This is a genomic window from Falsiroseomonas sp. (assembly GCF_041690465.1).
GTDB lineage: Bacteria > Pseudomonadota > Alphaproteobacteria > Acetobacterales > Acetobacteraceae > Falsiroseomonas.
On record NZ_JAWLHG010000013.1, the window covers coordinates 108821 to 152517 of the forward strand.

The window sequence follows — 43697 nt, forward strand, 5'->3', positions numbered from 1 at the left end:
GAGGGGTAGGGGGCATTGCCGTTGGCGGCCAGGCGCTCGATCAGCTGCGGGTTCTTCAGCCCCTCGTTGATCACCGCGTTCATGCGGTTGACGATCGGCTCCGGAATGCCCTTCGGGCCCATCACGGCGGAGAAGCTCGGCAGGTCGTAGTCGGGCACGCCCTGTTCCTGCACCGTCGGGAATTCCGGGGCGAGCGGCCAGCGTTCGGCGCTGGTGACCGCCAGCGCCCGCACCTGGCCGCCGCGGACGGCCGGGATCACGCCGGCGAAGCTGTCGAACACCACCTGGATGTTGCCGGCGATCAGGTCCGCCAGCGCCGGCGCCGCGCCGCGATAGGGCACATGGGTCAGTTCGGTGCCGGTGCGCTGCATGAACAGCACGCCGAGCATGTGGTTGGCGCCGCCAGCGCCCGCCGAGCCGTAGTTGAGCTTCCCCGGGTTCGCCTTGGCGTAGGCGATCAGCTCCTGGATATTGGTGATCGGCAACCGCGGGTTGACGCAGACCATGGCGGTGCCGGTGGCGAAGGTGGCGATGGCGGTGAAGTCGTCCACGCCTTCATAGCCCGGCGTCTTGAACAGCAGCGGTGCGCCGAGATGGCTGGAGGGGCTCGCCATCATGATGGTGTAGCCATCCGGCGCCGATTGCGCGACGTGGGCGGTGCCGATGGTCCCGCCCGCGCCGGCGCGGTTGTCCACCACGCAGGGCACGCCGAGCCCCTCGGACAGCACCAGCGCCTGCAGCCGCCCGGCGATGTCGCTCGCCCCGCCCGGCGGATAGGGGACGACCAGGCGAATTGGCCGGTTCGGCCAGCCTCCTGTCGCCTGGGCGCCCGTTCCTTGGGCGAGCGCTGGCGCGCAAAGCGGCGCTGCGGCCAGCGCGGGCAGCGCGGCGAGCAAAAGGCGGCGGCGAATCATGCGGGTTCTCCATGGTCCTGCCGTCCGGTCGCGAGCGGCAAGGTTGGGAAGCAAGAACGAGTCCGCGACGCGATGCAAGCGGATTGCCGGTCGTTTGCCCCCGCCCGCCCTTCGCGCGCAGACTGTCCCCCGGCGCAGCAGGGAGGGTGTCTGATGGAATACCGTAACCTCGGGCGGAGCGGGCTGAAGGTCTCGCCGCTCTGCCTCGGCACCATGATGTTCGGCGGCCCGACCGACGCGGCCGACTCCAGCCGCATCGCCAGCCACGCGAAGGACGCCGGCGTCAATTTCATCGATACCGCCGATGTCTACAACGACGGACGCTCGGAGGAGGTCACCGGCCGGATCGTGCGGGCCGCGCGCAGCTGGTGGGTGGTGGCGACCAAGCTGGCCAACCCGATGGGCCCCGGGCCGAACGACCGTGGCCTCTCCCGCCGGCGCTGCTTCGACGCGGTGGAGGCAAGCCTCGGCCGGCTCGGCATCGAGGCGATCGACATCCTCTACCTGCACAAGGAGGACCATGCGACGCCGCTGGCCGAGACGGTGCGCGCCGTGGCCGACCTGATCGGGCAGGGGAAGATCCTGCATTTCGGCCTCTCCAACTACCGCTCATGGCGGGTCGCGGAGATCTGCCGGCTCTGCGACGAGATGGGCGTGGACCGCCCGGTCGCGAGCCAGCCGCTCTACAACGCGCTGAACCGGCAGATCGAGGCCGAGCACCTGCCGGCCTGCGAGTTCTACGGCCTGGGCGTGGTGCCCTATTCGCCGCTGGCGCGCGGCGTGCTGACCGGCAAATACGCGAGCCAGGACACTCCGCCGCCCGAGACCCGCGCGGGCCGCGCCGACAAGCGCCTGATGGAGACGGAGTTCCGCCCCGACAGCCTGCGCATCGCGCAGATCCTGCGGGCGCATGCGGAACAGCGCGGGCTGACGGCGGGGCAGTTCGCGCTGGCCTGGGTGCTCAACAACCGCCTGGTCACCAGCCCGATCGCCGGGCCGCGCACCATGGAGCAATGGACCGAGTATCTCGGCGCGCTCGACTACCGCTTCACCGCGGAGGACGAGGCGTTGGTGGACGGGCTGGTCGCCGCCGGCCATCCCTCCACGCCCGGCTACAACGACCCGGCCTACCCGATCGAGGGGCGGCGTGCGCACACGGGCTGAGCGCCTGCGTGATGCTGCCGGTCGGGCAGGGCGACCTGCATCATATTGCAGGTTCTGGCGCCCACCGTGTTAGAGTGGGAAGATCGTTCAGAACCCGGCCGTCAGCGCGCCGGGAGCCGACAGGGATAGAGGGAGACGTTCGAATGCGCGATCGCGCCATGCCAGTGACCCGCCGTGGTCTTGCCGGCCTCGCCGCCGGCGCGGCACTTGCCGGGTCCGGGCTCGCCCGGCCTGCCCTCGCGCAGGGCGCGCCGCTGCGGGTCGGGCTGATGCTGCCCTTTTCCGGCACCTTCGCCGCACTCGGCGAGAACATCGCCGCGGCGGTGGAGCTCTACATCGCCGAGAAGGGCGGGCGGCTCGGCGGCCGGACGCCGCAGCTCATCCGCCTCGACGACGAGAGCAACCCGGCGAATGCGGTGCAGAACGTCAACCGCCTGCTCGGCCGCGACCGGGCGGAGGTGCTGATCGGCACGGTGCATTCCGGCGTGGTGATGGCGCTGGTGCAAGCCAGCCGCGAGCGCGGCGTGCCGCTGATCATCCCGAACGCCGGCAACGTCGCGGCGACGCGCGAGCTGTGCTCGCCGACCGTCTTCCGCAGTTCCTTCAGCAACTGGCAGCCGGCCTATGGCATGGGGCTCGCGCTCGGCAAGCAGGGCGTGAAGCGTGCCTGCTGGGTGACCTGGGACTATGCGGCGGGTGCTGAATCCGGCCAGGGCTTCGCCGATGGGCTGAAGGCCGGCGGCGGCGAGCTGGTGCGCGAGCTCAAGCTGCCCTTCCCGGAAACCAACTTCCAGCCGCTGCTGGCGCAGATCCCCGGCCTGAACGTGGACGCCGTGGGCAGCTTCTTCGCCGGCGGCGGCGCGGTGCAGTTCGTGCGCGAATACGCCGCGGCGGGGCTGAAGGACCGCATCCCGCTGACGGGCTCGGGCTTCCTGACCGAGGGCGTGCTCGGCCCGCAGGGTGCCGCGGCGGAGGGCATCCGCACCGCGCTGCATTACGGCGACGGCCTCGACAACGCGAAGAACACCGCCTTCCGCGCCGCCTTCAAGCAGAAGACCAACCGCGACGCGGATGTCTATGCGGTGCAGGGCTATGACGCGGCACAGATGCTGGCGGCGGGGCTGGAAGCCGCGCGCGGCGATCCGACGGCGGAGGAGGCCTTCGCCCGCGGCATCCGCACGGCGCGCATCGACAGCCCGCGCGGCACCTTCACCCTCTCGGCCAGCCACAACCCGGTGCAGAACATCTACCTGCGCGAGGCCCGCGGCGGCCAGAATCGCGTGATCGGCATTGCCGCCGAGGCGTTGGCCGATCCGGGCACCGGCTGCCGGATGAGCTAGTTCCCCAAGACGTCGCTGCGCGGCGTCTGGGAGCCTCGGAGTGGCGCCGGTCCTGGCCGGTCCGATTCCGCCTGCCGCGGCAAGGCCGCGGCAGGGCGCCGGGGACGGCAGCGATGATGGCGCGCGACACAGGATGAGCCCCGCTTGGATCTTTCCGGCCTCTTCGCGCAGGTCCTGAACGGCCTGCAATACGGGCTGCTGCTGTTCCTCATCAGCAGCGGGCTCACGCTCATCTTCGGCGTGATGGGCGTGATCAATCTCGCCCACGGTTCGATGTTCATGATCGGCGCCTATCTCGCCTTCGTCGTCGCCGGCTGGACCGGCTCTCTGTGGCTGGCGCTGCCGCTGGCGATCCTGGGCGGCATCGCCATGGGCGCGGCGCTGGAGGCCGGGCTGTTCCGTCGCTTCTACAAGCGCGAGCATCTCGACCAGGTGCTGCTGACCTTCGCGCTGATCCTGCTGTTCGAGGAAGCCCGCTCCGCCCTGCTCGGCAACGACTTCCACGCCGTGCCGGTGCCGGCGATCCTGGACTTCTCGGTGCCGGTGACGGCCGATTTCGCCTATTCCGCCTACCGGCTGGCGGTGCTGGTGGTGTGCCTGGTCGTCGCGGCCGTGATGTTCCTCGGGATCGAGCGCACGCAGCTTGGTGCGGCGGTGCGCGCGGCGGCGGAGAAGCCGGAGATGGTGGACCTGCTCGGCCTCGATGCGCGGCGCATCCATCTGGTGGTCTTCGCCATCGGCACCGCGCTGGCGATGCTGGCCGGCGCCCTGGCCGCGCCGTTGCACTCGGTCTATCCGAACATGGGCGACAGCTTCCTGATCATCTGCTTCGTCGTCGTAGTGGTGGGCGGCGTCGGCTCGATCGCCGGCGCCTTCTGGGCGGCGCTGCTGATCGGGCTGGTGGACACGCTGGGCAAGGCCTACCTGCCGGAAGTCGCGGGGCTCGCCGTCTATGTGCTGATGGCGGCGGTGCTGCTGTGGCGGCCCTCCGGCCTTTTCGCGCGGGGCGCGTGAGACGATGCGCATCGCGTCCCGCAGCGGGCACCTGCTGCTGATCCTGGCGGCGCTGGCCGTGGCCTCGATGCCGTGGTGGGCATCGGCCTACCACATGCAGCTCGGCTCGGTGGCGCTGGTCTCGGCGATGTTCGCGTTGAGCCTGCAATTGCTGATCGGCGGCGCCGGGCTGGTGAGCCTCGGCCATGCCGGCTTCTTCGGCGTCGGCGCCTATGCGGTCTATCTGCTTCCCTCGGGCCTTTCGATCCTGCTGACGCTGCCGGCGGCGGCGTTGCTGGCCGCGCTCGCGGCGCTGCCGATCGGCGCGCTGAGCCTGCGCACGCGCGGCTTCTTCTTCCTGATGGTCACGCTCGCCTTCGGGCAGATGCTGTTCTTCCTTTTCCACGACACGCCGCTCGGCGGCGGCAAGGACGGCGTCTTCATCACGCGCCCGGCCTTCGAGCTGTTCGGGATGGTGTTCGAGGTGCCGCGGCGCCAGCGCCCGCAAGTTCTCCTGTGGTTCAATCTGGGTCTGCTGGTCGCGATGTATGCGGCGCTCGTCGCGCTGATGCGCACCAGCTTCGGCCATGCGCTGCAGGGCATCCGCGCCAACGAGGAACGCATGCGCGCGCTGGGCTACGACACCACGCGCCTCAAGCTGGCGGCTTTCGTGCTGGCGGGCGGGCTGGCGGGCGTGGCGGGCCATATGTGGGCGATGATCGAGGCCTTCGTGAATCCGGAACTGCTGAGCTGGCATCGCTCGGCGGAGGCGCTGCTGATGGTGCTGCTGGGCGGCATCGGCACGCTGCACGGTCCGCTCATCGGCGCCGCCGCCTATGTTGGCATCGGGGAGGTCGCGACGCTGCTGACCGAACGCCAGCGGCTGGTGGAGGGGCTGGTCTTCCTGCTGGTGGTGCTGCTGCTGCCGAAGGGCCTGGCGGGGCTCGGGCTGCGCCGGCCGGCGGCGCCGAAGCGCGCGGAGGTGCCGGCGGAATGAGCGGCGCCGCACTGCGATGCGAGGGGCTGACACGCCATTTCGGCGGGCTGACCGCCGTGGGCGACGTGCATCTCTCGTTGGGTGTGGGCGAGTTGCACGCGGTGATCGGGCCGAACGGCGCGGGAAAGTCCACGCTGGTGAACCTGCTCTCCGGCACGCTGCGGCCGAGCGCCGGGCGCGTGATGCTGGAGGGCGCGGATGTCACCGGCTGGCCCGCCTGGCGGCTGGCGCAGGCCGGCATCGGCCGCAGCTTCCAGCGCACCAACGTGCTGCGCGACATGAGCGTGTTCGAGAATGTCCGCCTCGCCGCCCAGGCGCGCGACTTCGGCATGGCGCGCTGGCTGCGCGCAGCGCAGCGCGAGCCGGCGCCGATCGCGGCCGCGCATGTCGCCTTGTCCCGCGTCGGCCTGCGCGCCGAGGGCATCGCCGGCACGCTCAGCCATGGCGAGCTACGGTTGCTGGAGATCGCCATGGCGCTCGCCACCCGGCCGCGCGTGCTGCTGCTGGACGAGCCGCTGGCCGGCATGGGGCCGGAGGAAGGCGAGCACGTCGCGGCGTTGCTGAAGGAATTGTCGCGGGATCACGCGGTGCTGCTGATCGAGCACGACATGGATTTCGTCTTCGCCGTGGCCGATACGTTGACCGTGATGGTGGATGGTCGCGTGCTGGAGCAGGGCACGCCCGCGCAGATCCGCGCCTCGGCCGCGGTGCGCGAGGCCTATCTGGGGCACGACGTATGAGCCTGGCCGATCCGGACCTCCGGGCCTCGCCCTCCGGTCATCGGGCGGGAGCGGCCCCGATCCTCGAAGCGCGCGGGCTGCAGGCCGGCTATGGCGAGGGCCTGGTGCTGCGCGGCATCGACCTCGCCGTGCGGCCCGGCGAGGCGATCGGGCTGATGGGCCGCAACGGCATGGGCAAGACCACGCTCATCCGCACGCTGCTCGGCCAGCTCGCCGCACGCGCGGGCCAGGTGCTGGTGGACGGCCAGGACGTCACCCGCAGCCCCACCTTCCGCCGCGCGCAACGCGGCATCGCGGTGGTGCCGGAGGGCCGCGGCGTGTTCGGCTCGCTCACCGTGATCGAGAACCTGAAGCTTGCCGCGCGCCCGGCCGCGGATGGCACGACGCCCTGGCCGCTCGATCGCGTGCTGGCGATCTTCCCCCGCCTCGCGCAGCGCGCCGGCAATCGCGGCGACCAGCTCTCGGGCGGCGAGCAGCAGATGCTGGCGATCGGCCGCGCGCTGATGACCAGCCCGCGCCTCATCATCCTCGACGAGGCGACCGAAGGGCTGGCGCCGCTGGTGCGCGACGAGATCTGGCGCACCATCCGCACCGTGCGCGAGGCCGGGCTGGCCTGCATCGTGGTGGACAAGACCGTCGGCGCGGTACTCTCGGTCGTGGACCGCGCGGAGATCCTGGTGAAGGGCAGCCTGGTGTGGAGCGGCAAGCCGGAGGCGCTGCGCGCCGATCCGGAATTGATGCATCGCCATCTGGGAGTGTGACGCGATGAGCCTCGACGCCTTCGGACAGCGCGTGCGCGAGATCACCGGCGCCATCGCCGGCATGAAGGTCGAGCCGCAACTCGCGGCGACACTGGAAGAGAAATTCCCGTCCGGCAGCGAGACCTTCGAGGCGCTGAAGGCACTCTGCCGGCAGGGCATCGCGGAAGGCTGGCTCTGCCAGCGCGAGGCCGGCGGCATCCGCTTCGGCCGCCCGGTGAAGCCAGGGCCGGAGACCGCGGGCTTCAGCGTGGACGTGGTGCTGATGGACAGCCTTGCCGGCCCGCACCACAGCCACCCGAACGGCGAGATCGACATGATCATGCCGGAGACGCCGGGCGCCGCCTTCGATGGCAAGGGCGAGGGCTGGCTGGTCTATGGCCCCGGGACCGCGCATCACCCGACGGTGAGCGGCGGGCGCGCCATCGTGCTGTATCTCCTGCCGCAGGGCGCGATCCAGTTCACGCGGAGCTGAGCATGGCCAACGCCGTCACCTGGTTCCTCGACCGCCACATCGCCGAAGGCCGCGGCGCCGCCCCCGCCTTTGCCGATCCGCATCGCGACCTGAGCTACGCGCAGCTGGCCGAGGCCAGCGCGCGCATGGCCGGTGGGCTCGGCGCCGCCGGCATCGGGCGGGAGCGGCGGCTGGCGATGCTGATGCTCGACACGGTGGATTTCCCCGCGGTGTTCTGGGGCGCGATCCGCGCCGGCATCATCCCGGTGCCGATCAACACGCTGCTGCCTGCCGAGCAGGTCGCCTACATCCTGGAGGACAGCCGCGCCGAGGCGATGGTGATCTCGGCGCCGCTCTTTCCGGCGCTGCGCCATGTCATCGCGCGGCTGCCGATGCTCAGGCTGGTGCTGGTGGCGGGCGTGGACGGCCAGCCGCTCGGCGAGCTGCCTGATGGCGGACGCGATCTGCCTGCCTTCCTTGCTGCCGCAGTGCCGATGCGGGGCGCGGTCCCGGCCAGCGACGACGAGGTGGCGTTCTGGCTCTACTCCTCCGGCTCCACCGGCGCGCCCAAGGGCGTGAAGCATGTGCATGCCAGCCTGCGCGCCACGGCGGAGACCTATGCCGACCAGGTGCTCGGCATCGCGCGCGACGATGTGTGCTATTCCGCGGCGAAGCTGTTCTTCGCCTATGGGCTCGGCAATGCGATGACCTTCCCGATGCATGTCGGCGCCGCCGCCGCCCTGCTGCCGGACCGCCCGACGCCCGACAGCGTGCTCGCCGTGATGGCGCGGCACCGCCCCACCCTGTTCTTCGCCGTGCCGACGCTCTACGCGGCGATGCTGTCCAACCCTGCACTGGCGCGTGGCGCCGGCTCCGACCGGCTGCGGCATTGCGTGTCTGCGGGCGAGGCGCTGCCCGAGCATGTCGGCCTGCGCTGGCGCGAGACGGTCGGCACGGACATCCTGGACGGTATCGGCAGCACCGAGATGCTGCACATCTTCGTCTCCAACCGCCCTGACCAGATCCGCTACGGCAGCTCGGGTGTGGCGGTGCCGGGCTATGCGCTGCGCATCGTGGACGAGCACGACCGCGACCTGGCCGATGGCGAGACCGGCGAGTTGCTGGTCAACGGGCCGAGCGCAGCGGAAGGCTACTGGAACCAGCGCGCGAAAAGCCGCCGCACCTTCGCCGGCGAGTGGACGCGCACCGGCGACAAATACCTGCGCGATGCGGAGGGCTTCTACCGCTACCAGGGCCGTGCCGACGACATGTTCAAGGTCAGCGGCATCTGGGTCAGCCCCTTCGAGGTGGAAGCCGCGCTCGCCTCCCACCCCGCCGTGCAGGAAGCCGCGGTGGTGGGTCGCGAGGATGCGGATGGGCTGGTGAAGCCGATGGCCTTCGTGGTGTTCAAGCCCGGCATGTCGGCGCCGACCGAGACCTTGCAGGCGCATGTGAAGGACACCGCGGGCCCGTGGAAATATCCGCGCTGGATCGAGGCGGTGGAGGATCTGCCCAAGACCGCGACCGGCAAGATCCAGCGCTTCAAGCTGCGTGCGCAGCTGGAGGCGCAGGGATGACGCCGCGGGACGCCTCCTTCGCGCTGGACGGGCGCCGGATCGAGGCGGCCTGGTGGGGCTCGGGGCCGGAGGAGGCGCCCTCTCTCGTGCTGCTGCATGAAGGCCTGGGCAGCGTCGCGCTCTGGCGCGACTTTCCCGCGAAGCTGGCAGAGGCGACGGGCTTCGGTGTGTTTGCCTATTCGCGCTTCGGCTATGGCCAGTCCGACAGCGTGAAGCTGCCGCGGCCGCTGACCTATATGCAGGACGAAGCGCAGCACCTGCTCGGCCGCGTGTTGGACGCGGCGGGGATCCGGCACTGCGTGCTGGTCGGGCATTCCGATGGCGCCTCCATCGCGCTGATCTACGCCGGCTCCTTCCAGGACCCGCGCATGCGCGGCATCGCGCTGCTCGCGCCGCATGTGATGGTGGAACCCTTTTGCATCAGCGAGATCGAACGCGCGCGCGACCGCTGGAACACCACCGACCTGCGTGCCCGCATGGCGAAATACCACCGCGCTCCGGATGCCGCGTTCCTCGGCTGGAACGGCGCCTGGCTGGACCCGGGCTTCGCCTCGGCGCTGGAACTGCAGCCGGAGATCGCGCATGTGCGCGTGCCGATCCTGGTGGTCCAGGGCGAGGCCGACCCCTATGGCACGCTCGAGCACCTGCGCATCATCGAACGTGAAAGCTACTGCCCGGTGGACAGCCTGGTGCTGCCAGGCATCGGCCATTCCCCGCATCTGGAAGCGCCCGGCCCGACGCTGGACGCGATGGCGGATTTCGCCGGGCGCATCTTCCGGGACCACGAACCCGTTATGCCGAAACAGGAAAAATAATGCATAAGACCTTGCCATAAGGTCACGATCTGCATTATTGTGCATCCGGAGGGCGAGGGAAACGCATGCGCATCGACTTCCAGACGGACCCGTCCCGCTGGCGCCACTGGCGGCTGGAGCTGGACGGGCCCGTTGCGAACCTTGTCATGGACGTGGATGCTGCCGGCAGCCTGTTCGAAGGGGTGGAGCTGAAGCTCAACTCCTACGATCTCGGGGTGGACATCGAACTGCATGACGCCATCCAGCGCCTGCGCTTCGAGCATCCGGAAGTCGGTGCGGTGGTGATCCGCTCCGGCAAGGAGAACGTGTTCTGCGCCGGTGCGAACATCCGCATGCTCGGCAAGGCGACGCACGGCCACAAGGTGAATTTCTGCAAGTTCACCAACGAAACGCGCTGCGCGATCGAGGACGCGACCTGGAACAGCGGACAGTTCTACATCGCCGCGGTGAACGGCGCCTGTGCCGGCGGCGGCTATGAGCTGGCGATTGCGGCCGATCATGTGATGCTCATCGACGACAGGCGTTCCTCGGTCGCGCTGCCGGAGACACCTTTGCTGGCCGTGCTGCCGGGCACCGGCGGCCTCACGCGTGTCACCGACAAGCGCAAGGTGCGGCGCGACCTGGCGGATGTATTCTGCTCGGTCGAGGAAGGCGTGCGCGGAAAGCGCGCCGTGGATTGGCGCCTAGTGGACGAGGTGGTGCCGCCCTCCGCCTGGGCGGAGCGTGTGAATGCGCGTGCGGCGGAGTTCGCGGCGAAGACCGACCGGCCGAAGGATGCGAAAGGGGTGGCGCTGACGCCGCTCGATCGCCGCTTCGAAGGCGATGCGGTGATCTACTCCCGCGTGCGGGTGGAGTGCGACCGCGCCGCGCGGCGCGCCACCGTCACGGTGATGGGACCGGAGGGCGAGCCGCCGGCGACCCTCGACGCGGCGAAGGATGCCGGCTTCTGGCCGCTGCGGATGGCACGGGAACTGGACGACGCGCTACTGCATCTTCGCGGCAACGAGCCCGATCTCGGCCTGCTGGTGTTCCGCACCGAGGGCGACGCGGCGCAGGTGCTGGCGCACGACGCTTTCCTCGAAGCACACAAGGATGACTGGTTCATCCGCGAGGTGCAGCATTTCCTCAAGCGCGTGCTGAAGCGCGTGGACCTCACCTCGCGCAGCCTGGTTGCGTTGATCGAGCCTGGTAGCTGCTTCGCCGGCACGCTGTCGGAGCTCGCCTTCGCCGCCGACCGCTCCGTGATGCTGTCGGGCACGCGCGCGGGCGACAACCGCCCGCCGGCGGCGCTGACGCTCTCCACGATGAACTTCGGCGCCTACCCCATGGGCAACGGCCTGACGCGCCTGCAGGCACGTTTCTGGGGCGAGCCGGAAAGCGTGCAGCACGCGCAGGCCGCGACTGGCGAAGCGCTGGACGCCGAGCGTGCCGAGGAGCTGGGCCTCGTTACCCTCACCTATGACGAGGTGGATTGGGACGACGAGGTGCGCATGATGTTCGAGGAACGCGCCAGCTTCTCGCCCGACGCGCTGACGGGGATGGAAGCCAATCTCCGCTTCGTCGGGCCGGAGACGATGGAGACCCGCATCTTCGGCCGCCTCACCGCCTGGCAGAACTGGATTTTCCAGCGGCCCAACGCGGTGGGCGAGCATGGCGCCTTGAAGCTCTACGGCAGCGGCGTGCAGCCGACATACGACAAGCAACGAGTCTAGGGAGAAGCACCGATGCCCGATGGCATGAACGTCAACTATGACGGCCTGATCCCGAACAACGTGGACCTCAACGCCGATGCGCGCGTGCGCAAGGCGCTGGAGACCTGGCACCCCGGCTACATCGACTGGTGGAAGGACATGGGGCCGGAAGGCTTTCAGGAGTCCCTGGTCTATCTGCGCACGGCGATCAGCGTGGACCCGAAGGGCTGGGCCAAGTTCGACTATGTGAAGATGCCTGAATACAAATGGGGCATCCTGCTCGCGCCCGCCGTGCCGGACCGGAAGATCGGCTTCGGCCAGCACAAGGGCGAGCCCGTCTGGCAGGACGTGCCCGGCGAATACCGCGCCATGCTGCGCCGTCTTCTCGTTATCCAAGGTGATACGGAACCCGCGTCGGTCGAGCAGCAGCGTCACCTCGGCAAGACCGCGCCCTCGCTCTACGACATGCGCAACCTGTTCCAGGTGAACGTGGAGGAAGGCCGCCACCTCTGGGCCATGGTCTACCTGCTGCAGAAATACTTCGGGAAGGACGGGCGCGAGGAGGCGGAGGAGTTGCTGCGCCGCCGCTCCGGCCACCAGGACACGCCGCGCATGCTCGGCGCCTTCAACGAGGCGACGCCGGACTGGCTCTCCTTCTTCATGTTCACCTTCTTCACCGACCGTGACGGCAAGATGCAGCTGGAGGCGCTGGCGCAGTCCGGCTTCGACCCGCTGAGCCGCACCTGCCGCTTCATGCTGACCGAGGAAGCCCACCACATGTTCGTCGGCGAGACGGGCGTGCAGCGGGTGATCGAGCGCACCTGCCAGGCGATGAAGGAGAACGGCATCGAGGATCCGCACGACGTCGAGCGGATCCGCGCCCTCGGCGTCATCGACCTGCCGACGGTCCAGAAGAAGGCCAATCTGCATTTCTCGCTGACGCTCGACCTGTTCGGCAGCGAGGTGAGCACCAATGCGGCAAACGCCTACAATGCCGGCCTCAAGGGACGCTACCGCGAGGACAAGCTGGAGGACGACCACCGTCTGCTCGACAGCACCTATCCCGTCCTGCGCTGTGTGGACGGGAGCATCGTGAAGGAGGAGGTGCCGGCGCTCTCGGCACTGAACATGCGGCTGCGCGACGACTATGTGGTGGATTGCAACGCCGGGGTCGGGCGCTGGAACAAGGCGATCGAGAAAGCAGGCATCAACTTCCGCCTGACGCTGCCGAACGTCGCCTTCAACCGGAAGATCGGCGAGTTCAACAAGGTGCATGCCGATCCGGACGGCCGTGTCCTGGATGCCGGAAGCTGGGCTGCGAAGCGCGATGCCTGGCTGCCCTCGCATGAGGACGACCTGTTCATCACCTCGCTGATGCAGCCGGTGGATGCGGCCGGCGCCTATGCCGGCTGGATCGCGGCACCCAAGGTTGGCATCGACAACAAGCCGGGCCACTTCGAATACGTGAAGCTGCACGAGTAGCGCCGGCGGATTGCCCCTACCCCGACCCTCCCCTGCGACACCGGGGGAGGGAGCCTTAGCGCCGGGAGACGCACATGGACGGGATGCAGCAGAAGGAGGGCGGCATGACAGCCCCGCGTGCCGAAGGCACGACCAAGCAGCACCTGATCGACCCCGAGATCTGCATCCGCTGCAACACCTGCGAGGCGACCTGCCCGATCGGGGCGATCACGCACGACGAGAACAACTACGTCGTGGATCCCGGCACGTGCAACGCCTGCGGCGACTGCATCTCGCCCTGTCCGACCGGCGCGATCGACAACTGGTTTGTCGTGCCCGCCGCCTTCAGCCTGGAAGAGCAGTTCTCCTGGCAGGAACTGCCGCCGCGCCCGCCGCAGCCTGCGGCCGGCGACGCATCGGATGCGCTGGATGCCGAAGCCGCGGCGCTGCTGGAGGAGGCGCATCGCGGCGCGGGCGGCAAGGCGCGCGCGCCGAGCACTGCGGCGAAGCCGAAGGTCAATCTGTTCAATCGTGCGTCCCCCGCGACCGCGAAGGTCACCGGCAATATCCGCGTGACGAAATCCGGCACCAGTTCCGACGTGCATCACATCATCCTTGACTTCGGTGCGGTGCCCTTCCCGGTGCTGGAGGGGCAGAGTATCGGCGTGGTGCCACCCGGCGCCGACGCGAATGGCCGCCCGCACGCGATGCGCCTCTACTCCGTCGCCAGCGCGCGCGACGGCGAGAAGCCCGGTGCCAATAACCTGGCGCTGACCGTCAAGCGCGTGGCGGAGCCGCGCTCGGATGGCAGCGTGTTCCACGGCGTCGCGTCGAACTGGCTCTGCGACCTGAAGGTCGGCGACACGCTCGGCGTGATTGGTCCCTTCGGCACCACTTTCCTGCTGCCGGAAGAGCCGGAAGCGGACGTGATCATGATCTGCACCGGAACCGGCTCCGCGCCCTTCCGCGCCTTTACGGAACGGCGGCGACGTCTTGCCCAAGGGGGAACAGCGTCCGCCGGCGGCAAGCTTCACCTCTATTTCGGCGCGCGCACACCGGAGGAGCTGCCCTATTTCGGCCCGCTCCAGAAGGTTCCGCCTGCCGTGCTGGCGCAGGAGCTGGTGTTCAGCCGCCTGCCGGACCGTCCGAAGGAATACGTGCAGGACCGGATGCGTGCGCGCCCTGCGGAACTCGCCGCCCTGCTGGCCAAGCCGCGCACCCACATCTATGTCTGCGGCCTGCGTGGGCTGGAAGCGGGCGTGGATGCTGCGCTGGAGGAGATCGGCGCGGCGCATGGCTTCGACTGGCCGTCGCTCCGCGCCGAGATGCGGGAGCAGGGCAGGTTCCATGTCGAGACCTACTGAAGGCAAGGCCTACCCCTTCATCCACACCCGCCGCATCCGCTGGGGCGAGAGCGATCCCGCGCGCATCGTCTACACCGCGCGCTACCTGGACTTCGCGATGGACGCCATCGAGGCATTCTTCACCGACCGTCTCGGCGCCAGCTTCTACGAATTCAACCTCGACCACGGCGTCGGCACGCCCTTCGTGCATGTCGAGCTCGACTTCCGCAGCCCGCTGACCCCGCGCGACACGCTGGAGACGGAGGTCCGCCTGTCCCGCCTCGGCGGTTCCTCGCTGAGCTTCGCGGTCGCCGGGCGCGTCGGCGAACGGCTCTGCTACGAAGGCCGGCTGGTCTGCGCCTTCGTGGACGTCACCGGACCGCAGATGAAGCCGATCCAGGTGCCGCCGCAGTTCCGTGCGCTGCTGGAGGCGGACGCCGCCTTCGCCCTGGCCTGACTCACGCGGGCGCCAGCGCCGGCAGCGCCAGCAGCGCCGCCAATGTCTGCTCCACCGTGCGGCCCGAGGTGTCCACCGTGAAATCCGCCCGCGCGTAGAGCGATTCGCGGCTTTCGAGGATCGCGCGCAGATCCTCCATGGCGCGCCGGTTGTCGCGCATCGGGCGGGTGTCGCCCTGCTCGATCACGCGCTGCATGTGCTCCTCCGGCCTCGCGCGCAGCCAGATCGTCACGCAGGTGTCGAGCAGCAGGCCGAAGGTCGCCGGCTCCGCGACGATGCCGCCGCCGGCGGCGATCACTGCGGGCGTTTCCTCCCGCACCAGCCGTTCCAGCGCGGCGCGTTCCAGGCGGCGGAAGCCGTCCTGGCCGTGGATCGCGAAGATGTCCGACAGCTCCATCCGGCCTTCGCGCTCCACCTCGCGATCCAGTTCCACGAAGCGGATGCCGAGGCGCTCCGCCAGCAGCCTTCCGAGCGTGGATTTGCCCGCGCCGCGAAGCCCGACCAGCGCCAGGCGGCGCGCGCGGGTGCGGGCTTCGCGACGGCCGAAATGGCGTTGCAGCAATTCCCGCGCTTCGGCGAGGCGTGCATCCGGCAGCTGTGCGACGAGTTGGTCCAACAGCAGGCGTTCGGCCGTGCGTTCCGGCCGCCCTGCAGTCAGCTCCTCGGCGCCGACGCCGAGCGCGCGGGCAATGCGTCGCAGCAGCAGGATCGAGACATTGCCTGTGCCGGCCTCCAGCTGCGCGATGTAGCGCTCCGACACGCGCGAGAGGCGGGAGAGCTCGCGCCTGGTCACGCCGCGGCGCGCGCGAAGGGTGCGCAGCCTGGCGCCGACGGCATGCAGGAAGGCGTCGTCGTCGGGGTCCCCGTTGCCGCGTTCGGGGGCGTGCGGGAAATGGGCGCCGCTGCTCATCGGCGCCCAGCCTACACCGGTTCGCGCCGCAACGGCAGACCGCGCGTGGCGGATGGACGGCGCGGCGCCGGGCACCTTATCCTCGCCGCGTCCCGGCGGAGGAGTGTCCCCTGCAATGATGAGCGCCGAGCAGAATGATCGCCTGACCCGCGTGGGCCCGGGCACGCCCGGCGGCCGGCTGCTGCGGCGGCACTGGCAGCCGGTGGCGCTGCTGGACGAGCTGGACGGCCAGCGTCCGGTGCGTCCCGTGCGCGCGCTCGGCCAGGACATGGTGCTGTTCCGGGATGAGCGCGGCCGTCTCGGCCTGATCGACCGCGCCTGTCCGCATCGCGGCGCCGACATGGCCTATGGGCGCCTGGAGGATGGCGGGCTGCGCTGTGCCTTTCATGGCTGGCTGTTCGACGCGGAAGGCAAGTGCCTGGACACGCCGGCGGAGCCGGAGGGCAGCACGCTCTGCACCCGCATACGTATGCGCAGCTATCCGGTGCAGGTGCGCGGCGGCATCGTCTTCGCCTATCTCGGCGAGGGCGCGCCGCCCGCCTTCGCGCATTTCGACTGCTTCGTCGCGCCCGACACGCACACCTTCGCCTTCAAGGGCCTTATCGAGTGCAACTGGCTGCAGGCGCTGGAGGTGGGGATAGATCCTGCGCACGCCTCCTTCCTGCATCGCTTCTTCGAGGACGAGGACACGGCCGCGAGCTACGGCAAGCAGTTCCGCGGCGCCTCCGACGGGTCCGACCTGCCGATGACCTATGTGCTGCGCGAGTTCCCGCGCCCGCGCATCGAGGTGGAGACCACCGAGTACGGCCTGCGCATCGCTGCACTCCGGCAGATCAACGACGCGACGACGCATGTGCGGGTGACCAACCTCTACTTCCCGCAGGCCTTCGTGATCCCGATGAGCGCGGAGATGACGATCACGCAGTGGCACATGCCGGTGGACGACACGCGCACCTACTGGGTCGCGATCTTCACCAGCTTCGGCAAGCCGGTGGACCGCGCGCAGATGCGCGCGCAGCGGCTGGAGAATTATGCGCTGCCCGACTACCTGCCGAAGAAGCACCGCGGCAACGAGTACGGCTTCGATCCGCAGGAGCAGGCGCGCAGCACCTATACCGGCATGGGCCACGACATCAACGTGCACGACCAGTGGGCGGTGGAAAGCCAGGGCGCGATCCAGGACCGCACGCGGGAGACGCTGGCGAGCAGCGACAAGGCGATCGCCGCGAACCGCCGCCTGCTGCTGCGCGCCATCGCGGCGGAAGAGGAAGGCAAGCCGTCCATGATGGTGCTGGACCAGGCCGCCGCCGCGCGGCTGACCGGCCCCGGCACGATCGACGGCATGTCGCCGTCGGAGCGCTGGGAACAGCATTGGCGGGAGGCGGTGGCGCGGCGGCGCGCCGCCGCGCCGTGGAACCCGCCGGCGCTGGCCGCCGAATGAGTGTCGTCGAGGAGCCCGGGTTGCGCGGTGCCGGGGGGCACGCGCAGGCCGCGGAGGTCCTGGCGCGCGTTGCCGAGGACGATATCGGCGTGGTGCGCCTCGCCTGGCCCGACCAGCACGGCATCCTGCGCGGCAAGACGGTGCTGGCGAGCGAGCTGAAGGACGCGCTGGAGGATGGCGTGGCGATGACCACCACGCTGCTGCTCAAGGACACCTCGCACCGAACCGTCTTCCCGGTCTTCACCGCCGGCGGCGGCATGGGCGCGAAGGAGTTGGAGGGGGCCGCGGATTGCATGCTGCTGCCGGACCCCGCCACCTTCCGCCGTCTGCCCTGGGCGTCGCATAGCGGCTGGATGCTGTGCGATGCGCATTTCCCGGATGGCCGCGAGGTGCCGCTCTCCACGCGCGGCCTGCTGCGCCGCATCGTGCGGCGCGCGGAGGATGCTGGCTACGAGAGCATCATGGGCCTGGAGGTGGAGTTCCACCTGTTCCGCCTGCTTGATCCGAAGCTCGCGCCATCCGATGGCGGCCAGCCCGGCACGCCACCGGAGGTGGCGCTGCTGACGCAGGGCTACAACTACCTGACGGAGTTGCGCTACGACCAGCTCGATCCCGCGCTGGAGATTTTGCGGCGCGACCTGCTCGCGCTCGGCCTGCCGCTTCGCTCGATGGAGGTCGAGTACGGTCCGAGCCAGGTGGAGTTCACTTTCGCCGCGCAGGAGGCGCGCGCGGCCGCCGACCTGATGGTGCTGTTCCGCTCCGCGGTGAAGCAGATTGCGCGGCGCGCCGGCTATCACGCCACCTTCATGTGCCGCCCGCGCATCCCCAACGTGATGTCGAGCGGCTGGCACCTGCACCAGTCGCTGCGTGAGGGTTCGGGCGGGCGCAACCTGTTCGTGGATGAAGGCGGTGCGCTGCTGTCGGAGACGGCGAAGCAGTATCTCGGCGGGTTGCTGCACCATGCCGGCGCCGCGGCCGCCTTCGCCGCGCCGACCCTGAACGGCTATCGCCGATTCCGCCCCTATTCACTGGCGCCCGATCGCGCGGTTTGGGGCGTGGACAATCGCGGTGTGATGCTGCGCGCGCTCGGCACGCCGGGCAGCAGCGCGACGCGCATCGAGAACCGCATCGGCGAACCGGCGGCGAACCCCTACCTCTACATCGCCTCGCAACTGCTGTTCGGGCTCGAGGGGATCGCGCAGCGCCGCGATCCCGGCCCGCCGGCGGACACGCCCTATGAGGCGAAGGCGCCGCTGCTGCCGAAGAGCCTGGCCGAGGCGTTGAGCGCGCTCGAGGGCGATGCGGTGGCGCGCGCGGGGTTCGGCGAGGGCTTCGTGGGTTACTTCGTGAAGCTCAAGCGTGCCGAGATCGCGCGCTTCGAGTCGGAAGTCCACGAATGGGAACAGCGCGAATATTTCGAGCTGTTCTGAGCATGCGCATCGCGGTCATCGGCAACGGCATTGTCGGCACATGCTGCGCCGCCTGGCTGCAGCGCGACGGACATCATGTCACCTTCGTGGACCCGCGCGGCCCCGCCGAGGCGACAAGCTTCGGCAATGCCGGCTCGCTCTCGCCTTCCGCCTGCCTGCCGGTCGGCATGCCGGGGATGTGGAGGAAGGTGCCGCGCTGGTTGCTGGATCCACTTGGACCCTTGGCGATCCGCTGGTGGTACGCGCCGTTGGTGGCGCCCTGGATCGCGCGGTTCCTTCGCGCCTCGGACCGTGCCGAGGTAGTGCGCATCGCAACCGCGCTGCGCGGGCTGCTGGCGCCGATCTTCGACTGCTACGAGCCGCTGCTGCAACGCGCGAACGGCATGGGGCTGATGAAGCGCAGCGGCTGCCTTTACGTCTATTCGGGCGAGGAGGCGGCGCGGCAGTGGGCCTGGGGCATGAACCTCCGACGCAGCCTCGGCGTCGAGCTGCGCGACATCGGTGAGGAGGAACTCGCTGAGCTGGAACCGGACCTGCGCGGCCGTTTCCGCTTCGGCATCCTGGCGCCGGAGAACGGCTCCACCACCGATCCCGCGGCCTTCACGCGCTGCCTCTACGCGCAATGCGTGAAGGACGATGCCGAGGCGGTGCGCGCGCGTGTCACCGGCTTCCGCCTGGCCGATGGCGGCGTGCGCGCCCTGGAACTGGACAATGGCGAAACGCTGCAAACGGACGGCGTGGTGCTCGCCGGCGGTGCCTGGTCGGCGCAACTTGCCAACCGCCTGGGCCCACGCATTCCGCTGGAGACTCAGCGCGGCTACCATGTGACCGTCGAGAGCAACAACCTCGCGCTGCGCCACACCGTGATGGCGGTGGAGCACAACATCATGGTGAACCCGATGCGCATGGGCCTGCGCCTTGCCGGTTCGGTAGAGTTCGCGGGCCTACACGCCGCGCCAGACTATCGCCGCGCGCAAATCCTTCTGGAGCGCGGGCGCGAGATGTTCCCGCATCTCGACACCACCCGCACCAGCGAGTGGATGGGACATCGCCCCTGCCTGCCGGACAGCCTGCCGGTGATCGGCCGGGCACCGCGCGCCGACAATGCATGGTTCGCCTTCGGCCACGGTCATGTCGGCATGTGCGGCGCGGCGAGCACCGGGCGCGAGATCGCCAACCTGGTTGCCGGCCGCGCACCGCAGCTGGACCTCGCGCCCTTCGCGCCGACGCGCTTCGGGCGCGCGTGAATCGGCCGCACCTCCAACGGTGTCTCGATGTCGCCTGCGACGTCGGTGGTGGCTTCGTGGATCTCTGCGCGACCGGATCGGGCGCAATCCTGACCGCGAAGGTGCCGCGCCGCCACGACGCGACGCTGACGGACATGCTGCACGCCGCGCTGGCGGATGCCGGCATTGCGCCGGTGGAGGTGGGGCAGCTGCGACTCTCCACCACGCTCGCGGCGAATGCGCTGCTGGCTGGTGAGGCCGCCCCGGTGGCGCTCGTTGCCACCGCCGGCTTCACAGATGTGCCCGATCTCGGGCGGCAATCGCGGCGTGACCCGGACCTCTGGCCGCCGCCACCGCCGACGCCGCCATGGATGTCGCCGGAAGCCTGGCGCTTCCCCCTGCGCGGCCGCATCGCGGCGGATCGCAGTGAGGCCGAGAAGCTGGCGGTGGACGAGCTGGATGCGCTGCGCGCGCTGCCGCACGGAACTCCGGTCGCCCTGTGCCTGCTCTTCGCACATCGGAACCCGGCTCATGAGCTGGCGGCAGCAATGCGCATTGCTGCGCTGCGGCCGGATCTGCCGATTTCACTCTCGCATCGCGTGGACCCGCAGCCGCGCGAGTTCGAGCGCATGCTGGCGACGCTGGCCGATGCATCGCTGAAGCCGCTTGCCGCGCGGCTGCTGCAGGTCGAGGGACTGCCGGCACCCTGGGTCATGCGCGCGGAAGGCGGGCTCGTGCCGTTGGCCGAGGTGCTGGAACGGCCACTCGGCCTGATCGGCTCCGGGCCGGCCGCCGGCGCACTGGCAGTGGCGCACGCGGCGCGGGGTGAGGATGCAATCGGCCTCGACATCGGCTCCGCTACCACTGAAGTGAGCCTGCACCGCGCCGGCGCACCACTGCCCGCGCGCGGCACCTGGCTGGACGAGATGTGGCTGCGCGGCACGTCGCTGGATGCCGAGAGCCTGCGTCTGGGCGGAGCGATGCTGCTGACGACGGTGGGTGGCCGGTTGCGATTGGGGCCCGGCGTCGCGCCGGACGGGCCAGCCTGCCTGGGCGGCAGGGCGGCGACGCTGACCGATGCGGCGCTCTGTGCCGGCCTGCCTGCCGAGGCCGGCACATCGCAGCGCGAAGCAGCGCGGCGTGCGTGCGAGGGGATCGACCCCGCCGCCGTGCTGCGCCTGGCCGTTGCGTGGCTCGCGGAGCGCGTGCGCCGCATCGCGTTCCGGCGCAACCTGGATCCGACGCGTGCAAGGCTGGTGGTGGGCGGCGGCGCGGGCGTGTTCCTGGCGCAGGCGATCGCGGCAGAACTCGGCGCGCGCGAGCTGGTGGTGCCGTGCCACGCGGCACTGCTGGCGGCGACGGGGCTGGCGCGCGCGCCGGCCATGGCCCGGGAAGAGATGGCCTGCGATCTCGGCCTGGACGCGCTCGGTACGCTGCATAGGCATGCGGCGCAGCACGCGGTGTCGCTGCGCGCTCGATTGCAGCAGTGGGATGTGCCCGCGCCCAGGCTGCGGCACGAGCTCGACCTCGCGCCGGGGCCGCGTGCGGAGCCGCTCACGATGGCCTGGACACCGGGCGACGATGCCAACCTTGCCATGCGCTTTGCCGAGGCGGCGCACGCGCAACGCGGCCAGGCGCCACCGGACGCACCGCGCATCCTCGCGCTCCGCAGCATCGCCACCGCGGACCTGCCGGCGCCATGACGCCCGACCCGGAGGTGCTGCGCCTGCGGCTGGAAGGGCTGGCGGACCGGATGCAGGACAGCCTGCTCGCCGCCGCGCTTTCGCCGGTGGCGAGCGAGGGAATGGATTGCGCGGCCGCCCTCTTCCTGCCGGATGGGCGCGTGCTGGCGCAGGCGCATTCGCTGCCGCTGCTGCTCGGCGGGATGATCCCGGCGGTCGCCGGCATCCTCGCGCGCTTCCCGGCCGAGGCGATGCAGGATGGCGACGGCTTCCTGACCAACGATCCCTGGTCCGGCGGCACGCATCTGCCGGACCTGATCCTGGTGCGACCGGTCCTCGCGACACGCCGTGTCGTGGCGCTGGCCGCGACGATCCTGCATCACCAGGATGTCGGCGGGCTTGCGCCAGGATCGGTGCCGACCGATGCGCGCGACATCTTCCAGGAAGGGCTGCGCCTGCCGCCGGTTCAGTGGCGGTGCGCCGGGGCCGAGGATGCCGGCATCGCCGCAGTGCTGGAAGCGAACAGCCGTGCGCCCGCAATGCTGCGTGCGGATCTCGGCGCCCAGTGGGCGGCGGTGTCGCTGGCGGCGCGCGAGCTCGGCGCACTGGCCACGACGCTTGGCCCGGAGGATTTCGCGGCGGGTGCTGAGGCGCTGCTCGCGCGGTCACGCGCCATGCTCGCCGAGGCGCTCCGCGCGCTGCCGGAAGCGCAGGCGAGCGCCGAGGAGGCCCTCGAAGGCGACGGCCTCACTCCCGATTCCGTGCCCATCCGCGTCATGCTCCGGCGTGAGCCCGGCCCCCGCCTGGTCGCCGATTTCGCCGGCTCGGCGCCGCAGACCGCGGGCCCGGTGAACGCCGCGGCTTCCGGCCTGCTCGCCGCCGGCTTCGCGCTGCTGCGCAGGATCGCGCCGGAAGCACCGGTCAATCACGGCCTGCTCGACCTGCTCGATCTTCGCCTGCCCGAAGGCAGCGTGGTGAATCCGCGCTTCCCCGCCGCGGTGAATGCGCGCACCGCGACGGTGAAGCTCGCCACCAATGCGCTGTTCGCTGCACTGGCGAAGCTCTCGCCGCAGCCGCAGGCGGCGCCTAACGCCGGCGTCGCCGTCGTGCTCTCCATCGCCGGCGAGGGCTGGATGCTGACGGAGATCCTCGCCGGCGGCGCCGGCGGCGGCCCCGACGGCCCGGGGCTGCACGCCATCTCTGCCGATGTCTCCAACGCGCGCAACCTGCCGGTGGAGACGCTGGAGGCGATCGCGCCGATCCGCGTGGAGGAAGCCGCCCGCCGCCGTGGCTCCGGCGGTGCCGGTGCGATGCCGGGCGGTGACGGGCTGCGCCGCGTCTATCGCCTGCTGTGCGGGACGGCGGAAGTCTCCTATCGCGGCGAGCGGCATCTCGCCGGGGCGCCGGGCGCGTCGGGCGGCGGCGCGGCGGCGCCCGCGGCGGCGCGCATCGAGCACGCAGATGGCCGCACCACGCATCTGCCCTCGAAAGCCCGCTTCACCTGGAACGCGGGAGAGCGTTTCATCATCGAGACCGCCGGCGGCGGCGGCTGGGGACAGGCATCCGACAAGGGAGAGACCGAAGATGGCTCGGCATGATGTCACGCGTCGTGGACTCGCATTGATCGGCATGGCCTTTGCCACGCCGGCTGTCGCGCAGGGCGGATCCTGGGCGCCGGAGCGCGGCATGCGCATCGTCGTGCCCTTTCCACCGGGCGGCTCGACCGACCTCCTGGCGCGGCGGCTGGCGGACCACCTGACCACAGCGCTCGGCCAGACGGTGATCGTCGAGAACCGGCCGGGCGCCGGCGGGACGGTGGGCGCCGACCTGGTGGCGAAATCGGCACCGGACGGACACACTCTGCTGATGGGCGTGACGGGCAGCAATGCCATCGCCGGCAGCCTGTTCCGCAACCTGCCCTATGACCCGGTGCGCAGCTTCGCCCCGGTCTCGCGCGTGGTCTCGGCACCGCTGGTGCTGGTGGTGACCGCGGAGCATCCGGCGCGCGACATGGCGGGCTACATCGCCGCCGCGAAGGCGGCGCCGGGGAGCATCGGCTACGCCACGCCGGGCAACGGCACCTCGATGCACCTCACCGGCGTGATGTTCGGCCAGGCCAGCGGCACGCAGCTGCAGCACGTGCCCTATCGTGGCTCGGCCCAGGCGATCACCGACCTGATCTCCGGCCAGGTGCCCTCTGCCTTCGCCGATGTGCTGGTGGCGCTGCCGCATATCCGCGGCGGCAGGATCCGCCCGCTGGCAGTGAGCTCCCCGGCGCGGCATCCGCTGCTGCCCGAGGTGCCCACCATGCAGGAAGCGGGGCTCGCCGGCTTCGAGGCGACCTCCTGGCAGGGCATCTTCGCACCGGCGGGCACCCCACCGGCGGCGCTGGCGCGACTGCAGGCGGAGATCGCAAAGGCCATGGCCTCGCCCGCCATCCGCGACTCCTTCGCCCAGCAGGGCTTCCTCGTGGAGAGCACGACGCCGGCCGAATTCGCCTCTTTCGTGGCCCGCGAGGTTGCGAAATGGGCAGAGGTCGTGCGCGCCGGCAACGTGCGGGTGGATTGATCCCGAGGGCACCCGGGAAAGCGCTTGACTCCCCGGGGGGTGACGCGCGGCAATCACGCATCACGCCGTGGGAGAGACGAAATGCCGATGCTGACCCGCCGCGCCGCGATGATCGGCGCGACCGCCTTTGGTGTGCTGCCCGGTTTGCGCCTGGCCGAGGCGCAGCCGCGGCCCGGGATGTTGCGCTACGGCCTCTCGGTGTGGCCGCCGAACCTGCAGCCCTGGCCCTCCACCGGGCAGGCGGCCGGCATGATCAAGATGCTGGTGCATCGCCGCCTCACCACCTTCGACGCAAAGGGCGAGCTGAGTCCTCAGCTTGCGCGCGAATGGAGCAGCGACGACGAGGGCGCCTGGACCTTCCGCCTGGACCCGCGCGCCACCTTCCACAATGGCGAGAAGCTGACCGCCGCGGATGTGAAGTGGACCATCGAGCAGGTCGCCGGCGAGCGCTCCACCGCCTACTACCGCGCCCAGATGCAGCAGATCGAGCGTATCGAGACGCCGGATGCGCATACCGTGCGCCTGGTGATGAAGGCGCCGATCGCCACCGTGCCGCTGTGGTTCGCCAACTACAACATGCCGATCGTCTGGCGCGGCACGCGCGACATGAACAACGCCATGGGCTGCGGCCCGTATCGCATCTCCGGCCAGGAGCGCGGCAGCTGGATCGAGCTGCAGGCGGCGCCGAACCACTGGGATCCCGGCCTGCCGCGCACCCGCACCATCCGCATGACCGTCTATGCGGATGAGAACCTGCGGCTGGCGGCGCTGCAATCGGGCGACGTGGACATGATCGAGTACGTGCCGTGGAGCGGCATGGCGGCGGTGGAAGCCGACCAGCGCTTCAGCCTGAAGAGCACGATGGGTCCGTTCATGGACATCCTGTTCAACGGCACCAAGCCGCCTTTCGACAACCCGCTGGTCCGCCGCGCGGTGGCGCATGCGGTGAAGCGCGACGACATCGTGCGCGTCGCCTTCTCCGGCCGCGGCAAGGTGCTGGAAGGCATGCCGATCGTCGAGGGCACGCCAGCATGGGATGCCGAGCTCGCGCGCGGCCACCGCTACGACCCCGAGCGCGCGCGTGCGCTGCTGCGTGAAGCCGGGCATCCGGACGGCTTCGACACCACCATCCTCTCGACCGGCACCTTCAACATGCACAAGGACACCGCCGAGGTCGCGCAGCAGCACCTCGCCGCGGTCGGCATCCGTGCCGAGATGCGGGTGGTGGACTGGTCCACCCGCGTCAGCATGGGCGTGCGCGGGCAGTACGACCTTGCGGTGCACGGCGTCTCGGCCGATTCCAACGACCCGGATGGCCTGACGGTGGTGCTCGACACCTCGCTCTCGCCGGCGCATGGCCGCAGCTTCCGGCTCAGCACGCCGCGCACGGTAGAGTTGCTGCGCAAGGGCCGGGAGGAATACGACCCGGCGAAGCGCGTGCAGATCTACAAGGACATGCAGCGTGCTGCGCTGGAGGAGGTGCCGATCGTCGGCCTCGCCTGGCGCGAGCAGGGCTACGCGCTGGACCGCCGCGTGACCGGGTTCGAGATCATGCCCGGCCAGCTGAGCCTCTCCTCGGGCGCGCTGCTGGAGTTCGTGGACATCACGGCCTAGATGCTCTGGCTCGCCCGCCGCGTCGGGGTCTCGCTGCTGCTCATGTGGGTGGTGGCGACGATCGTCTTCCTGACGCTGCACATGGTGCCGGGCGATCCGGCGGAGCTGCTGCTCTCCACCGGCGGCGTCGTGCCCGACGCCGCCGCAGTGGCGGAGCTGCGCGACAGGCTCGGGCTCGATCGCCCGATCCTGGTGCAGTACGGCGAGTTCCTGGCACGGCTCTCGCGCGCGGATCTCGGCGTCTCGCTGGTGGACGAGTATCCGGTGGCGGAGGAAATCCTGCTGCGCCTGCCGCGCACGCTGGAGCTGATCGCCGCCGGCACGCTGATCGCCGTGGCGATCGCACTGCCGGGCGGGACCTATGCCGCGCTGCATGCCGGCGGCACCTTCGACCGCGCCGCCTCGGCCATCGCGGCGGTACTGCAGGCGCTGCCGGTCTTCGTGCTCGGCACGCTGCTGATCCTGGTGCTGGCGCAATGGCTGCGCTGGCTGCCGGCGGGGGGCTATGCGCCACTCGCCGATGACCCGGGCCGGCACTTCCTTCTTTTGCTGTTGCCCGCGGTGGCCGTCGCGAAGGGGCTGGCAGCCACCGTGTTCCGCATGACGCGGACAGCGATGCTGGACGTGCTCTCGCGCGACCATGTGCGCACGGCGCGCGCGAAGGGCCTCACGCAGGCCCGCGTTCTGCGCCGGCATGTGGTGCGCAACGGTATGATCCCGGTGACCACCGTGCTCGGCCTGCAGATGGGCACGCTGCTGGGCGGCACGGTGCTGGTGGAATACGTGTTCAACTGGCCCGGCCTCTCCACGCCGCTGCTGCGCGCCGTGGAACAGCGCGACTACCCCATGGTCGTCGGCATCGTGCTGACCGTCTCCGGCCTGTTCCTGCTGATCAACCTGATCATGGACCTGCTCTACGCCGTGCTCGACCCGCGGATCACCCGGTCTTGAGGCGGCTGGTCTTCCCCGCCGCGCTGGTCGCGCTGATCCTGCTTGCGGCGCTGGCGGCGCCGATCCTGCCGCTGCCCGACCCGGTGCGGCAGGATGTGGCGAACCGGCTGGCGACCTGGCTGCCGGGAAGCCCGCTGGGGCGCGACGAGTTCGGGCGCGACATCCTCTCGCGCATCCTCTGGGGTGCGCGGGCCTCGCTCAGCGTCGCCTTCGCCTCCGCCGCGATCGCCTGCCTCGTCGGCACCACGCTCGGGCTGATGGCGGGGTGGTTCCGCGGCGCGGCGGAGTTCCTGGCGGTGCGCGCGGCGGATGTGGTGCTGTGCTTCCCGCCGATCCTGCTTGCGCTGCTGGTGGTGACGTTGCTCGGGCCGGGGACGGGCACGCTGATCCTGGTCCTGTCCATCCTCTATCTGCCGGGCTTCGTGCGCGTCACCTTCGCGGAAGTGCTCTCCGCGCGCGGCCAGGACTACGTGGAGGCGGTTCGCGCGCTCGGCGCGCCGACGCCGCGCATCCTCTCGCGCAGCGTGCTGCCGAACATCGCGGGGCCCGTGCTGGTCCAGTTTTCGCTCGCCGTTGCGGCGGCGGTCGTGGTGGAGAGCGGGCTCAGCTTCCTCGGTCTCGGCGTGGTGCCGCCGACGCCCTCCTGGGGGCTGATGATCCGCGGCGCGCGCGCGACGATGGAGCAGGCGCCGACCTACCTGCTCTACCCCTGCCTGGCGCTGACCTTCACCATCCTCTCGATGAACCTGCTCTGCGACGCGCTGCGCGACGTGGTGGACCGCAAGGGCGGCAGCAGGATCAGGCATCCCCGGACCTGGACGGACCGCGTGCTGCCCGGCCTGTTCCCCGCACGCGATCCGGCGCCGCTGCTCGACGTGCAGGGCCTGACGGTGGAGATCGCCACGCCCGGCGGCATCATTCGCCCGGTGGAGGATGTCTCCTTCGCCGTCCGTGCCGGCAGCACGCTGGCGATCGTCGGCGAGAGCGGCAGCGGCAAGTCCATCACGGCCACCGCGGTGATGGGCCTGCTGCCGCCGGTGGCGCAGGTGACGGCCGGTGTCGCGCGTTTCGAAGGGCGCGACCTGCTGGGCCTGCCGGAGAGCGAACGGCGGAAGCTGCGCGGCGGCGCCATTGCCATGGTGTTCCAGGACCCGATGAGCAGCCTCAATCCCGTGCATCGCGTCGGCGATCAGGTGGCGGAGGCAATCCGCGCGCATCGCGAGGTGTCGGCCGAAGCGGCTTCGCGCGAAGCGGTGGAGTTGCTGAAGCGCGTCGGCATCGCCGACCCGGATCGCCGCGCACGCGCCTTCCCGCATGAGCTTTCGGGCGGCATGCGCCAGCGCGTGATGATCGCCATGGCGATTGCCAACCGGCCGCGCCTGCTCATCGCCGACGAGCCGACCACCGCGCTCGACGTCACCGTGCAGGCGGCGATCCTGGAGCTGATCGCGGAGTTGCAGCGCGAGCGCGGCATGGGCGTGGTGCTGATCACCCACTCGCTCGGCGTCGTCGCCGAGGTCGCGGAGGAGGTGGTGGTGATGTATGCCGCGCAGGTGGTGGAGCGCGGGACGGTGGCGGAGGTCTTCGCCCGTCCGCTGCACCCCTATACACGCGCGCTGCTCGCCGCCGTGCCGGATGGCGATGCCGAGCCGGAAGGCATCCCCGGCGTGGTGCCGCGCCCCGATGCCTGGCCGCCCGGCTGCCGCTTCGCGCCGCGCTGCCCGCATGCCGCCCCGGCGTGCGAGCGCATGCCGGCGCTGGAGGAGGCGGGCGAGCGGCTGGTGCGGTGCGTGCGCTGGCGGGAGCTCGCCGGATGAGCCTGGTTGTCGCCGAGGCTGTCGAGATGAGTTTCGCGCCGCGCGGCCTGATCGCGCGCGGCAGGCCGGTGCGCGCCGTCGCGGGCGTGGATGCCAGGGTTGCGCGCGGCGAGGCGCTCGGCGTGGTGGGCGAGAGCGGCAGCGGCAAGAGCACGCTCGGCCGCCTGCTGCTCGGCCTGCTGGCGCCGACCGGCGGCTGCGTGACCTTCGACGGCGCGCCGCTGCCGAAGCCTGGCAGCGCCCCCTGGCGGAAGCTGCGTGCGCGCATGGGCATGGTGTTCCAGGACCCCTTCGGCAGCCTCGATCCGCGGCGCAGCGTCGGCGCGCAGGTGGCGGATGGGCTGGAGATCCATCGCCAGCTTTCCGCGCGGGATCGCGCCGCGCAGGTGGCGGCGCTGCTGGAACGCGTGGGCCTCGATCCGAACCGCGCCGCCGCCTTCCCGCATGAGTTCAGCGGCGGCCAGCGCCAGCGCCTCGGCATCGCCCGCGCTCTGGCGACCGATCCGGACTTCCTGATGGCGGATGAGCCGGTCAGCGCGCTGGATGTCTCGATCCAGGCGCAGGTGGTGAAGTTGCTGGGCGAGCTGCGGCGCGACCTCGGCCTGGCGATGTTGTTCATCAGCCACGACCTGCCGGTGGTGCGCCATCTCTGCGACCGCGTGGCGGTGATGTATCTCGGCCGCGTCATGGAGGAAGGGACGGTACGGGAAGTCTTCGCCCGTCCGCTGCATCCCTACACGCGCGCGCTGCTCTCCGCGACGCCGATGCTCGATCCGGCGCGGCGCGCAAGGCGAATCATCCTGCCCGGCGATCCGCCGAGCCCGACCGACCCGCCCTCCGGCTGCGTGTTCCGCACCCGATGCGCGCATGCGCGGCCGGCATGTGCCGAAACCGTACCGCCGCTGCGCGCCTTCGGCGAGGGCCAGCGCGTGGCGTGCATCCGCGCCGAAGAGCTCTCCTGAGGAGGACAACCAGATGACCGAAGTAGCGCCGACGAAAGTCCGCATGGGCGAGATCACCGGTGATGAGGCACGCGCGCTCTACGCCAGGAACCCGGTGATCCTGCTGCCGATGGGCAGCCATGAGGACCAGGGCCCGCACGCGCCGATGGGCGACTATTTCCTCGCCGAGAAGATGGCGGAACTGATCGCGCTGAAGGCGACGGCGGAGGGCACGCGCACCGTGGTCGCGCCGGTATTGCCCTTCGGCAAGGGCGACTTCTTCGGACCGATGATCGGCGGAATCGCGCTCTCCGCTGCCACCTTCCGCGCCGTGCTGGACGAGCTGTTCGCCGAGCTGCTGCGCCACAAGCTGACAAAGCTGGTGGTGATCAACGGCCATGGCGGCAACGTGAACGTCATCAACGAGGCGACGCGGGCGGTGATGCACAAGGGGGGGCCGATCATCCCCGCGCTCTATCTCTGGCGGATTGCCTACGCGGAGATGCCGAAGCTGCTGGGCGCGGAGAAGGCGAAGGCGGTCTCCAGCCACGGCGCCGATCCGCTGACCAGCCTGTGCATGCACCTCTTCCCCGAACGCATCCGGCACGACCTCATCCCGGAGCCGCGCAAGGGGGGGGCCACGGCGCTCGGCCTGCCCTTCCAGGGCTGGGGTTCGCTGAGCTTCAACGGTGCCGAGGTCACCACGCCGCATGAGTACGACAAGGTCAGCCCGAACGGCCTGGGCACCGGCGACCCGCGGCTGTGCAGCGCGGAGAGCGGCAAGCTGATCGCGGATCGGCTGACCGAGATCGGCGCCGGCTTCTGCCACCACTTCGCGAAGCAGTAGGCCTTCGCTCCCTCCCCCGCCGGGGGAGGGAGCGCTGCGTGACTACAGCACCAGGTCCTGCGCCGGAATCTCCTCGCCCTTGTGCGCCCGCAGGATGTTGCCGAGCCAATGCCCGACGCTGCGCCGCGAATTCTCATAGGCCGTGGAGGCGGTGTGCGGCGTGCAGATCACGTTGTCCATGTGCAGCAACGGGTGATCGGAGGGTGGCGGTTCCTGGTCGAACACATCCACTGCGGCACCCGCGAGATGCCCGGACTTCAGCGCCTCCACCAGGTCGCTCTCCACCACGATCCCGCCGCGCGCGACATTCACCAGCAGCGCGCCCTTCTTCATCAGCCCGAGTCTCTGCGCATTGATCAGCCCCGCCGTCTCCGGCGAAAGCGGGCAGTTCAGCGAGAGAATGTCGCACTCCGCCAGCATCACATCCAGCGGTCGGTACTGCACGCCGAGCGCCTGCTCCTCCGCCTCCGCCAGCCGCGTGCGGTTGTGATACAGGATCGTGCAGTCGAAGCCGCACAGCCGCTTCGCCACCCCCTTGCCGATGGCGCCCAGGCCGAGGATGCCGACCGTCTTGCCGGACACCAGGATGGAGTTCCGCCACACCTCGTTCTTCGGCCAGCCACCGGCGACAGTGGCGATGTGCGCCTGCACGATGCGGCGCGCGATGGCGATCATCAGCCCCACCGTCGCCTCCGCCACCGGCACCGCGTTGCTGCCGGTGGTTCGGGCGATGCGGATGCCGCGTGCGCGGCAGGCCTCCATGTCGATGTTGTCGACGCCCACACCCCATTTGTGGAACAGCTTGATGCGCGGCGCCGCAGCGATGATGTCGGCGGTGACGGGCAGGTCCCACCACACTGCGTAGTCGGCATCCGCGATGCCGGCCTTCAGGTCGTCCGGCGTGCGGCCCTTCACGGCGCTGAGCGAGAAGCCATCCGGCAGCAGCGACTTGATGATGCCTTCCTGCTCCGCTCCGATGGGCTGCAGCATCACGATCTTCTGGGTCATGTGAAGCCTTTCTGGTTCGGCTCTGTCGTGAAGCGCACGCCGGGCCGCGCCAGCCCGCCGCCGATGCCGGCCACCGAGCCGTCCGCACGCCAGCAGGCCGCGCCGGTCATGCTGCCGTCGGGCTCGAATGAGATGCCGTTGATGCCGCCGGCGACCGTCGGCACCCGCTTCACCGGATGGCCGCGCGCTGCCAGTGCCTCGGCGACCGCCTGCGGGATGGCAGGCTCGAGTTCGAGCGCATTGCCCATCGTCCAGATGCGCGGCGCCTCCAGCGCGGCCTGCAGCGGCATGGCGTGGTCGATCAGGTTCAGCAGCGCCTGCAGCGCCGAGGGGAAGATGCGCAGGCCCCCCGGCAGCCCGAGCGCAAAGCGCGGCGCTCCTTCGCACAGGACGATCATCGGCGCCATGGAGCTGTAGACGCGCTTGCCCGGCGCCACCGACAGCGCCAGGCCCGGACGGGGGTCGAAGTTGTGCATGTAGTTGTTGCACACCAGGCCCGTGCCCGGCACCGCGATGCGTGCGCCGAACAGCGCGTTGATCGTCTGCGTGCTGGCGACGATGTTGCCCTCGGCATCGGCCACGGTGACATGCGTGGTGCAGTTCGCCTCGCCGAGCGCGGGATCGCCCTCCCAGCTCCGGGCGCGCGCCATGTCGAGCATCGTGCGGCGCTCCGCCGCGTATTCCTTGCTGGTCAGGCGCGCGATCGGCACGCGCACGAAGTCGGGGTCGGCGGTCGCGATGGCGCGGTCGGCGAAGGCGATCTTCAGCGCCTCCGCCACCAGGTGCAGCCCGTCGGCGGTACCGAAGCCGAGTGCGGCGATATCGAACCCCTCCAGGATGTTTAGGATCTGCGCGATGTGGACGCCGCCCGAGGCCGGCGGCGGCGGGCCGAACACCTCAAGGCCGCGGTAGGTGCCGCGGATCGGCGTCCGTTCCCTGGTGCGGACGCCTGCCAGATCCTCAAGGGTCATGATGCCACCCTGCCGGGCCAGCGCTTCGACCATCCGTGCGCCGAGCGCCCCGCCATGCAGCGCCGCCGGCCCCTCGCGTGCGATGAGCCGCAGCGACTCGGCACAGGCGCCCTGCACCAGCCTTGCCCCGGGCCGCAGCGGCGTGCCCTCCGGCAGCAGCAGCGGGCCGAGTTCGGGGTCGCGCAGCAGGTCCTCGGCGCTGTCCCCAATGCAGTCCGAGAGGTAGGGCGTGACCAGGAAGCCACGCGCGGCGAGCCGGATCGCCGGCTCCATCACATCGGCCAGCGACCATGTGCCGTAGGCGGAAAGCGCCTGCGCCCAGGCAGGCAGCGCCGCGGGCACCGCCACCGCCAGCGCGCCCAGGGCATTGCGGCGGCCTTCGGTCAGGCGGTCCTCCGGCGGGGAGCCGGGGATCGGGCGGTACATGTCCGCCTTCGCGGCGGCCGGCGCGGCGGAGAGGCCATCCAGCACCACATGCGCGCCGGAGGCCATGCGCAGGTGGCACACGCCGCCGCCAGTCAGGCCGACCATCATCGGCGTCACCACCGGCAGCGCGAAGAGCGTTGCGATCGCGGCATCCACCGCATTGCCGCCGCCCAGCAGTACCTCCACGCCCGCGGCGGTGGCCATCGGGTGGTTGCTGCAGACCACGCCGCGCGCGCCGTGCGCGGGCTGCTTCTCGCAGGCCAGGGCGAAGCCGTTGCGGCCGACGAACTCCTGCGGCACGGGGTACTCCTTCGATGCGCTACCGCAGTCTGGGCGGCGCGGCGCCGGCCGGGAAGGGGGTGGCGCAACCGCGGCGTCGGTGGCCGCGCTGGAACAGGAAGCGCGTGGCACAACATGACCTGCCAGGCTCGCCGGTCAGCCAGGAGGAGGCCCCCATTTGGACGCGGTCCTCGCGACCCTGGACGACCCGCAGCGGATCCGTGAATGGGTGGAGGCGCTTGGCCCGTGGGGGCCGCTGGCGATCGTTCTCGCGCTGGCCGGCGCGATCGTTGCCAGCCCGATCCCCAGCGCGCCGATCGCGCTCGCGGCCGGGGCGCTGTATGGCGCCGTCTGGGGCACCGCCTATGTAGTGGCGGGGGCGGAACTCGGCGCTCTGGCGGCCTTCCTCATCGCCCGTCGCTTCGGCTACGAGCCGGTGCGCCGGGTGCCCTGGATCGCGCGCTGGATCGACCGCACGCGCTCCCAGGCGGTGCTGGCCGGCCTGGTCTTCGCCTCGCGCCTGCTGCCCTTCCTGTCCTTCGACCTGGTGAGCTATGCGGCCGGGCTGACGCCGTTGCGGCTGCGCTGGTTCGCGCTGGCGACGCTGGCGGGGGTGGTGCCGGTCAGCCTGCTGCTGGTCTGGTCCGGCGAGCGCATGGCGGCGCAGGGTGGGGCCTGGATCGGCACGGCCGTGCTGCTCGCGGGCGGCATCACCTTGCTGCCGCTGCTGTGGAGGAAGCTGCGCCGCGGCTGACCCGGGCCGACACCGGCGCGCCGCCAGGGTCGGGCGATGCCGGCTGGCTGGCTGAGCGACTTCCCGGAAGCCGCCGGCCGGCTGGACAGCGCGCAGCACGCTGCCCCATTGTCCGCGCATCCACCTTCCGGGAGGCACCGAGAGACAATGGGCAAGATGAGCTTCCGCGCGGCGCTGCGCGGTGCGGCCTGTGCGTCCGCGATCTGCGCGGCTGTCGCCGCGACGTTGGCCGCGGCGCCGGCCGGCGCGGCGACGCTGACCTGGGCGACGGCCAACGATATTCTCGGCCTGGATCCGCACGCCAACAACCATGGCGTCACCAACGCCATGAAGAGCAACATCTACGAGCCGCTGGTGCGCCGCCAGGCCGATGGCTCGCTGGCGCCCGCGCTCGCCGAGCGGTGGGAGACGCCGTCGCCCACCACCTGGCGCTTCCACCTGCGCCGCGGCGTCACCTTCCATGACGGCACGCCGCTGACCGCCGCTGACGTGGTGATGTCGGCCGAGCGCGTGCGGCAGAACGACATGGCCTACACGCTGCAGTCCGTCGCTGCCGTGCGCGCCATCGACGACCACACGGTGGAGATGGAAACGCGCGGGCCGAACCCGATCCTGCTGCAGGACCTGACGCTGTTCTTCGTCATGTCCAAGCGCTGGGTGGAGGCGAACAACGCCATGGGCGTGGCGCGTGCCGGCCAGCCGGGCGCGGCCACCGCCTTCCCGCAGCTGAACGCCATGGGCACCGGCCCCTTCCGCCTGGTGGAGCGGCTGGCGGATGAGCGCACGGTGCTGGTGCCGAACCCGCAATACTGGGGCGCGGCGGAGATGAACCACGGCATCACCCGTGCGGTGTTCCGCCCCATCGCCTCGGCACCGACGCGCGTGGCCGCGCTGCTCTCGCGCGAGCTCGACATCATGTACCATGTGCCGCTGCAGGACATGCCGCGCGTGCAGCAGGCGCCGGGCATCCGCCTGATGCCGGGCCCGACGGCGCGCAGCATCTACTTCGCCTTCGACGTGGCGCGCGAGGAGAGCCTGGACGAGCCGGGCAAGCCGAACCCGCTGCGCGACGTGCGCGTGCGTCGTGCCATGTACCAGGCGATCGACATGGGCACGATCACCCGCGTGGTGCTGCGCAACTCCACCGTCGCGGCGGGCATCCCGATCGCGCCGGCGGTCGGCGGCTTCGTCGCCGAGGCCAATGAGCGGCTGCCCTTCGATCCCGAGGCGGCGCGGCGGCTGCTGACCGAGGCGGGATATCCGAACGGCTTCCGCATCACGCTGAACTGCCCGAACAACCGCTACGTCAACGACGAGGCGATCTGCCAGGCGGCCACGGCGATGCTACAGCGCGTCGGCATCCAGGCGCGCCTGAACTCGCTGCCTTTCGGCCGCTTCCTGCAGGGCGGCGCGAACAACGAGTACCAGTTCTACCTGCTCGGCTGGACGCCGGGGAATTTCGACATCACCAACCCGGCGCGTGAGCTGCTGGGCGAGGGCAGCTTCAACTGGGGCAAGTTCAACGACGAGCGGATGAACGAGCTGGCGCGGGAGATCGGCACGCTGGCGCTCGACAACCCGCGGCGGCAGCAGCTGGCGGCGCAGTACTGGGCCCGCTTCCGGGAGCTGCTGCCGATGATCCCGCTGCACCAGGAGCCGCAGATCTTCGCCGTGCGCGACACCGTGGCGGACTTCACCATGCGCGCCAACGAGGATCTGGAACTGCGCAACGTGCGGATGCGCGGCAACTGAGCCGTCATTGCTTCGCGTGACCGGGAGGGCCCGTCGCCGGGATGGCGGCGGGCCCTTTCAGTTGCCGCCGTCCGGCGGCCGGCAGCCCTTCCAGGCCAGCGCCTGCATCGCGTTGCTGGCGCGCAGCAGGTAGATCAGGATCGCGTTCTGCGTGGTTGGCGGCAGCGCCGCCAGTGCACCGCGGCGCACCGCCTGTTCCGGCGATATGTCCTGGCCGCCGAGCCCGAGCTGCTCCAGCAGGCCCGAGGTGTCGCTGCCCTTCAAGGCCCGGTCCACCGCAGTCGAGACCAGCCCGTCCGCAGTGCGCAGTGCCTCGTCATATTGCGCGACGAGGTCGTCGCAAGCGGTGCCGGAGGTCGGCGCAGCACTCGCCGCGGGTGGCGCGGCCAAGACGATGGCGGCGGCAAGAAGCAGGGCGCGGTACGTCATCGGCAGGTCTCCGCCAGGACATGGCGCCAACGACGGCGGAAGGGCGGGGTTGCCGGGACGCCCCTGGCCACCCCGACTTCGAGCCGACCCCGCGGCTCAGGACGGGAATTCGTTGGGGGCGAAGCCGAAGGCCTCGCGGAACCGCGCCACGTAGCGCGGCCAGGCTTCCGGGTTCACCAGCCGCGGCGGCACCTCGCCGCGGAAGATCGCGATCCACTGCTCGGCGGCGCCAAGCGCCATGTCGTGCAGCGCCTCATGCGTGATGCCGGCATTGTGCGGGCTGGCGATGACATTCTCGAAGGCCAGCAGCGGGTGCGAAGCCGGCGGCGGCTCCTTCAGGAACACGTCGAGCCCGGCACCCGCCAGGCGGCCGGCGGACAGCGCCTCGGCCAGCGCGGCCTCGTCATGGATGCCGCCGCGCGCGGTCTGGATGAAATGAGCGGTCGGCTTCATGCGCGCGAATTGCGCGGCGCCGAACATGCCCAGCGTCTCGGCGTTGCGCGGCGTATGGACCGAGACGAAGTCGGCGCGCTCCAGCAGCTCCTCCAGCGTCACCTTGGTCGCGCCGCGCGCCTTCACCTGCGCGGCGTCGAGATAGGGATCGCAGGCCAGCACCGTCATGCCGAACAGGCCATTGCAGAGTTCCGCCAGCCGCGTGCCGATCTGGCCGATGCCGACGATGCCGAGCGTCTTGGCCCTGATGTCGGTGCCGGTCAGGGTGAAGCGGTCCGGCTCCGCGCCGCGGCGCAGCGCCTTGTCCGCCTGCGCGATCTTCTTCGACAGGGCCAGCATCATGCCGAGTGCGTGCTCCGCTACCGCTTCCTTGTTGGTGCCGGACTGGTGGCAGACGATGACGCCGGCCGCTGTGCAGGCCTCCACGTCGATCACGTCATAGCCGGCGCCGGTGGAGCAGGCGGCGAGCAGCGCTGGCGCACGCCGCAGCAGCGCGGCGTCGCAGAACCACGGCGCGCGGATCTCGACGCGGGGCAGGGCGTGGTAGCCATGCGCCGTTGCGAACGCCGCATCCAGCGCCGCGCGTGGATCGTCGAAATCCAGGCGCTGCAACGCGATGTGGTCGGCTTCGCCGAGCACGCGGCCGGCGACGGGATCGGTGAAGTGCGAGAAGTGGACGAGCTTGGCGCGGTGCATCAGGACTTCCAGGCGGGGTCGGGCGAAGCCAGGCCGCCGCGGGCGGCGGACCAGGCGAAGGGATCGGCGAGATAGGCACGCAACTCCGCCAGCGCGGCGGCAGGCAGGGTCTCTCGTTCCTCGGCCGCGGGCAGCACGTCGTCCCAGGTGGCGAGCGCGAAGAGCCGCGCGCCGATATCCTCCACCTCGGTCACCATGCGGTCGAAGATGCCGTATTTGAACAGGACGAAGACGTGGGAGACCTCGGCGCCGGCCTGCCGCAGCGAGCGGGCGTAGCGCGCCTTGCTGCGGCCATCCGTGGTGACGTCGCTGACCAGCAGCGCGCGCGTGCCGGGCTTCAGCGCGCCTTCGACATGCGCATCGGCGCCGAAGCCCTGGGCGCGGCGGCGCACGGTGACGAAGGGCAGGCGGAAGCGCTCGGCGAGCATGGCGGCGATGGCGATGCCGCCCTGTTCCGTGGCGGCGATCGCATCCAAGCCGGCGAAGCCGACTTCCTCCAGGATGCGCTGCTCGGCGCTGTCGAGCAGCGCGGCGCGCGCGATCGGGAAGGAGAGCGCGCGCGGGATGTCGAGATAGACCGGGCTCGCCCAGCCGGAGGAGAAGATGAAGGGCCGGTCCGGCCGCAGCAGGATACAGCCGGTGTCGAGCAGGATCTGCGCCGTGCGGCGGCCTATCGAAGCGTGCGTCGTCATGAGAATTCGGTCGTCCCATGGCGGCCTGCGCAGCAGGCCGAGGCCGCGGATGCGGCCCGCCGCAAGTGCGGCGCAGCCAAGCACGCGGATGCGTGCGCCGGCGATTGAGGCATCATGGAATCGCCTCGTCGCCGGTCAGCAGGATCTCCCGCAGCACCGCGGCGCCGTGCAGGAAGTCGTCGAATTCCATCGCCTCGCGCGGGTTGTGGCTGCCGTGCTCGTTGCGCACGAACACCATCGCGCTCGGCACGCCGGCATTGGCGAAGATCGCCGCATCGTGGCCGGCGCCGCTGGCGAGCACCTCGTGCGGCATGCCGGCGCGCGTGCAGAGCGCGCGCGCATGGGCTAGCAGGCGTGGATCCATCGACGCCGGCGGCGTGCGCACGCCAGGACCGAGCTCGATCCGCACGCCGCGCTCGCGGGCGATCTCTGCGGCCTCGGTCCGCACAAGTTCGCCGAAGGCATCGAGCGTCGCGTCGCTCTCGCTGCGCCATTCCAGGGTGAAGCGGACCTCGCCGGGCACGCGCGTCATCGCGTGCTCGCGTGGGTCGGTGGTGAAGATGCCGAAGGTCATCACCAGGTCCTCGCCGCGCTCCAGCAGCGTGCGCCAGGTGGCGTCCAGCCGCATCGCGAAATCCGCCGCGCCGAGCACCGCGTCGCGGCGCAGCCAGCGCGGCACCGCGCCGGAATGCGCCGCCTCGCCAAGCGCGCGTGCGGTCGGGTGGCGCTGGTTGCCGCGGATGCCGGACACCAGCCCGACCGGCACGCGGCGCGCGATCAGTACCGGCGCCTGCTCGATGTGCAGCTCGACGAAATGCGAGAGGCTGACGGGGTCCAGCAGCCGGGTGCGCGCGGCGATCACCGGAACCTCCGCCCCCTCCCGCGCCATGGCGGCGCCGAGCGTCAGCGCCGGGTCGCGCAGGTTGGGCAGATCAAGCCAGGCCGGGTCGAACATGCCCAACAGCGCGGAGGAGCCGAGATAGGGCCGGCCATACCAGGCACTCTCTTCGCCGCGCAGCACGAAGAGGTGCAGCGTGCGCGGGCGCCTCGGCGCGCGCGCAGCATGCAGCAGCGCCAGCAGACCGGCGATCACCCCGGCGGCGCCGTCGAAATTGCCGCCCTGCGGCACGCTGTCGAGATGCGAGCCGCAGGCAGCGGCAGGTAGCGCCGGGTCGGTGCCCGGCAGCGTCACGCGCAGATTCGCCGCCGCGTCCCAGGCGCAGTCCAGGCCGGCCTCGCGGGCAAGCGCCTCGATGCGACGCATCGCGCGGGTCTCGCCCGCGGCATAGGTTTCGCGGGTGATGCCCACGCCGTCGTGATCGGCTTCGCGCAGCGCCGCGAACAGATCGCGTGCCATCGCCGCGAGATCGTCCGCGACGGCGAGCGGTGAGGCGGCCGGCAGGTCCATGCGCGCGACCATCACCCGCGCCGCGCCGCCGGGCAAGCCGCGCTTGACTTCGCGACCCCCAGCCCGAACATCGCATCCTCGGACGGAGAGCCTGCATGGATCTCGGACCGGCCGCCTTCCCGGTGGCCGAGCAGACGGTGACGGTGATCGAGAGCGCCCCGGTCGGGCGGCGCTATCATCGTATCCTGCTCGATGCGCCGGAGCTCTCGGCACGCAGCCGGCCAGGGCAGTTCTTCCACCTGCTCTGCCGCGACGGCGCCGGCAACGGCCCCTATCTGCGCCGGCCGATGAGCATCTGGCGCTGCGGCGCGGGCCAGCCGCTCGGCTTCCTGCTGCATGTAAAGGGGAAGGGCACCGCCGCGCTGGCGCGGCTGCGCGCGGGCGAGGCTGTGTCGGTGGTCGGCCCGCTGGGGCGGGGGTTCACGCTGGAGCCGAGCTGGCGCCGCATCCTGATCCTGGCGCGCGGCGTCGGGCTTGCCACTCTGGCGCCGCTGACCGGCGCGGCGGCGGCCATGGGCATCGCGGTGGAGGCGGTGCTCTCGGCCCGCGCGCCGCAGGACCTGATGGCCGAGGAATTCGCCGGCACCTCCGGCGCGCAGGTCATGCCGGTGTTCGATGCCGATGGCAGCTCCGACCCGGCGCGGGTGGAGGCGCTGCTGCGCGAGCGCTTCGACGATGCGCGGCCGGATGCGGTGTTCACCTGCGGATCGAACCGGCTGTTCCTGCTGTTGCAGCGCCTCTCCGCCGAGTACGGCATGGCCGGCCAGGTGGCGCTGGAGCAGCAGATGGGCTGCGGCCTCGGCATGTGCTTCTGCTGCGTGCGGCAGATCCGCGATGCGGAGGGCGGGGTGATCAACCTGCGTGTCTGTACGGAGGGCCCGGTCTTCGACCTGCAGGCGGCGCTGGCATGGTAGATCTCACCACCCGCATCGGATCGCTGACACTGGCGAACCCGGTGATGCCGGCGTCCGGCACCTTCGGGCCGGAGCTGTCGCAGGTGTTCGACCTGGATGCGCTGGGCGCGCTGGTCACGAAATCCGTCACGCCCGAGTTCCGCGCCGGCAACCCCCTGCCGCGGCTGTGCGAGACAGAGGCGGGCGTGCTGAACTCCATCGGCATCCCCGGCAAGGGGCTGGACCATTTCATCGCCCAGGCCATGCCGGAATGGCGCCGCTTCCGCGCACCGCTGGTGGTGAGCCTTTCCGCCCCCACCGTCGCCGCCTTCGCCGAGGCCGCCGAGCGGCTGGCCGAGACGCCGGGCGTCGCCGCCATCGAGGCCAACATCTCCTGCCCCAACCTGGAGGAGGACGGCCGCGCCTTCGCCATGCACCCCGAGCCGGCCGCCGCCGCCACCGCGGCCATGCGTCGCGCGGTGGGGAAGCTGCCGCTCTGGGTGAAGCTCTCGCCCAATACCGGGGAGATCGCGCCGGTCGCCCGCGCGGTGGCGGAAGCCGGCGCCGATGCGCTGGTGGTGGCCAACACCATCCTCGGCCTCGCCATCGACATCGAAACGGCGCGGCCGAAGCTCGGCTCGGGCATGGGCGGCTTCTCGGGCCCGGGCTTCAAGCCGATCGCGCTGCGCCTGGTTTGGCAATGCGCGCAGGCGGTGCGCATCCCCGTGATCGGTGTCGGCGGCATCGCCACCGCCGAGGACGCGATCGAGTTCCTGATGGCCGGCGCCGCCGCCGTGCAGGTCGGCACCGCGAGCTTCGTCAGCCCCACCGCCATGCCCGCCGTGATCGAGGGCCTTCGCGACTTCTGCGCCCGGAAGGGGATCGCCCGGATCGCCGCGCTGACCGGCGCGGCCTTGCCTACCCGGCTGCCTGCGGCCGCCGAGTAGCACCCGGCGGCAATTCCTCCGGTGCGCCATTCTCCTCCGGGTTCATCCGCCACAGCGTCCAGTTCAGTAGGCCGGCGAAGCTCACCCAGACGAGGTAGGGCACCAGCAGCCAGGCCGCCGTGGCGCTCACCGGCGCGAAGGCGGCGATCATGCCGGCGATGGAGATCCAGAACACCACCAGCTCGCCCAGCGCCAGGTCCATCCGACGCCTGCCGAAGAACAGCCACGACCAAGCCGCGTTCAGTAGCAGCGAGGCCCACCAGAGCAGGATTTCCGGCCCGAAGCCGGTTTCGCGCCAGACCAGCCAGGCAGCCAGCGCGATGCTCAGGTACAGCACCGCCCAGGCGATCGGGAACAGCCAGTCGGGCGGGTTGAAGGAGGGCTTGCGCAGCCGCGCATACCAGGCGCCCGGCTTGAACACCGCGCCGGTCGAGGAGGCGGCGAAGCAGGCCAGCACGAAGCCGGCCAGCGCCAAGGCTGAGGTCATGTCCATTGCGGCCTCACTAGTGGCATGCGCCACCCGCTGTCGAGCGGCGAATGGCCTTCCAACCCATGGGCGGCGCCCTTGCTCACCGCCCCGCACCGATTTGAAGTCTCAGCGCCGCGCCGTCAGCAGCGCACGGGCCAGGGGTGGGCGGCCGGTGATCGGCACCGGCAGGCTGCGATAGGCCGCCAGCCCGCGCCCGGCCGGGCCGGCGCCGCCGGTCGGCAGGGCCACGCGTTCCGCGCCGTTCGAAAGCATCCCGCCACCTCCGCCGACGGCTGCCGTCGCCGCCGGGCGGGCCGTGGCGGTGCCGGCGAGCAGCGGCACCGTCGGATGTGGGCTGGCCTGCTCCTGCGCCCAGGCGGCCAGCACGCGGGCCCGGTAGGGCTCGGCGAATTCCGGCGTGTGCGAGTGATAGGCCGCCGCCGCGGCCTGCCAGTCGCCGCGGGATTGCCGCAGCTCCGTCAGGAAGCGGGCAGCGTAGCGCGCATTGGTGGCGGGGTCGAAGGCGGCGTCGAGGCTCGGGAAGGCATCCGGGTGGTGGCGGAGGTTCACCTGCATGCAGCCGATGTCGATGGAGCGGACGCCGCGGGCCTGCAATGCCTGCACGGCGGCGATCGCTGCCGCCTTGGTGGGAAGGAATTGCCCGCGGCCCTCGGCATTGATGGTCCAGGGCCAGGGATGGAAGGTGCCGGTCTCCGGGTCGCGGCGGCCGGATTCCACCCGCCCGATCGCCGTCAGCAGATGCGCCGGGATGCCCGCAGCGCGTTCCGCGGCCTGGATCGCGGCACGGCAGAGCCGTCCGGGCTCGGCCTGTGCCGGCAGGGGGAGCAGCAGGAGCAGCAGCAGGAGGACACGGTGCATGCCCCCGGCAGCGCAAGCCGCGTGCCAGGAGGGGGTACTTGCGTGGGCTACAGGCTGGTGGTGTGGGGCTCGGGGTCGGGCGTTGGCGCAGGCGGCACGGCGAGTGACGGCGCGGGCGGCGCGGCGGGCGCCGGCGGCTCGGGCGGGGCGGTGTAGTCGGGCACGATCCGCGCCTGGTTGCCGGCGATCACCAGCACGCGCTCGCCGATGTCGAGCGCAGTCTCGTCCCGCTGCGTCACCGAGACGAGTTGGCCGTCCGCCTTGCGCACGATGTATTCGAAGGCGGTGGTGCTGCCTGCCACCCGCTCGGCCGCCGTGCCGAACAGGCTGCCAACCAGCGCGCCGCCCACCGCCCCGATCGCGCCGGACATGTTCCCGCCCGGCGCCTGGGAGCCGATGATGCCGCCCGCCGCGCCGCCGGTGGCCGCGCCGGTTTCGCCCCCGGCCTGCACTGTCACCAGCCGGCGGCCGATGATGACCCCCTGCTCGACACGGTTCATCTGCTGCACCGCGGCCGTCGCATAGGCGTCGGGCGAGTAGCGGGGTCCGCAGGCGGCGAGGGCGAGCGGCAGCAGCAGGAGCGGGGCGGCACGCATGGGGCGCGGCATAGGCGAGGTCGGCCGGTTGCGCCACCCCATCGGCCGGGCGGGGCACGGCCCGAAATGTCGTGGAATGTCTTCGGCTTCCGGATTGCCGTTGACCCGCGCGGCGGGGCGCAGGGCGCTTCGAATCCGCAACCGTCGCGCCAGGGGGCCGCTGATGCGCAGATTGTGGCTTGCCATGGTGATGCTCGGCCTCGCCGGCGGCGCGGCCGCGGCGCCGCTCCTGCGGACCACCGACTTCATACCCACCGCCACGCGGACCGGCTTCAGCGGGTTCGAGGGCAGCGTGCCCTTTCCGGGCTTCGACGCCACCCACACCGAAGGCGGCATCGCCACGCGGGCCGTCAACGCCGTTGTCTGGACCGGCTTCGTCGGCTGGGGCGGCGAGGGCAACCGCGCCTGGTACCACGATGGCGGCAGCTTCGGCTTCACCCGCATCACCATGGCGGATGGCAGCGACTTCGAGGAGATCGGCTTCCTCATCGGTCACGGCAATGGCGGCACCTTCGGCCGCTACGTGTACGACCTGCGGTTGAATGGCGCGCCGGTGCTGTTCGGCACCCATGACGGCACGAACGGGCAGTATCTCGGCTTCTCCGGCGGCGGCTTCGACGAGGTGCGGGTGATCGGCGCCGGCGAGGCCTTCGCGCCCGGCCTGGTCGGTCTGCTGGACGTTAGCGGCGGCTCGTTCCAGGCCGTCGCCCTCGACAGCATCGAGGTGCGCGTCACCGCGGTGCCGGCGCCGCCGAGCTTGGCGATCCTGGGCGCCGGGCTGCTCGGGCTGCGTCTGGCGCGGCGGCGGCCGCGCGGCTAGGAGCCTGTCCGAGTATTCCTCGCCCACACCGCAGTCAGCAATTTTGATACACGAAGGCTATCATCGGTATCCGCTTTCACTTTCACAGGCGCTA

General features: G+C 70.9%; 40 protein-coding genes (1 of these 40 cut by a window edge). 29 read left to right on the plus strand and 11 right to left on the minus strand.

Going from position 1 to position 43697, the window contains the following annotated elements; all coding sequences use genetic code 11:
• Positions 1-914: the 5' portion of a Bug family tripartite tricarboxylate transporter substrate binding protein gene (locus ACESM1_RS14905; protein WP_372621295.1), read on the minus strand. The gene continues 88 nt to the left of window position 1, outside the view; only the first 914 of its 1002 coding nucleotides appear in the window; it begins with the start codon at positions 912-914; the stop codon falls past the left edge of the window.
• A 153-nt stretch (positions 915-1067) separates the two neighbouring features.
• Between ACESM1_RS14905 and ACESM1_RS14910 the strand changes: the two genes are divergently transcribed.
• The 13 genes from ACESM1_RS14910 (at position 1068) to ACESM1_RS14970 (ending at position 14704) form a co-directional block, all read left to right on the plus strand.
• Entirely contained in the window at positions 1068-2078 is a 1011-nt protein-coding gene (locus tag ACESM1_RS14910; RefSeq protein ID WP_372621297.1) for an aldo/keto reductase, read from the plus strand.
• 143 nt (positions 2079-2221) lie between these two features.
• On the plus strand, positions 2222-3418 hold the full coding sequence (locus tag ACESM1_RS14915) for an ABC transporter substrate-binding protein (RefSeq protein WP_372621299.1): 1197 nt from the start codon (positions 2222-2224) through the stop codon (positions 3416-3418).
• Between the two features lie 144 nt (positions 3419-3562).
• The gene (locus ACESM1_RS14920) at positions 3563-4432 is read left to right on the plus strand and encodes a branched-chain amino acid ABC transporter permease (protein ID WP_372621301.1); all 870 of its coding nucleotides are present in this window, start codon (positions 3563-3565) and stop codon (positions 4430-4432) included.
• 4 nt (positions 4433-4436) lie between these two features.
• Positions 4437-5408, plus strand: a complete 972-nt coding sequence (locus ACESM1_RS14925; RefSeq protein WP_372621303.1) for a branched-chain amino acid ABC transporter permease — start codon at positions 4437-4439, stop codon at positions 5406-5408.
• The gene (locus ACESM1_RS14930) at positions 5405-6148 is read left to right on the plus strand and encodes an ABC transporter ATP-binding protein (RefSeq protein WP_372621305.1); all 744 of its coding nucleotides are present in this window, start codon (positions 5405-5407) and stop codon (positions 6146-6148) included. Before ACESM1_RS14925 ends, ACESM1_RS14930 begins: the two co-directional genes overlap by 4 nt.
• Positions 6145-6909, plus strand: coding sequence for an ABC transporter ATP-binding protein (locus tag ACESM1_RS14935; RefSeq protein ID WP_372621307.1), 765 nt, complete (start codon positions 6145-6147; stop codon positions 6907-6909). The genes ACESM1_RS14930 and ACESM1_RS14935 overlap by 4 nt, the downstream gene beginning before the upstream one ends.
• A 4-nt stretch (positions 6910-6913) precedes the next feature.
• Positions 6914-7381 carry a DUF4863 family protein gene (locus tag ACESM1_RS14940; protein WP_372621308.1) on the plus strand — a complete coding sequence of 156 codons (468 nt, stop codon included), beginning with the start codon at positions 6914-6916 and terminating at the stop codon, positions 7379-7381.
• A 2-nt stretch (positions 7382-7383) separates the two neighbouring features.
• Positions 7384-8937 (plus strand): benzoate-CoA ligase family protein, encoded by a 1554-nt coding sequence (locus ACESM1_RS14945; protein ID WP_372621310.1) that lies wholly within the window; start codon positions 7384-7386, stop codon positions 8935-8937.
• A complete protein-coding gene (locus tag ACESM1_RS14950) occupies positions 8934-9752 on the plus strand; it encodes an alpha/beta fold hydrolase (RefSeq protein WP_372621312.1) in 819 nt (272 codons plus the stop codon). The genes ACESM1_RS14945 and ACESM1_RS14950 overlap by 4 nt, the downstream gene beginning before the upstream one ends.
• A 65-nt stretch (positions 9753-9817) precedes the next feature.
• Positions 9818-11464, plus strand: a complete 1647-nt coding sequence (boxC, locus tag ACESM1_RS14955; protein ID WP_372621314.1) for a 2,3-epoxybenzoyl-CoA dihydrolase — start codon at positions 9818-9820, stop codon at positions 11462-11464.
• Between the two features lie 12 nt (positions 11465-11476).
• Entirely contained in the window at positions 11477-12925 is a 1449-nt protein-coding gene (boxB, locus tag ACESM1_RS14960; RefSeq protein WP_372621315.1) for a benzoyl-CoA 2,3-epoxidase subunit BoxB, read from the plus strand.
• A 74-nt stretch (positions 12926-12999) separates the two neighbouring features.
• Positions 13000-14268: a benzoyl-CoA 2,3-epoxidase subunit BoxA gene (gene boxA, locus ACESM1_RS14965; protein ID WP_372621317.1), complete on the plus strand. Its 1269-nt coding sequence runs from the start codon at positions 13000-13002 to the stop codon at positions 14266-14268.
• Positions 14252-14704 carry an acyl-CoA thioesterase gene (locus tag ACESM1_RS14970; RefSeq protein ID WP_372621319.1) on the plus strand — a complete coding sequence of 151 codons (453 nt, stop codon included), beginning with the start codon at positions 14252-14254 and terminating at the stop codon, positions 14702-14704. Before boxA ends, ACESM1_RS14970 begins: the two co-directional genes overlap by 17 nt.
• A 1-nt stretch (position 14705) precedes the next feature.
• Here ACESM1_RS14970 and ACESM1_RS14975 read toward each other — a convergent pair whose 3' ends face one another.
• Positions 14706-15614, minus strand: a complete 909-nt coding sequence (locus tag ACESM1_RS14975; RefSeq protein ID WP_372621320.1) for a helix-turn-helix transcriptional regulator — start codon at positions 15612-15614, stop codon at positions 14706-14708.
• A 115-nt stretch (positions 15615-15729) separates the two neighbouring features.
• Here ACESM1_RS14975 and ACESM1_RS14980 point away from each other — a divergent pair, with 115 nt between their 5' ends.
• The 11 genes from ACESM1_RS14980 (at position 15730) to ACESM1_RS15030 (ending at position 30131) form a co-directional block, all read left to right on the plus strand.
• On the plus strand, positions 15730-17055 hold the full coding sequence (locus ACESM1_RS14980) for a Rieske 2Fe-2S domain-containing protein (RefSeq protein WP_372621322.1): 1326 nt from the start codon (positions 15730-15732) through the stop codon (positions 17053-17055).
• On the plus strand, positions 17052-18485 hold the full coding sequence (locus ACESM1_RS14985; RefSeq protein WP_372621324.1) for a glutamine synthetase family protein: 1434 nt from the start codon (positions 17052-17054) through the stop codon (positions 18483-18485). The genes ACESM1_RS14980 and ACESM1_RS14985 overlap by 4 nt, the downstream gene beginning before the upstream one ends.
• A 2-nt stretch (positions 18486-18487) precedes the next feature.
• On the plus strand, positions 18488-19732 hold the full coding sequence (locus tag ACESM1_RS14990; RefSeq protein ID WP_372621326.1) for an NAD(P)/FAD-dependent oxidoreductase: 1245 nt from the start codon (positions 18488-18490) through the stop codon (positions 19730-19732).
• Complete coding sequence (locus ACESM1_RS14995) at positions 19729-21414, plus strand: hydantoinase/oxoprolinase family protein (protein WP_372621327.1); 1686 nt, start codon at positions 19729-19731, stop codon at positions 21412-21414. Before ACESM1_RS14990 ends, ACESM1_RS14995 begins: the two co-directional genes overlap by 4 nt.
• A complete protein-coding gene (locus tag ACESM1_RS15000) occupies positions 21411-22991 on the plus strand; it encodes a hydantoinase B/oxoprolinase family protein (protein WP_372621328.1) in 1581 nt (526 codons plus the stop codon). Before ACESM1_RS14995 ends, ACESM1_RS15000 begins: the two co-directional genes overlap by 4 nt.
• Positions 22978-23961, plus strand: a complete 984-nt coding sequence (locus ACESM1_RS15005) for a Bug family tripartite tricarboxylate transporter substrate binding protein (protein ID WP_372621330.1) — start codon at positions 22978-22980, stop codon at positions 23959-23961. The genes ACESM1_RS15000 and ACESM1_RS15005 overlap by 14 nt, the downstream gene beginning before the upstream one ends.
• An 81-nt stretch (positions 23962-24042) precedes the next feature.
• The gene (locus ACESM1_RS15010; RefSeq protein WP_372621332.1) at positions 24043-25575 is read left to right on the plus strand and encodes an ABC transporter substrate-binding protein; all 1533 of its coding nucleotides are present in this window, start codon (positions 24043-24045) and stop codon (positions 25573-25575) included.
• Positions 25576-26526 (plus strand): ABC transporter permease, encoded by a 951-nt coding sequence (locus ACESM1_RS15015; RefSeq protein ID WP_372621334.1) that lies wholly within the window; start codon positions 25576-25578, stop codon positions 26524-26526.
• Positions 26523-28343: a dipeptide/oligopeptide/nickel ABC transporter permease/ATP-binding protein gene (locus ACESM1_RS15020; RefSeq protein ID WP_372621336.1), complete on the plus strand. Its 1821-nt coding sequence runs from the start codon at positions 26523-26525 to the stop codon at positions 28341-28343. The genes ACESM1_RS15015 and ACESM1_RS15020 overlap by 4 nt, the downstream gene beginning before the upstream one ends.
• The gene (locus tag ACESM1_RS15025) at positions 28340-29305 is read left to right on the plus strand and encodes an ABC transporter ATP-binding protein (RefSeq protein WP_372621338.1); all 966 of its coding nucleotides are present in this window, start codon (positions 28340-28342) and stop codon (positions 29303-29305) included. Before ACESM1_RS15020 ends, ACESM1_RS15025 begins: the two co-directional genes overlap by 4 nt.
• A gap of 13 nt (positions 29306-29318) precedes the next feature.
• Entirely contained in the window at positions 29319-30131 is an 813-nt protein-coding gene (locus tag ACESM1_RS15030) for a creatininase family protein (RefSeq protein WP_372621340.1), read from the plus strand.
• A gap of 42 nt (positions 30132-30173) precedes the next feature.
• Here ACESM1_RS15030 and ACESM1_RS15035 read toward each other — a convergent pair whose 3' ends face one another.
• Together ACESM1_RS15035 and ggt are read right to left on the minus strand one after the other, a co-directional pair.
• A complete protein-coding gene (locus tag ACESM1_RS15035; RefSeq protein ID WP_372621341.1) occupies positions 30174-31139 on the minus strand; it encodes a 2-hydroxyacid dehydrogenase in 966 nt (321 codons plus the stop codon).
• Positions 31136-32836, minus strand: coding sequence for a gamma-glutamyltransferase (gene ggt, locus ACESM1_RS15040; protein WP_372621343.1), 1701 nt, complete (start codon positions 32834-32836; stop codon positions 31136-31138). Before ggt ends, ACESM1_RS15035 begins: the two co-directional genes overlap by 4 nt.
• A 157-nt stretch (positions 32837-32993) precedes the next feature.
• On the opposite strand from ggt, the gene ACESM1_RS15045 reads away from it, so the two are divergent.
• Both ACESM1_RS15045 and ACESM1_RS15050 read left to right on the plus strand, forming a co-directional pair.
• Entirely contained in the window at positions 32994-33569 is a 576-nt protein-coding gene (locus ACESM1_RS15045) for a TVP38/TMEM64 family protein (protein ID WP_372621344.1), read from the plus strand.
• 147 nt (positions 33570-33716) lie between these two features.
• The gene (locus ACESM1_RS15050) at positions 33717-35321 is read left to right on the plus strand and encodes an ABC transporter substrate-binding protein (RefSeq protein WP_372621346.1); all 1605 of its coding nucleotides are present in this window, start codon (positions 33717-33719) and stop codon (positions 35319-35321) included.
• A 57-nt stretch (positions 35322-35378) separates the two neighbouring features.
• Here the strand turns inward: ACESM1_RS15050 and ACESM1_RS15055 are convergent, their stop codons facing one another.
• The 4 genes from ACESM1_RS15055 to ACESM1_RS15070 form a co-directional block, all read right to left on the minus strand.
• Complete coding sequence (locus tag ACESM1_RS15055) at positions 35379-35750, minus strand: hypothetical protein (protein WP_372621348.1); 372 nt, start codon at positions 35748-35750, stop codon at positions 35379-35381.
• A 96-nt stretch (positions 35751-35846) separates the two neighbouring features.
• The gene (locus tag ACESM1_RS15060; protein WP_372621349.1) at positions 35847-36899 is read right to left on the minus strand and encodes a hydroxyacid dehydrogenase; all 1053 of its coding nucleotides are present in this window, start codon (positions 36897-36899) and stop codon (positions 35847-35849) included.
• Complete coding sequence (locus ACESM1_RS15065) at positions 36899-37591, minus strand: orotate phosphoribosyltransferase (RefSeq protein ID WP_372621351.1); 693 nt, start codon at positions 37589-37591, stop codon at positions 36899-36901. The genes ACESM1_RS15060 and ACESM1_RS15065 overlap by 1 nt, the downstream gene beginning before the upstream one ends.
• Positions 37592-37703: 112 nt before the next feature.
• Positions 37704-38999: a Zn-dependent hydrolase gene (locus tag ACESM1_RS15070; RefSeq protein ID WP_372621352.1), complete on the minus strand. Its 1296-nt coding sequence runs from the start codon at positions 38997-38999 to the stop codon at positions 37704-37706.
• A 95-nt stretch (positions 39000-39094) separates the two neighbouring features.
• Between ACESM1_RS15070 and ACESM1_RS15075 the strand changes: the two genes are divergently transcribed.
• Both ACESM1_RS15075 and ACESM1_RS15080 read left to right on the plus strand, forming a co-directional pair.
• On the plus strand, positions 39095-39913 hold the full coding sequence (locus tag ACESM1_RS15075) for a dihydroorotate dehydrogenase electron transfer subunit (RefSeq protein ID WP_372621354.1): 819 nt from the start codon (positions 39095-39097) through the stop codon (positions 39911-39913).
• Complete coding sequence (locus ACESM1_RS15080) at positions 39907-40839, plus strand: dihydroorotate dehydrogenase (RefSeq protein WP_372621356.1); 933 nt, start codon at positions 39907-39909, stop codon at positions 40837-40839. Before ACESM1_RS15075 ends, ACESM1_RS15080 begins: the two co-directional genes overlap by 7 nt.
• On the opposite strand, the gene ACESM1_RS15085 is transcribed toward ACESM1_RS15080, so the two are convergent.
• The 3 genes from ACESM1_RS15085 to ACESM1_RS15095 all read right to left on the minus strand — a co-directional run bounded on the left by ACESM1_RS15085 (position 40811) and on the right by ACESM1_RS15095 (position 42783).
• Positions 40811-41326: a TspO/MBR family protein gene (locus ACESM1_RS15085; RefSeq protein ID WP_372621357.1), complete on the minus strand. Its 516-nt coding sequence runs from the start codon at positions 41324-41326 to the stop codon at positions 40811-40813. The genes ACESM1_RS15080 and ACESM1_RS15085 overlap by 29 nt on opposite strands.
• Positions 41327-41434: 108 nt before the next feature.
• Positions 41435-42187 (minus strand): lytic transglycosylase domain-containing protein, encoded by a 753-nt coding sequence (locus ACESM1_RS15090; RefSeq protein WP_372621359.1) that lies wholly within the window; start codon positions 42185-42187, stop codon positions 41435-41437.
• 47 nt (positions 42188-42234) lie between these two features.
• Positions 42235-42783, minus strand: a complete 549-nt coding sequence (locus ACESM1_RS15095; protein WP_372621361.1) for a hypothetical protein — start codon at positions 42781-42783, stop codon at positions 42235-42237.
• A 163-nt stretch (positions 42784-42946) separates the two neighbouring features.
• On the opposite strand from ACESM1_RS15095, the gene ACESM1_RS15100 reads away from it, so the two are divergent.
• Positions 42947-43603 carry a hypothetical protein gene (locus ACESM1_RS15100; protein WP_372621363.1) on the plus strand — a complete coding sequence of 219 codons (657 nt, stop codon included), beginning with the start codon at positions 42947-42949 and terminating at the stop codon, positions 43601-43603.
• Positions 43604-43697: the final 94 nt, after the last annotated feature.

What these genes read in the sequence shown, in the direction of transcription:
- ACESM1_RS14910 (WP_372621297.1), top strand. Translation starts at nt 1,068, where the DNA reads ATGGAATACCGTAACCTCGGGCGGAGCGGGCTGAAGGTCTCGCCGCTC.
- ACESM1_RS14915 (WP_372621299.1), top strand. Translation starts at nt 2,222, where the DNA reads ATGCGCGATCGCGCCATGCCAGTGACCCGCCGTGGTCTTGCCGGCCTC.
- ACESM1_RS14925 (WP_372621303.1), top strand. Translation starts at nt 4,437, where the DNA reads ATGCGCATCGCGTCCCGCAGCGGGCACCTGCTGCTGATCCTGGCGGCG.
- ACESM1_RS14930 (WP_372621305.1), top strand. Translation starts at nt 5,405, where the DNA reads ATGAGCGGCGCCGCACTGCGATGCGAGGGGCTGACACGCCATTTCGGC.
- ACESM1_RS14935 (WP_372621307.1), top strand. Translation starts at nt 6,145, where the DNA reads ATGAGCCTGGCCGATCCGGACCTCCGGGCCTCGCCCTCCGGTCATCGG.
- ACESM1_RS14940 (WP_372621308.1), top strand. Translation starts at nt 6,914, where the DNA reads ATGAGCCTCGACGCCTTCGGACAGCGCGTGCGCGAGATCACCGGCGCC.
- ACESM1_RS14945 (WP_372621310.1), top strand. Translation starts at nt 7,384, where the DNA reads ATGGCCAACGCCGTCACCTGGTTCCTCGACCGCCACATCGCCGAAGGC.
- ACESM1_RS14950 (WP_372621312.1), top strand. Translation starts at nt 8,934, where the DNA reads ATGACGCCGCGGGACGCCTCCTTCGCGCTGGACGGGCGCCGGATCGAG.
- boxC (WP_372621314.1), top strand. Translation starts at nt 9,818, where the DNA reads ATGCGCATCGACTTCCAGACGGACCCGTCCCGCTGGCGCCACTGGCGG.
- boxB (WP_372621315.1), top strand. Translation starts at nt 11,477, where the DNA reads ATGCCCGATGGCATGAACGTCAACTATGACGGCCTGATCCCGAACAAC.
- boxA (WP_372621317.1), top strand. Translation starts at nt 13,000, where the DNA reads ATGGACGGGATGCAGCAGAAGGAGGGCGGCATGACAGCCCCGCGTGCC.
- ACESM1_RS14970 (WP_372621319.1), top strand. Translation starts at nt 14,252, where the DNA reads ATGTCGAGACCTACTGAAGGCAAGGCCTACCCCTTCATCCACACCCGC.
- ACESM1_RS14975 (WP_372621320.1), bottom strand. Translation starts at nt 15,614, where the DNA reads ATGAGCAGCGGCGCCCATTTCCCGCACGCCCCCGAACGCGGCAACGGG.
- ACESM1_RS14980 (WP_372621322.1), top strand. Translation starts at nt 15,730, where the DNA reads ATGATGAGCGCCGAGCAGAATGATCGCCTGACCCGCGTGGGCCCGGGC.
- ACESM1_RS14985 (WP_372621324.1), top strand. Translation starts at nt 17,052, where the DNA reads ATGAGTGTCGTCGAGGAGCCCGGGTTGCGCGGTGCCGGGGGGCACGCG.
- ACESM1_RS14990 (WP_372621326.1), top strand. Translation starts at nt 18,488, where the DNA reads ATGCGCATCGCGGTCATCGGCAACGGCATTGTCGGCACATGCTGCGCC.
- ACESM1_RS15000 (WP_372621328.1), top strand. Translation starts at nt 21,411, where the DNA reads ATGACGCCCGACCCGGAGGTGCTGCGCCTGCGGCTGGAAGGGCTGGCG.
- ACESM1_RS15005 (WP_372621330.1), top strand. Translation starts at nt 22,978, where the DNA reads ATGGCTCGGCATGATGTCACGCGTCGTGGACTCGCATTGATCGGCATG.
- ACESM1_RS15010 (WP_372621332.1), top strand. Translation starts at nt 24,043, where the DNA reads ATGCCGATGCTGACCCGCCGCGCCGCGATGATCGGCGCGACCGCCTTT.
- ACESM1_RS15015 (WP_372621334.1), top strand. Translation starts at nt 25,576, where the DNA reads ATGCTCTGGCTCGCCCGCCGCGTCGGGGTCTCGCTGCTGCTCATGTGG.
- ACESM1_RS15025 (WP_372621338.1), top strand. Translation starts at nt 28,340, where the DNA reads ATGAGCCTGGTTGTCGCCGAGGCTGTCGAGATGAGTTTCGCGCCGCGC.
- ACESM1_RS15030 (WP_372621340.1), top strand. Translation starts at nt 29,319, where the DNA reads ATGACCGAAGTAGCGCCGACGAAAGTCCGCATGGGCGAGATCACCGGT.
- ACESM1_RS15035 (WP_372621341.1), bottom strand. Translation starts at nt 31,139, where the DNA reads ATGACCCAGAAGATCGTGATGCTGCAGCCCATCGGAGCGGAGCAGGAA.
- ACESM1_RS15050 (WP_372621346.1), top strand. Translation starts at nt 33,717, where the DNA reads ATGGGCAAGATGAGCTTCCGCGCGGCGCTGCGCGGTGCGGCCTGTGCG.
- ACESM1_RS15055 (WP_372621348.1), bottom strand. Translation starts at nt 35,750, where the DNA reads ATGACGTACCGCGCCCTGCTTCTTGCCGCCGCCATCGTCTTGGCCGCG.
- ACESM1_RS15060 (WP_372621349.1), bottom strand. Translation starts at nt 36,899, where the DNA reads ATGCACCGCGCCAAGCTCGTCCACTTCTCGCACTTCACCGATCCCGTC.
- ACESM1_RS15065 (WP_372621351.1), bottom strand. Translation starts at nt 37,591, where the DNA reads ATGACGACGCACGCTTCGATAGGCCGCCGCACGGCGCAGATCCTGCTC.
- ACESM1_RS15070 (WP_372621352.1), bottom strand. Translation starts at nt 38,999, where the DNA reads ATGGACCTGCCGGCCGCCTCACCGCTCGCCGTCGCGGACGATCTCGCG.
- ACESM1_RS15075 (WP_372621354.1), top strand. Translation starts at nt 39,095, where the DNA reads ATGGATCTCGGACCGGCCGCCTTCCCGGTGGCCGAGCAGACGGTGACG.
- ACESM1_RS15080 (WP_372621356.1), top strand. Translation starts at nt 39,907, where the DNA reads ATGGTAGATCTCACCACCCGCATCGGATCGCTGACACTGGCGAACCCG.
- ACESM1_RS15085 (WP_372621357.1), bottom strand. Translation starts at nt 41,326, where the DNA reads ATGACCTCAGCCTTGGCGCTGGCCGGCTTCGTGCTGGCCTGCTTCGCC.
- ACESM1_RS15090 (WP_372621359.1), bottom strand. Translation starts at nt 42,187, where the DNA reads ATGCACCGTGTCCTCCTGCTGCTGCTCCTGCTGCTCCCCCTGCCGGCA.
- ACESM1_RS15095 (WP_372621361.1), bottom strand. Translation starts at nt 42,783, where the DNA reads ATGCGTGCCGCCCCGCTCCTGCTGCTGCCGCTCGCCCTCGCCGCCTGC.
- ACESM1_RS15100 (WP_372621363.1), top strand. Translation starts at nt 42,947, where the DNA reads ATGCGCAGATTGTGGCTTGCCATGGTGATGCTCGGCCTCGCCGGCGGC.